Origin of the sequence: Pseudomonas sp. NFIX28, from assembly GCF_900107395.1 — a bacterium.
GTDB lineage: Bacteria > Pseudomonadota > Gammaproteobacteria > Pseudomonadales > Pseudomonadaceae > Aquipseudomonas.
This window is the reverse complement of sequence record NZ_FNPW01000003.1, coordinates 106,111-160,898: the sequence shown is the minus strand read 5'-3', so window position 1 is coordinate 160,898 and position 54,788 is coordinate 106,111. Positions and strand designations below refer to the sequence as shown.

At 63.4% G+C, this 54,788-nt stretch carries 53 protein-coding genes, 1 tRNA gene and 1 pseudogene (2 of these 55 only partly in view); 26 read left to right on the top strand and 29 right to left on the bottom strand.

The annotated features are described in order from the left end of the window. Positions 1 to 237 carry the 3' portion of a phospholipase D-like domain-containing protein gene (locus BLV20_RS07075; protein ID WP_092298946.1) on the top strand. 921 nt of this gene lie to the left of the window's left edge, so 237 of the gene's 1,158 nt are visible here — the last part of the coding sequence; the start codon falls outside the window, past its left edge; its stop codon occupies positions 235 to 237. 239 nt (positions 238 to 476) lie between these two features. Here the strand turns inward: BLV20_RS07075 and bglX are convergent, their stop codons facing one another. Next, on the bottom strand, positions 477 to 2,798 hold the full coding sequence (bglX, locus tag BLV20_RS07070) for a beta-glucosidase BglX (RefSeq protein WP_092298943.1): 2,322 nt from the start codon (positions 2,796 to 2,798) through the stop codon (positions 477 to 479). Between the two features lie 255 nt (positions 2,799 to 3,053). Here bglX and BLV20_RS07065 point away from each other — a divergent pair, with 255 nt between their 5' ends. The 6 genes from BLV20_RS07065 to BLV20_RS07040 all read left to right on the top strand — a co-directional run bounded on the left by BLV20_RS07065 (position 3,054) and on the right by BLV20_RS07040 (position 7,928). Then, entirely contained in the window at positions 3,054 to 3,662 is a 609-nt protein-coding gene (locus BLV20_RS07065) for a LemA family protein (RefSeq protein WP_092298940.1), read from the top strand. 73 nt (positions 3,663 to 3,735) lie between these two features. Next, positions 3,736 to 4,482, top strand: coding sequence for a TPM domain-containing protein (locus tag BLV20_RS07060; protein ID WP_092298937.1), 747 nt, complete (start codon positions 3,736 to 3,738; stop codon positions 4,480 to 4,482). A gap of 29 nt (positions 4,483 to 4,511) precedes the next feature. Continuing rightward, on the top strand, positions 4,512 to 5,129 hold the full coding sequence (locus BLV20_RS07055) for a TPM domain-containing protein (RefSeq protein ID WP_092298934.1): 618 nt from the start codon (positions 4,512 to 4,514) through the stop codon (positions 5,127 to 5,129). Positions 5,130 to 5,361: 232 nt separating this feature from the next. Next, a complete protein-coding gene (locus BLV20_RS07050) occupies positions 5,362 to 6,579 on the top strand; it encodes a class I SAM-dependent methyltransferase (protein WP_092298931.1) in 1,218 nt (405 codons plus the stop codon). Between the two features lie 385 nt (positions 6,580 to 6,964). Continuing rightward, complete coding sequence (locus BLV20_RS07045) at positions 6,965 to 7,546, top strand: DJ-1/PfpI family protein (protein ID WP_092298928.1); 582 nt, start codon at positions 6,965 to 6,967, stop codon at positions 7,544 to 7,546. Positions 7,547 to 7,622: 76 nt separating this feature from the next. Then, entirely contained in the window at positions 7,623 to 7,928 is a 306-nt protein-coding gene (locus BLV20_RS07040; RefSeq protein ID WP_092298925.1) for a ribbon-helix-helix domain-containing protein, read from the top strand. Between the two features lie 432 nt (positions 7,929 to 8,360). Here the strand turns inward: BLV20_RS07040 and BLV20_RS07035 are convergent, their stop codons facing one another. The 4 genes from BLV20_RS07035 to BLV20_RS07020 all read right to left on the bottom strand — a co-directional run bounded on the left by BLV20_RS07035 (position 8,361) and on the right by BLV20_RS07020 (position 13,461). Then, the gene (locus BLV20_RS07035) at positions 8,361 to 8,714 is read right to left on the bottom strand and encodes a DUF6124 family protein (RefSeq protein ID WP_092298923.1); all 354 of its coding nucleotides are present in this window, start codon (positions 8,712 to 8,714) and stop codon (positions 8,361 to 8,363) included. 557 nt (positions 8,715 to 9,271) lie between these two features. Next, positions 9,272 to 11,845 (bottom strand): TonB-dependent receptor, encoded by a 2,574-nt coding sequence (locus tag BLV20_RS07030; RefSeq protein WP_092298920.1) that lies wholly within the window; start codon positions 11,843 to 11,845, stop codon positions 9,272 to 9,274. Positions 11,846 to 11,965: 120 nt separating this feature from the next. Further along, positions 11,966 to 12,925, bottom strand: a complete 960-nt coding sequence (locus tag BLV20_RS07025; protein WP_092298917.1) for a FecR family protein — start codon at positions 12,923 to 12,925, stop codon at positions 11,966 to 11,968. Beyond that, positions 12,922 to 13,461 (bottom strand): RNA polymerase sigma factor, encoded by a 540-nt coding sequence (locus BLV20_RS07020; protein ID WP_092298914.1) that lies wholly within the window; start codon positions 13,459 to 13,461, stop codon positions 12,922 to 12,924. The genes BLV20_RS07025 and BLV20_RS07020 overlap by 4 nt, the downstream gene beginning before the upstream one ends. Positions 13,462 to 13,678: 217 nt before the next feature. Between BLV20_RS07020 and BLV20_RS07015 the strand changes: the two genes are divergently transcribed. Then, entirely contained in the window at positions 13,679 to 14,014 is a 336-nt protein-coding gene (locus BLV20_RS07015) for a YegP family protein (protein ID WP_092298911.1), read from the top strand. A 214-nt stretch (positions 14,015 to 14,228) separates the two neighbouring features. On the opposite strand, the gene BLV20_RS07010 is transcribed toward BLV20_RS07015, so the two are convergent. Both BLV20_RS07010 and BLV20_RS07005 read right to left on the bottom strand, forming a co-directional pair. Next, positions 14,229 to 15,116, bottom strand: coding sequence for a dihydrodipicolinate synthase family protein (locus BLV20_RS07010; RefSeq protein WP_092298908.1), 888 nt, complete (start codon positions 15,114 to 15,116; stop codon positions 14,229 to 14,231). Between the two features lie 29 nt (positions 15,117 to 15,145). Then, positions 15,146 to 15,928: an aldolase gene (locus BLV20_RS07005; protein ID WP_053259901.1), complete on the bottom strand. Its 783-nt coding sequence runs from the start codon at positions 15,926 to 15,928 to the stop codon at positions 15,146 to 15,148. 160 nt (positions 15,929 to 16,088) lie between these two features. Here BLV20_RS07005 and BLV20_RS07000 point away from each other — a divergent pair, with 160 nt between their 5' ends. Further along, the gene (locus tag BLV20_RS07000) at positions 16,089 to 16,631 is read left to right on the top strand and encodes a helix-turn-helix domain-containing protein (RefSeq protein WP_092298906.1); all 543 of its coding nucleotides are present in this window, start codon (positions 16,089 to 16,091) and stop codon (positions 16,629 to 16,631) included. 115 nt (positions 16,632 to 16,746) lie between these two features. On the opposite strand, the gene BLV20_RS06995 is transcribed toward BLV20_RS07000, so the two are convergent. Continuing rightward, entirely contained in the window at positions 16,747 to 17,766 is a 1,020-nt protein-coding gene (locus tag BLV20_RS06995; protein ID WP_092298903.1) for a DUF4917 family protein, read from the bottom strand. Between the two features lie 157 nt (positions 17,767 to 17,923). Between BLV20_RS06995 and yiaY the strand changes: the two genes are divergently transcribed. Beyond that, on the top strand, positions 17,924 to 19,072 hold the full coding sequence (gene yiaY, locus BLV20_RS06990) for an L-threonine dehydrogenase (RefSeq protein ID WP_092298900.1): 1,149 nt from the start codon (positions 17,924 to 17,926) through the stop codon (positions 19,070 to 19,072). Between the two features lie 223 nt (positions 19,073 to 19,295). On the opposite strand, the pseudogene BLV20_RS06985 reads toward yiaY, so the two are convergent. After that, positions 19,296 to 19,567, bottom strand: a pseudogene (locus BLV20_RS06985) (type II toxin-antitoxin system RelE/ParE family toxin). Then, entirely contained in the window at positions 19,557 to 19,787 is a 231-nt protein-coding gene (locus tag BLV20_RS06980) for a CopG family ribbon-helix-helix protein (protein ID WP_092299800.1), read from the bottom strand. Before BLV20_RS06980 ends, BLV20_RS06985 begins: the two are co-directional and overlap by 11 nt. A gap of 296 nt (positions 19,788 to 20,083) precedes the next feature. Between BLV20_RS06980 and BLV20_RS06975 the strand changes: the two genes are divergently transcribed. From BLV20_RS06975 to BLV20_RS06955, 5 genes are all read left to right on the top strand, one after another. Further along, positions 20,084 to 20,827, top strand: coding sequence for a PA3715 family protein (locus BLV20_RS06975; protein ID WP_175540151.1), 744 nt, complete (start codon positions 20,084 to 20,086; stop codon positions 20,825 to 20,827). Between the two features lie 74 nt (positions 20,828 to 20,901). Further along, a complete protein-coding gene (gene fos, locus BLV20_RS06970) occupies positions 20,902 to 21,318 on the top strand; it encodes a fosfomycin resistance glutathione transferase (RefSeq protein ID WP_092298897.1) in 417 nt (138 codons plus the stop codon). 127 nt (positions 21,319 to 21,445) lie between these two features. After that, positions 21,446 to 22,084 carry a LysE family translocator gene (locus BLV20_RS06965; RefSeq protein ID WP_092298894.1) on the top strand — a complete coding sequence of 213 codons (639 nt, stop codon included), beginning with the start codon at positions 21,446 to 21,448 and terminating at the stop codon, positions 22,082 to 22,084. Positions 22,085 to 22,195: 111 nt separating this feature from the next. Beyond that, on the top strand, positions 22,196 to 23,545 hold the full coding sequence (locus tag BLV20_RS06960; protein ID WP_092298891.1) for a sensor domain-containing protein: 1,350 nt from the start codon (positions 22,196 to 22,198) through the stop codon (positions 23,543 to 23,545). Positions 23,546 to 23,695: 150 nt separating this feature from the next. After that, the gene (locus BLV20_RS06955) at positions 23,696 to 24,220 is read left to right on the top strand and encodes a DUF4142 domain-containing protein (RefSeq protein WP_092298888.1); all 525 of its coding nucleotides are present in this window, start codon (positions 23,696 to 23,698) and stop codon (positions 24,218 to 24,220) included. A 96-nt stretch (positions 24,221 to 24,316) separates the two neighbouring features. On the opposite strand, the gene BLV20_RS06950 is transcribed toward BLV20_RS06955, so the two are convergent. Continuing rightward, positions 24,317 to 24,715: a low affinity iron permease family protein gene (locus tag BLV20_RS06950; RefSeq protein ID WP_092298885.1), complete on the bottom strand. Its 399-nt coding sequence runs from the start codon at positions 24,713 to 24,715 to the stop codon at positions 24,317 to 24,319. A gap of 241 nt (positions 24,716 to 24,956) precedes the next feature. Between BLV20_RS06950 and BLV20_RS06945 the strand changes: the two genes are divergently transcribed. Beyond that, positions 24,957 to 26,042 (top strand): type I restriction endonuclease, encoded by a 1,086-nt coding sequence (locus tag BLV20_RS06945; protein ID WP_092298882.1) that lies wholly within the window; start codon positions 24,957 to 24,959, stop codon positions 26,040 to 26,042. A 161-nt stretch (positions 26,043 to 26,203) separates the two neighbouring features. Here the strand turns inward: BLV20_RS06945 and BLV20_RS06940 are convergent, their stop codons facing one another. The 6 genes from BLV20_RS06940 to BLV20_RS06915 form a co-directional block, all read right to left on the bottom strand. Next, positions 26,204 to 27,067, bottom strand: coding sequence for a lipopolysaccharide kinase InaA family protein (locus BLV20_RS06940; RefSeq protein ID WP_092298879.1), 864 nt, complete (start codon positions 27,065 to 27,067; stop codon positions 26,204 to 26,206). Between the two features lie 103 nt (positions 27,068 to 27,170). Further along, the gene (locus BLV20_RS06935; RefSeq protein ID WP_092298877.1) at positions 27,171 to 27,968 is read right to left on the bottom strand and encodes an AraC family transcriptional regulator; all 798 of its coding nucleotides are present in this window, start codon (positions 27,966 to 27,968) and stop codon (positions 27,171 to 27,173) included. A gap of 131 nt (positions 27,969 to 28,099) precedes the next feature. Then, on the bottom strand, positions 28,100 to 29,365 hold the full coding sequence (locus BLV20_RS06930) for an NAD(P)/FAD-dependent oxidoreductase (RefSeq protein ID WP_092298874.1): 1,266 nt from the start codon (positions 29,363 to 29,365) through the stop codon (positions 28,100 to 28,102). Next, positions 29,362 to 29,595, bottom strand: a complete 234-nt coding sequence (locus tag BLV20_RS06925; protein ID WP_092298871.1) for a 2Fe-2S iron-sulfur cluster-binding protein — start codon at positions 29,593 to 29,595, stop codon at positions 29,362 to 29,364. Before BLV20_RS06925 ends, BLV20_RS06930 begins: the two co-directional genes overlap by 4 nt. After that, positions 29,592 to 30,725 (bottom strand): NAD(P)/FAD-dependent oxidoreductase, encoded by a 1,134-nt coding sequence (locus BLV20_RS06920; RefSeq protein ID WP_092298868.1) that lies wholly within the window; start codon positions 30,723 to 30,725, stop codon positions 29,592 to 29,594. The genes BLV20_RS06925 and BLV20_RS06920 overlap by 4 nt, the downstream gene beginning before the upstream one ends. Next, positions 30,722 to 31,654 carry a 4-hydroxyproline epimerase gene (locus BLV20_RS06915; protein ID WP_092298865.1) on the bottom strand — a complete coding sequence of 311 codons (933 nt, stop codon included), beginning with the start codon at positions 31,652 to 31,654 and terminating at the stop codon, positions 30,722 to 30,724. The genes BLV20_RS06920 and BLV20_RS06915 overlap by 4 nt, the downstream gene beginning before the upstream one ends. A gap of 493 nt (positions 31,655 to 32,147) precedes the next feature. On the opposite strand from BLV20_RS06915, the gene BLV20_RS06910 reads away from it, so the two are divergent. From BLV20_RS06910 to BLV20_RS06890, 5 genes are all read left to right on the top strand, one after another. Further along, positions 32,148 to 33,068, top strand: a complete 921-nt coding sequence (locus BLV20_RS06910) for a dihydrodipicolinate synthase family protein (protein ID WP_092298862.1) — start codon at positions 32,148 to 32,150, stop codon at positions 33,066 to 33,068. Between the two features lie 163 nt (positions 33,069 to 33,231). Next, the gene (locus tag BLV20_RS06905) at positions 33,232 to 34,800 is read left to right on the top strand and encodes an APC family permease (RefSeq protein WP_092298859.1); all 1,569 of its coding nucleotides are present in this window, start codon (positions 33,232 to 33,234) and stop codon (positions 34,798 to 34,800) included. A gap of 70 nt (positions 34,801 to 34,870) precedes the next feature. Next, positions 34,871 to 36,445, top strand: a complete 1,575-nt coding sequence (locus tag BLV20_RS06900; RefSeq protein ID WP_092298856.1) for an aldehyde dehydrogenase (NADP(+)) — start codon at positions 34,871 to 34,873, stop codon at positions 36,443 to 36,445. Positions 36,446 to 36,550: 105 nt separating this feature from the next. Then, positions 36,551 to 37,567: an Ldh family oxidoreductase gene (locus BLV20_RS06895; protein ID WP_092298853.1), complete on the top strand. Its 1,017-nt coding sequence runs from the start codon at positions 36,551 to 36,553 to the stop codon at positions 37,565 to 37,567. A gap of 189 nt (positions 37,568 to 37,756) precedes the next feature. After that, positions 37,757 to 38,287: a GNAT family N-acetyltransferase gene (locus BLV20_RS06890; RefSeq protein WP_092299794.1), complete on the top strand. Its 531-nt coding sequence runs from the start codon at positions 37,757 to 37,759 to the stop codon at positions 38,285 to 38,287. Between the two features lie 192 nt (positions 38,288 to 38,479). Here BLV20_RS06890 and BLV20_RS06885 read toward each other — a convergent pair whose 3' ends face one another. Next, positions 38,480 to 39,142, bottom strand: coding sequence for an NADPH-dependent F420 reductase (locus tag BLV20_RS06885; RefSeq protein WP_092298850.1), 663 nt, complete (start codon positions 39,140 to 39,142; stop codon positions 38,480 to 38,482). 99 nt (positions 39,143 to 39,241) lie between these two features. Between BLV20_RS06885 and BLV20_RS06880 the strand changes: the two genes are divergently transcribed. Both BLV20_RS06880 and BLV20_RS06875 read left to right on the top strand, forming a co-directional pair. Further along, a complete protein-coding gene (locus BLV20_RS06880; protein ID WP_175540150.1) occupies positions 39,242 to 40,135 on the top strand; it encodes a LysR family transcriptional regulator in 894 nt (297 codons plus the stop codon). 232 nt (positions 40,136 to 40,367) lie between these two features. Further along, positions 40,368 to 42,146 (top strand): putative bifunctional diguanylate cyclase/phosphodiesterase, encoded by a 1,779-nt coding sequence (locus BLV20_RS06875; RefSeq protein WP_092298847.1) that lies wholly within the window; start codon positions 40,368 to 40,370, stop codon positions 42,144 to 42,146. Positions 42,147 to 42,283: 137 nt separating this feature from the next. Here the strand turns inward: BLV20_RS06875 and BLV20_RS06870 are convergent. From BLV20_RS06870 to BLV20_RS06850, 5 genes are all read right to left on the bottom strand, one after another. Beyond that, a tRNA-Gly gene (locus BLV20_RS06870) sits at positions 42,284 to 42,357 on the bottom strand. A 200-nt stretch (positions 42,358 to 42,557) separates the two neighbouring features. Then, positions 42,558 to 43,442 (bottom strand): alpha/beta fold hydrolase, encoded by an 885-nt coding sequence (locus BLV20_RS06865; RefSeq protein ID WP_092298844.1) that lies wholly within the window; start codon positions 43,440 to 43,442, stop codon positions 42,558 to 42,560. 351 nt (positions 43,443 to 43,793) lie between these two features. Next, entirely contained in the window at positions 43,794 to 44,486 is a 693-nt protein-coding gene (locus BLV20_RS06860) for a pseudouridine synthase (RefSeq protein ID WP_092298841.1), read from the bottom strand. 33 nt (positions 44,487 to 44,519) lie between these two features. After that, positions 44,520 to 44,753, bottom strand: coding sequence for a cysteine-rich CWC family protein (locus BLV20_RS06855; RefSeq protein ID WP_092298838.1), 234 nt, complete (start codon positions 44,751 to 44,753; stop codon positions 44,520 to 44,522). After that, on the bottom strand, positions 44,746 to 46,233 hold the full coding sequence (locus BLV20_RS06850) for a sensor domain-containing diguanylate cyclase (RefSeq protein WP_092298835.1): 1,488 nt from the start codon (positions 46,231 to 46,233) through the stop codon (positions 44,746 to 44,748). Before BLV20_RS06850 ends, BLV20_RS06855 begins: the two co-directional genes overlap by 8 nt. Before the next feature lie 270 nt (positions 46,234 to 46,503). Between BLV20_RS06850 and BLV20_RS06845 the strand changes: the two genes are divergently transcribed. Further along, positions 46,504 to 46,956, top strand: coding sequence for a hypothetical protein (locus BLV20_RS06845; RefSeq protein WP_092298831.1), 453 nt, complete (start codon positions 46,504 to 46,506; stop codon positions 46,954 to 46,956). Positions 46,957 to 47,010: 54 nt separating this feature from the next. Here BLV20_RS06845 and BLV20_RS06840 read toward each other — a convergent pair whose 3' ends face one another. After that, positions 47,011 to 48,123, bottom strand: a complete 1,113-nt coding sequence (locus BLV20_RS06840) for an enoyl-CoA hydratase/isomerase family protein (protein ID WP_092298828.1) — start codon at positions 48,121 to 48,123, stop codon at positions 47,011 to 47,013. Between the two features lie 130 nt (positions 48,124 to 48,253). On the opposite strand from BLV20_RS06840, the gene ung reads away from it, so the two are divergent. Continuing rightward, positions 48,254 to 48,946: a uracil-DNA glycosylase gene (gene ung / locus BLV20_RS06835; protein ID WP_092298825.1), complete on the top strand. Its 693-nt coding sequence runs from the start codon at positions 48,254 to 48,256 to the stop codon at positions 48,944 to 48,946. A 161-nt stretch (positions 48,947 to 49,107) separates the two neighbouring features. Here ung and BLV20_RS06830 read toward each other — a convergent pair whose 3' ends face one another. The 5 genes from BLV20_RS06830 to BLV20_RS06810 all read right to left on the bottom strand — a co-directional run bounded on the left by BLV20_RS06830 (position 49,108) and on the right by BLV20_RS06810 (position 54,525). Further along, positions 49,108 to 50,139: an AbrB family transcriptional regulator gene (locus tag BLV20_RS06830; RefSeq protein WP_092298822.1), complete on the bottom strand. Its 1,032-nt coding sequence runs from the start codon at positions 50,137 to 50,139 to the stop codon at positions 49,108 to 49,110. Next, entirely contained in the window at positions 50,132 to 51,646 is a 1,515-nt protein-coding gene (locus tag BLV20_RS06825) for a tripartite tricarboxylate transporter permease (RefSeq protein WP_092298819.1), read from the bottom strand. Before BLV20_RS06825 ends, BLV20_RS06830 begins: the two co-directional genes overlap by 8 nt. Position 51,647: 1 nt before the next feature. Continuing rightward, positions 51,648 to 52,106, bottom strand: coding sequence for a tripartite tricarboxylate transporter TctB family protein (locus BLV20_RS06820; protein ID WP_092298816.1), 459 nt, complete (start codon positions 52,104 to 52,106; stop codon positions 51,648 to 51,650). A 56-nt stretch (positions 52,107 to 52,162) separates the two neighbouring features. Then, entirely contained in the window at positions 52,163 to 53,152 is a 990-nt protein-coding gene (locus BLV20_RS06815; RefSeq protein ID WP_092298813.1) for a Bug family tripartite tricarboxylate transporter substrate binding protein, read from the bottom strand. An 80-nt stretch (positions 53,153 to 53,232) separates the two neighbouring features. Continuing rightward, positions 53,233 to 54,525: an OprD family porin gene (locus tag BLV20_RS06810; protein WP_092298809.1), complete on the bottom strand. Its 1,293-nt coding sequence runs from the start codon at positions 54,523 to 54,525 to the stop codon at positions 53,233 to 53,235. Between the two features lie 234 nt (positions 54,526 to 54,759). Here BLV20_RS06810 and BLV20_RS06805 point away from each other — a divergent pair, with 234 nt between their 5' ends. Then, positions 54,760 to 54,788, top strand: the start of a protein-coding gene (locus tag BLV20_RS06805) for a response regulator (RefSeq protein WP_092298806.1). It continues 643 nt past the right edge of the window; 29 of the gene's 672 nt are visible here — the first part of the coding sequence; its start codon is at positions 54,760 to 54,762; its stop codon lies beyond the right edge, outside the window.

Sequence of the window (54,788 nt, the reverse complement as noted above, 5' to 3'; positions counted from 1 at the left end):
ATTGGCTCATGCAATTTCGATCACTGGAACCTGCGCTTCAACCTTGAGGCCAACCTCGAGGCCCTCGACCTGCCGCTGACCGATGCGGTGGTCGCGAGCTTTCTCGCCGACTTCGACCAGAGCCAGGAAGTCAGCCTCGAAGCCTGGAAAAACCGCCCGCTGTGGCGGCGGATCAAGCAACGGATCTGGGGCTGGGTGGACCGCCTGGTGGTCAACCTGCTGATTCGCCGCGACTGATCCGGCCCCGCGCGGCTTTGGCTTCTGTAGGAGCCAAGCTTGCTGGCGATCCAGGCAACGCGGTGTATCAGGAGAATCGCTTTCGCGGGCAAGCCTCGCTCCTACGCCGCCTGCGTTTTGCTTTGGCTTTGGTTTTTGTAGGAGCCAAGCTTGCTGGCGAAATGGGCGATGAGGTGGGTCAGGTGGATCGCTTCGCGGGCAAGCCTCGCTCCTACGGGAGGAGCGAGGTTGAGGGAGGGTTACAGCAGTTCGAAGCTCTGTTGCTTGACGTCTCGCGAGTCCAGGCCGATCTCGACTTTGAACTCGCCCGGTTCCGCGGCGTATTTGAGCTGGGCGTTGTAGAACTTCAGGTCGTCTTCGCTGATGCTGAAGTGGATCACCTTCTGTTCGCCGGCCTTGAGCGACACTTTCTGGAAGTTTTTCAGTTCCTTGATCGGACGGATCATGGAGCCGGCAACGTCCTGGATATACAGCTGCACCACGGTTTCACCGTCGCGCTTGCCGGTGTTTTTCAGGGTCACGCTGGCATCGAGCTTGCCGCTCTTGTTCAGGGTGGTCGACGACAGGGCCATGTCCGACAGGCTGAACGTGGTGTAGCTCAAGCCATAACCGAACGGAAACAGCGGGCCGGTGATGTCGTCGAAATACTGCGAGGTGTAGTTGCCCGGCTTGCCCGGCGTGAACGGCCGGCCAATGGTCAGGTGGTTGTAGTAGGTCGGGATCTGCCCCACCGAACGCGGGAAGGTGATCGGCAGCTTGCCCGACGGGTTGTAGTCGCCGAACAGCACGTCGGCGATGGCGTTGCCGCCCTCGGTGCCGCTGAACCAGGTTTCCAGGATCGCGTCGGCCTGTTCGTTCTCTTCGAGCAGCGCCAGTGGCCGGCCGTTCATCAGCACCAGCACCAGCGGCTTGCCAGTGGCCTTGAGGGCCTTGATCAGCTCGCGCTGGCTGGCCGGGATGTGCAGGTCGGTGCGGCTCGAGGATTCGTGGGACATGCCCCGCGATTCGCCCACGGCCGCCACCACCACGTCAGCCTGCTGCGCGGCCTTCACCGCTTCGTCGATCAACACCTGGGCCGGGCGCGGGTCGTCCACCACTTCCGGGGCATCGAAATTGAGGAAGTTCAGGTAGTCGACCACCGCCTTGTCGGCGGTGATGTTCGAGCCCCGGGCATAGATCAGCTGTGCCTTGTCGCCCAGGGCGTTGTGCATGCCGTCGAACAGGGTCACCGATTGCGCCGGCACGCCGGCGGCGGCCCAACTGCCCATCATGTCGATCGGTGCCTTGGCCAGCGGGCCGACCAGGGCGATCTTGCCGGCCTTTTTCAGCGGCAGGGTTTCATTGGCGTTCTTCAGCAGCACCAGGCTGCGGCGCGCCACGTCGCGGGCGTCGCTGCGGTGCAGGCGGCTCTCGGCGTTGGTGTCGGCCGGGTCCTGCTCGGCCTTGCCGATGCGCAGGTACGGGTCGGCGAACAGGCCCATGTCGTACTTGGCGGCCAGTACTTCACGCACGGCGTTGTCCAGGTCGCGCTGGCTGACGTCGCCGGACTTGAGTAGCCCCGGCAGCTCCTTGGCGTACAGCGAGTCGTTCATGCTCATGTCGATGCCGGCCTTGATCGCCAGCTTGGCGGCTTCGCGGCCGTCCTTGGCGACGCCGTGGCGCATCAACTCGACGATGGCGCCGTGGTCGCTCACCGCCAGGCCCTTGAAGCCCCACTCCTTGCGCAGCAGGTCGTTCATCAGCCAGGTGTTGGAGGTGGCCGGCACGCCGTTGATCGAGTTCAACGCCACCATTACCCCGCCGGCACCGGCGTCGATCGCCGCGCGGTAGGGCGGCAGGTAGTCCTGGTACATCTTCACCGGGCTCATGTCGACGATGTTGTAGTCGCGACCGCCTTCCACCGCGCCATACAGGGCGAAGTGCTTGACGCTGGCCATGATGCTGTCGGCGTTCTTGGGGCTGTCGCCCTGATAGGCCTTGACCATGACTTTGGCGATGCGCGAGACCAGGTAGGTGTCTTCGCCGAAGCCTTCGGAGGTGCGGCCCCAGCGTGGGTCGCGGGAGATATCGACCATGGGCGCGAAGGTGATGTCCAGGCTGTCGGCGCTGGCCTCCCGTGCGGCGATGCGCCCGGAGCGGCCGATGGCGTCCATGTCCCAGCTCGACGCCAGGGCCAGGGGAATCGGGAAGATCGTGCGGTGGCCGTGGATCACGTCATAGGCGAAGAACATCGGGATCTTCAGCCGGCTGCGCATGGCCGCGTCCTGCATCGGCCGGTTTTCCGGGCGGGTGATGGAGTTGAAGGTGCCGCCGATACGCCCGGCGGCGATTTCCTTGCGGATCATCTCGCGGGGCATTTCCGGGCCGATGCTGATCAGGCGCAACTGGCCGATCTTTTCATCGAGGGTCATCTGCTTGAGCAGGTTGTCGATGAATGCGTCCTTGTTCTGCAGGACCGCATCGGAAAAGGGTTTTTCCGGGGTCGATACCGGCGTGGTAGTGGCCAGGGCAGGGTGACTGGCCAGGCTGATCAACAAGCCCAGCAAACACAGCTTCTTCATGAATATTGTTCTCTAGGGCCTAAAACAGGCGCGAGCGTTACGCGCCCGGGCGGCCGAAAATGGGAGAGCGGCTAATTACGGAACGACTATTGTTGTTCGGACAAATGCAGCACACTTTCTGAACTCGTTTTCGCGCTGGGCATCTTTTAGCCGATTGGCCCGATGCATTCCAGTGGTTGCGGCAGATTATGCCCGATGCACTTGATTCGAAGGGTTGCAGGTTTCTTCCCATAGGTTGCAAGGAGCGTCACTACCATGAACGTACGACAGAGCCTTCATTCAAGCTGGCCGGTTGTCGCATTGCTGCTGCTTGGCAGCCTGCTCAGCGGCTGCGGGATCAACACCATCCCGACCCTCGACGAACAGGCCAAGGCGGCCTGGGGCCAGGTCCAGAACCAGTACCAGCGTCGCGCCGACCTGATCCCCAACCTGGTGGAAACGGTCAAGGGCTACGCCAGGCACGAGCAGGAGACGCTGACCGCGGTGATCGAGGCGCGGGCCAAGGCCACGTCGATCCAGGTCGACGCCAACACCCTGGACGATCCGGAAAAGCTCAAGCAGTTCCAGCAGGCCCAGGACCAGCTGACCGGCGCCTTGAGCCGTTTGATGGTGGTGTCCGAGCGCTATCCGGACCTCAAGGCCAACCAGAATTTCCTGGCCCTGCAATCACAGCTTGAAGGCACCGAGAACCGCATCGCCGTGGCCCGTCGCGATTTCATCCTCGCGGTGCAGAAGTACAACACCGAGTTGCGGACCTTTCCCGGCCGCCTCTGGCACAGCCTGATGTACAGCGACCTGCCGGTGCGCGAGACCTTCGAGGCCACCAGCCCCGACGCCGAAAAAGCGCCGCAAGTGAAGTTCTGATCAACAGCGGCTGCCCGCGGAGCGCGCGAGCGGCCGCGGGGGCTGGCCCGGCATTCCCACGGATGAGGTTCCAATGCACGTGTTGAGAGTTGGCCTGGTGCTGTGGCTCTGGGTGTTTGCGATGGCGGTCCAGGCCGAGCTGAAGTTCCCGGCCCTGAGCGGGCGGGTGGTGGACAACGCCCAGATGATCGAGCCGGCGGTGCGCCAGCAACTGACCCAGGAGCTGGCCTCCCACGAGCAGTCCACCGGCGAGCAGGTGGTGGTCGTGACCCTGCCGGACCTGCAAGGCACCAGCATCGAGGATTTCGGCTACCAGCTGGGGCGCTATTGGGGCATCGGCCAGAAGGACAAGAACAACGGCGCCTTGTTGATCGTCGCCCGCGACGATCGCAAGCTGCGCATCGAAGTCGGTTACGGCCTGGAAGACCGCCTGACCGACGCGCAAAGTTCGGTGATCATCCATCAGGTCATCACCCCGGCCTTCAAGGCCGGCCATTTCAGCAAGGGCATCAGCGATGGCGTGTCGGCCATGTTGCTGGTGCTGGGCGGCAATCCACTGGACGAGCCGAGCGCTGCCTATGCGGGCGGCGAGGGCGGCAATGAGTTCTTCGACCGGCACCCCGGCGCCCTGGTGTTCCTGGTGCTGCTGTTTATCGTGACGATCTTCGTCTGCCAGTTGCTTGGCATCCTGCCCAGTGGTGGCGGCGGGCGTGGCGGTTCCGGAGGTTTTGGCGGGGGCGGTTTTGGCGGCGGAGGCGGCGGGGGCTTCAGTGGCGGCGGTGGTAGTTTTGGCGGCGGCGGATCGTCAGGCGGCTGGTGATTAAAAAATATCGATGAGTATGCGAAGACATGGCACTACTGAGTGAGTACGAACAACGGCAGGTCGCCGAGGCAATCACCCGGGTCGAGCAGCAGACCGATGCCGAGCTGGTCACCGTGCTGGCCGCCCGCGCCGACGATTACGCCTACATTCCGTTGCTCTGGGCCAGCCTGCTGGCGCTGATCGTGCCGGGCGTGGTGCATTACGCCACCGGCTGGATGGGCATGCACCTGTTGCTGCTGGTGCAATGGCTGACCTTTATCGTGCTGTGCCTGGTGTTTCGCATCCCGCGGATCACCACTTGCCTGATTCCGCGCTCGGTACGCCACTGGCGTGCCTCGAACCTGGCTCGCCGCCAGTTCCTCGAACAGAACCTGCACCACACCGTCGGCAGCACCGGGATGCTGATCTTCGTCTGCGAGGCCGAGCGGTATGTGGAGATCCTGGTGGACGAGGGCATATCCAAGCGCCTCGATGACAAGACCTGGGACGCCATCGTCCAGGCCTTCACCCAGCAGGTGAAGCAGGGCCAGACCCTGCAAGGCTTCATCAATTGCATCGAGGCCTGCGGCGAACTGCTCAAGGTGCATGTGCCGGTGACCCATGTGCGCAACGAACTGCCCAACCGCCTGGTGGTCCTGGCCTGACTCTCCCACACCCCTGTAGCCGCTGCCGCAGGCTGCGATCGGCCGAAGGCCGTGGCGTTCTGAAGATCGCTGGAGGTCCTGCGGACCTTGCGCAGCCTTCGGCAGCGGCTACAGGGCAAATCCTGCAGAATCTGCGCCGCCGGTAAATAACTCCGTGCCCCGGCGGGCCATCCCCCCTAAAATACCCGCCATTCCCCGATCCACACCCCGCACCGCCCGAGGCACCTTTTACATGTCCGCAACCGCAACCCCCGCCAGCCTCGCGCCGGATCATCACGCCCAGTTTCTTCAATTGCTGGAAACCAGCCTGGCGCAGAACGCCTTTATCAAGCTGGTGCTGGCCAAGCACGTGGGGGCCGAGGCGGACTTGCAGCGGCTGATCATCAAGCAGCTGACGGTCAAGGAGCAGCCGTGCCTGTCCTTCGTCTACCGCTACAAGACCCGCGACATCACCAAGAATTTCCCCCTGGACGAAGGCGTGGCGCTGATCGCCGGGCTGCTGCCGGCGTCGTTCAAGAACGCGCACCTGCTGTCGCTCACCGACGAAGTGCAGCTTGAATACAGCAAGAAGGGCAAAAGCTCGCTGTTCAAGGGCAAGGCCCAGCAGCAGCGCGAAGTGCCGTCGGCCGAGCATAACCGCGAGAAGAACCGCTACCTGGAGCTGAGCCGGCCCTTCCTCACCGACCTGGGGGTGACCAACAAGCAGCATGAGCTGATCCCGGCGATGTCGCGCAAGTGGAAGCAGATCAACAAGTTCATCGAGGTCTTCAGCCACGCGCTGAGCTCCTCGCCGATCGACCTGCAGCAGCCGGTGCGGGTGGCGGATTTCGGCTCCGGCAAGGGCTACCTGACCTTCGCCATCCACGATTACCTGTGCAACACCTTGCAGGCGCAAGGGCAGGTGACCGGCGTGGAGCTGCGCGAAGACATGGTGACCCTGTGCAACGCCGCGGCGGCGCGCCTGGACTACCCGGGCCTGGAATTCAAATGTGGCGACGTGCGCAGCGTGGCGCCGAGCGAGCTGGACGTGATGATCGCCCTGCATGCCTGCGATATCGCCACCGACTACGCGATCCACACCGGTATTCGCTCCGGCGCGGCGATCATCATGTGCTCGCCGTGCTGCCACAAACAGATCCGCCCGCAGATGCAGAGCCCGGCGCTGCTCAAGCCGATGCTGCAATACGGCCTGCACCTGGGCCAGCAGGCGGAGATGGTCACCGACAGCTTGCGCGCGCTGTTCCTCGAAGCCTGCGGCTACGAGACCAAGGTCTTCGAATTCATCTCCCTGGAACACACCAACAAGAACAAGATGATCCTCGCGGTCAAACGCGCCGAACCCCAGGACCCGACCCAGCTGCTGGCGAAGATCGGCGAACTCAAGGCGTTCTACCACATCAGCGAGCACTGCCTGGAAACCCTGCTGCGCGCCGACGGCTACCTGGGCTGAGGATTGCCGTAGGAGCGAGGCTTGCCCGCGAAAAACGAAAACGCGGTGTATCAGGCAATCCGTGGCGCCTTGATCGCGGGCAAGCCTCGCTCCTACGGTGGCCATTTACCCCCGCACCCGCTGCCGTAGGAGCGAAGCTTGCTCGCGAAGAACGAAAACGCGGTGTATCAGGCAATCCGTGGCGCCTGGATCGCGGGCAAGCCTCGCTCCTACGGACACCCCACGGCCATTCGGGTCCCCGCTGCCGTAGGAGCGAGGCTTGCTCGCGAAGAACGATGACGCAATACCCGGCAGCATTGCTGGCGTAGTACCGGGTTATTACCCGGCCCCGCGGATAAGGACTACCTTGAATACTCCTGTTTTCCCTTGAAGAGGAGTCATCTCCATGGCCGCGAAAAAAATCCTCATGCTGGTCGGCGATTACGTCGAAGACTACGAAGTGATGGTGCCGTTCCAGGCGCTGCTGATGGTCGGCCACACCGTGCATGCGGTGTGCCCGGACAAAAAGGCCGGGCAGACCGTGCGCACCGCGATCCATGACTTCGAAGGCGACCAGACTTACAGCGAAAAACCGGGCCATCAGTTCGCCCTGAATTTCGACTTCGCCAAGGTCGAGGCCGCCGATTACGACGCGCTGCTGATCCCCGGCGGTCGCGCTCCGGAATATCTGCGGTTGAATGAAAAAGTCCTGCAACTGGTGCAGGCGTTCGACCAGGCCGGCAAACCGATCGCCGCCGTCTGCCACGGCGCCCAGCTGCTGGCGGCGGCAGGCATCCTCGAAGGCCGCGAGTGCAGCGCCTACCCGGCCTGTGCCCCGGAAGTGCGCCTGGCCGGCGGTACCTACATCGATATCCCCGTGACGGACAGCCACGTCCAGGGCAATCTGACGACGGCCCCGGCCTGGCCGGCGCACCCCAGCTGGCTGGCTGGTTTCCTCGGCCTGCTGGGCACCACAATCACGCTGTAAACGGATGACTTGCCGGCGCTGCTTTTCTGTCAGGAAGCAGCGCCATCGTCCTACCTCCAACCGAGGAGCGCCCAGCATGTGCGAGCTCTACGTCAAAGCCGACCCGATCCTCTACGAGTCCCGCTCGCGCTCGCTGCGCATCTGCGGGGTGGTCACCACCCTGCGCCTGGAAAACCAGTTCTGGGACATCCTCAGCGAAATCGCCGAGGTCGATGGCATGACCACCAACCAGCTGATCGCCAAGCTCTACGAAGAAGTGATGGACTACCGCGGCGAAGTGGTGAATTTCGCCTCGTTCCTGCGGGTCAGTTGCACCCGCTACCTGAGCCAGCGCCGCAACGCCACGCCGGAGCTCAGCGTGGTGCGCAACGCCACCAAATAACCCCGCAACCCTGTAGCCGCTGCCGAGCCTGCGAGGCTGCGATCGCCCGCGCAGCGGGCGTCAAACCAGACAACACCCTACCCGTAGGAGCGAAGCTTGCTCGCGATGGACCCGAGAGCGCCATGTGAGCCACTGAACTGGCGGCATCTTTCCTGGCATACCGCGTCGCCAGGTTTTGCGGGGCTGTGCCCCGATCGCAGCCTCGCAGGCTCGGCAGCGGCTACAGGGGCAGGTGTGCCGGACATATATTGCCCATCAGGCTACCTACCCGTAGGAGCGAAGCTTGCTCGCGATGGACCCGAGAGCGCCGCGTGAGCCACTGAACAGGCGGCATCTTTCCTGGCATACCGCGTCGCCAGGTTTTGCGGGGCTGTGCCCCGATCGCAGCCTCGCCGGGGCTCGGCAGCGGCTACAGGTGGGGCAGTTGGTGGCTCAGGTGGTGGGGTGGGTGCTGTCGAGCAGGGCGTCCACCACTGCGCGGGCCATTTCCACCGAATGCACCATGGACCAGATCAGCCCGCGCTCGATGCCGCTGGCGCGTTCGGTGATTTCATCGGACACCTCCTCGGCGCATTTGAGCAGCAGGGACACGTGCATCAGCGCGTCTTCGGCATTGACCCCGGGCTGCACGGCGAACAGCGGATGGCCCTGGCCGTCGCGCAGGCCAAAGGGGCGGCGGCGCGTGCCTTGCAGGGCGGCGATCAGGCTGGCGTTGGCGCGATCCAGTTCCGGGTCGCGCAGTTTGCGAGGGGATTGCAGGGGCGGATCGGGGACGAGCTTTTTCATGAGGTAATTTCTCCAGTCGTTCAAGGAACCGCCGGATCTCACTTCCACATGAGAGGTGGCAGCCGTACGTAGGTGTGGAAGACCGGTCTGGAGCCACCGGCGCACCCGAGGGTGCCCCACGTACAGCCGCCATAAAACGAACTCACCAGGACTGAAGGTCACTGATGTTTTCGTATGAGACGAATTGCACGTTCTCCAGAACCGAACTTCCACATCCGGGCCGCTGTTTTTGCAGCGACCCAGGCAGACTGCCTGATCGGTTTGAGGGGTACAAGGCGCTCAAAGGCGTTGGGGATTTTCTAGGAAATACCTTACAAAACAAAGCGAAACCTCTTCGCTTCTCACCAGCATCCCCTGACAAAACACGACCTGTAGCCGCTGCCGAGCCTGCGAGGCTGCGATAGGTCCGCAGGACCTCAGACGGTCGCAAGATCGCCGCGCCCCTTCGGGTCGATCGCAGCCTCGCCAGGGCTCGGCAGCGGCTACAGGGGTTAGAGCGGTTGCAGCGGTTGCAGCGGTTGCAGGGGTTACAGGGGTTACAGGGGCAGCGCCCCGGTTCAGAAGAACCGGGTCACGCTGATCTTGGCGTTGCGCCCCAGGCTGGAGGCGTTTTCGCCGCTCAGGGGTGGGCGGTAATCGCGGTTGAACATGTTGTCCAGGGTGAAGTTGACTTCGGTGCCCTTGAGGTACGGCTGCTGCGGTTTCCAGTTGGCGAACAGGCCTTGCACGTTGTAACGGTCGTTCTCGTACTGGTCCCAGTAGGAGTCGCCCGCGGCGCTGGCCGGGCCGCTCGGGTAGATATCGCTCGGCACCCGGTCGGTCTGGCGCACCCATTGGCCCTGCCAGCCCACTTGCGCATCCCACTGCGGGATTTTCACCCCCAGGGTGGCGACCCATTTGCGCGGCGGAATGTCACGCGCCCAGACGTTCGGCCCCCAAGGGTTGGTGTAGGCCCCTTCGTGCTTGCCGGTAATCCAGGAGTAGGACAGCGAGCCGAACAGGTAGGTCGAATCGTAGAAACTCTCAACCTCGAAGCCCTTGATCGTCAGGTCGCCGATATTGCGATAAACCCCGATCGTCGGCTGGTTGCACACCTGGCCGATGCTCTTGCCGCCGCTCAACTGCTCGGGGCAGCCGATGCCGAGGTTCTTCATGATTTCGTCTTTGATCTGGTTGCGGAACACCGTGGTGCGCACCTGCACGCTATCGGCGTCGGTGAACACATTGGCGAAGCTGGTGATGTTACCGGCGCGCAACGCGGTGATGCGCTCCGGGTCGAGGTCGCGGCTGGTGGCCGAGCGGGTGGTGCCGGCGGCCTGGACTTCGTATTGCTCGTCGATCACCGGCGCGCGCCAGGTCTTGCTGTAGTCGGCGAACAGGGCGAATTGCGGGGTGACTGTCCAGAACGCCGACAGCCGTGGCGACCAGCCGGTGTAGGTCTTGTCGCCATAGTCGTGGCCGACCACCGGGTCGGGGCTGTTGTAGATCGGCGCGTCGTTCTTCTGCCCACGGTTGCGCACATGGTCGTAGCGCAGGGACGGGGTCAGGGTGAAGTTGCCCAGGGTGATCGCGTCCTGGATATAGAAGGCATTGTTGTCGACCTTGCCATGGGGCATGAAGCCCGGCTGGTAATGCCCGTTGTTGTACTTGGGCACCTCGTAGGTCTTGCCCGGCATCCACATGTCCACCTCACGGGTGTGCTTGCGGATCTGGATGCCCTGGGTCAAGGCATGCTCCAGCGGGCCGGTGTTGAAGCGGCTGGTGTTTTTCAGCGAGAGGATCTTGTCCTCGTAACCCACGGTGATCTTGCGTCCGCCGGAGGCGGGCTGGAAGTAGGCGTCCGGGCCGCGCTCGTCGGTCTGGTCGGTCTTGGAATCGGAATAGCGGGCCTCGAAATCGATCCACGGGTTGTCCAGCGGCGTGTACTGGTACTTGGCCTGCCAGGTGGTGTCGATGGTGTTGCGCTGCGCCAGGAAGCGCCGGGTGGCGCCCTCGTAGCCGTACTTGTCGATATCGCGCTGGCTCGGTGGCGCCGGGTAGCTCTTGGCCGAGAAGGGCGCCCAGATATCGCTGTTGGAACGCATGTAGCTAAAGCCCAGGCGGTGTTCGTCGGTCAGTTGCATGTTCAGCTTGAACAGCTCGCCGTCCAGGTCCTGGGCGGTATTGGGCAGGCGCTTGGGGTTGATCGGGTAGGCGTTGCGCGGGTCCGGCTGGGCGCTGGCCAGTTTCATGTCGTCGCCGTCGCGCTTGGTCCAGTAGGCCAGGGCATCGAAGCGCCGGTCCTCGGTGCGCCCGTAGACCGCGCCGGTGTAGGCCTGTTCATGGCTGTTGCTGCTGTAGCCGTACTTGAGCATGGCGCCGGTGTCGCGGCCTTCCTGCAGCAGGTCCGGGGCGTCCTTGGTCTCCATGTGCACGGTGCCGCCGAAACCGCCGTTGCCGGTCTCGGGCGAGTGCGGGCCCTTTTCCACTTCGATGCGTTTGATCAATTCCGGCTCGATGAAGATCGAGCCCTGCTGGTAGCGTTCGAAGCCGCTCTTGGTCGCGCCATCGACGCTCATCGGCACGTCTTCGGCGTCGCCCAGGCCCCAGATGTTGATGGTCTGGCCGCCGGGCTTGAGCGAGCCGCCGAGGCTGACGCCGGGCAGGGTGGCGATCAGGCTGGGGATGTTGGTGGCCTGGTGGCGGTCGATCTCGGCCTGGTTCAGGGTCGAGCGGCCGACTGTCGCGGAGTCCACTTCCAGGCCGCTGCCGATCACGCTCATGGCCCCCAGTTGCAGCGCCGAACTGCGGGTGCTGCTGTTTTCCGCGGGGCGCACCACGTAGGTCTTGTCGACCTTGACCAGGCTGAACTCGCTGCCGCCCAGCAATTGCTGGATCGCCGCCTCGGGGCTGAAATCGCCCTTGAGCGCCGGGGCCTTTACGTTGCGCAGCACCTCTTCGTCGAACAGCAACTGGATCTTCGCCTGCTGCGCCACCTGGCTCAGCGAGGCCGCCAGCGGCTGGGCGGGCAGGGCGAAGGTGAACGATTCGACCTCAAGCTGTGCCTGGGCCTGCAGGCTGAACGCCAGGCAGGCGGCGAGCAAGGTCGGACGCGAACAGATGAGCTGCAAGTGATAAGACGCGCGAAACATGAAATCCCCCGGAGCGGCGACAAAGGCCAAAAAAGGTGTGCGTAAACAACGCAGACCGGAGGAAGACGCGTCAGCAAAATAAAACCTCATATGCGAATGCAAAATATTCGCATATGAGTTTCAGCGTCGGGCTTCGATACGCACGCGGCCGTCGGCCAGGGCCACGGTCTTTACCGGGATCAGCGCCGGCAGGGCCTTGATCAGCGCGTCCGGGTCTCGCACATCGAGGTTGCCCGAAACCTTGAAGTTGCCCAGCGCGCCATCGGCCAGCAACACCGGCTGGCGGCGATAGAGGTTCAACTCGTCCACCAGGCTGGCCAGGTCGCGATTGCGAAAGGCCAGGTGGCCGCCGCGCCAGTCGGCGACCTCGTCGACGCTCACCGCCTGTTCCCGCAGGGTGCCGCTGGCGTAGTCATAGATGCCGCGCTGGCGGGCGCCGAGCAGCAGCGAATCGGGCTTCTGCGCGTCGGGAGCGAACGCCACCTGGCCATGGGCGACGCTGACCACCAGTTGTTTCTCACCGCGCCGCACATCGAAGCCGGTGCCGACCACCCGCACCCGGGCGTTGCCTGCATGCACCCACAGCGGCCGTTCCTTGTCGGCGGCGACTTCCAGGTACAGCTGGCCCTGGTCCAGATAGAGGTTGCGTTGCTGTGCGCTGAAGTCGATGCGCAGGCGGGTGTTGGCGTTGACGTACAGGGTGCTGCCGTCGGGCAGGTTGAAGCTGCGCATGCCGGTGCTCTGGGCGGTGATTTGCTGCGAATGGATCGCCGGCGGAGCGCCCAGCTCGATGGCCAGCAGCGCGCAGACCAATGCGGCGGCGGCCGCCAGGGCCGGGCGCCAGCGAGGCTTTTTACGCAGCGGCAGCGGCGTCGGCCGGTTCAACTGGTCGAGTTCGGCCAGGTCGGCCCACAAGCGCTCGAACTCGGCATAGGCCCGGGCGTGGGCCGGCTCGCGGGCCCAGGCCGCAAAGGCTTCGCGCGTGGCCTGGCTGCGATCGTCGCGATTGCGGGTGAACCAGACGGCCGCCTGGGCGTCGATGCTGTCGATCTCGTGCTCGGTGTCGCTGTGGCGGGTCATTGGGCGTGCTCCTTGCCGTGTTCCCGTTCCAGGCGCTGCTTGCAGTGCAGCAGGGCAAAGGCGATGTGTTTTTCCACCATGCTCAGGGAGATGCCCATGCGTTCGGCGATCTGCGCCTGGCTCAGGCCTTCGAAGCGGTGCAGCATAAGGGCTTCACGGCGGCGCGGCGAGAGTTCGGCGAGCACGCTTTTCAGATGTTCCAGGCGTTGCAGGCGCTGGGCCGCGGACAGCGGTTCGTGATGTTCGTCGGCCAGCGGCTCGGGTTCTGCTGCATGCGGTTCGTGGTGCACCTTGTGCCTGACCTTCTGCCGGCGCCAGTGGTCGCGCAGCAGGTTGCGCGCCATCTGGAACAGAAAGGCGCGGGGTTGTTCGACCTTGGCCCGGTCGCGGTAATCGAGCCATTGGGTGAAGACGTCCTGGGTCATGTCCGCCGCATCGCTGGCGTTGTCCGTGCGTTTACGCAGGTAATGCAGGATGTCCGCATAGAACCCGCGGACGGGGTCCGCCGAGGTGGGGTCGGGCTTGAAGCGAGACATGAAGATCCTTCGCGAAGGCTGCCGGGCAGAAAAAGGCGCGAATGATATCGAGAATTATTACTATTTGTCTGCATGAGTTTGCGTCCATGAACCGGATGCGGTTTTTCCTGTCTGATGGTGCGTGCCTCAGCAACACACCCCAAAACGCTGGTAAACCGGCAAAGACAGGCTTTAATCCGAAGTGCATTCGCATCTTTGGACACTCAGGAGCAGGACCATGGCTGGATGGTATGAATTAAGCAAAAGCAGTGACGGGCAGTTCCGCTTCGTTCTCAAGGCTGGCAATGCTGAAACCATTTTGACGAGTGAGTTGTACGCCTCCCGCAGCGCCGCCGAAAACGGCATCGCTTCGGTGCAGACCAACAGTCCCAACGAGGCCCGCTACGCCAAGGAAGTTTCCAAGGACGGCAAGCCTTACTTCAACCTCAAGGCCGCGAACCACCAGATCATCGGCAATAGCCAGCGCTATTCGTCCGAGGCGGCGCGCGACGCGGGCATTGCCAGCGTGCAGAGCAACGGCCCGAGCACGACCATCAAAGACAAGACCGCCTGACGTTCTGCACTGAAACAAAAAAGCCCGACAGGACAACCTGTCGGGCTTTTTGTTGGGCGGTGATTTTGTGGGAGCCAGGCAATGTGTGTTGTGCCTGATGCAGCGCTATCGCGGGCAAGCCTCGCTCCTACGCAAGCCTGGGCGCGCGAATCTGTAGGAGCCAGGCTTTGCCGGCGATGAGGCCCGCAAGCTCGCCCCTACAGCCAGGGCCCGATCAGCGCACTGCGTTCAACATGGCCTGCAACTGGTCGCGTCCGGCTTCACCCAACGGGAACACCGGGCGGCGTGGCTCGCCGACCTGCAGGCCGGTCATGTTCAACCCGGCCTTGATGGTGGTCGGCAGGCCGCCCTTGAGGATGAAGTCGAGCACCGGCAACTGGCGGTAGAACAACTCGCGCGCACGGCCCAGGTCGTTGCCCAGCACCGCCTGGTACAGGTCCAGGTTGAGCTGCGGGATCAGGTTCGCCGCGGCGGTGCACCAGCCCTTGGCGCCGGCGGCGAAGGCTTCCAGGGCCAGCGGGTTGCAACCGTTGTAGAACGGCACCTGGTCTTCGCCCAGCAATTGCAGCTTGTGCATGCGCTGGATGTCGCCGGTGCTCTCTTTGACCATGGTCACGTTTTCCACGGCGTGGAAGATCCGCAGGATCAGCTCCACCGACATGTCGGTGCCGCTGGTGGCCGGGTTGTTGTAGAGCATGATCGGCACGCCGATGCTGGCGCCGATGGCCTGGTAGTGGGCGAGGATCTCGGCTTCGCTGAGCTTCCAGTAGGACGTCGGCAGGACCATCACCGCATCGGCGCCCTTGGCCTCGGCAAAACGCGCGCGGCGCACGGCCTTGGCGGTGGTCAGGTCGGAAACGCTGACGATGGTCGGCACGCGCTTGGCCACGCGGCGGATGCTGAATTCGGCGACCTGGTCCCACTCGGCGTCGCTCAGGTAGGCGCCTTCGCCGGTGCTGCCCAGGGGCGCGATGGCATGCACGCCGCTGTCGATCAGGCGATCGATGGAACGGCCGAGGGTGTCCAGGTCCAGTTGCTCGCCGTTGGCGGTGAACGGGGTGATGGTGTAGCCGATGATGCCGTGAATATTGGCGTTCGACATGGCGACGCTCCTTTAAATAATGAGGGGGTTCAGTTCAGGCAATCGGCGTGTTGCTTGAGGTTCTGCCGAGCGTAGTAGTTGAAGGCCGCGGCGTGGCGCTTGGGCTTGGAGATCCAGTCATGGGCCTCGCGGCCGAGCTCCGGCAGGATCGGCTTGATGGTGCCGGCGGCCATGGCCAGCAGCTGCAGCTTGGCGGCGCGCTCGATCAATTGGGCGATCACGCAGGCTTCCTCGATGCTGGCGCCGGTGGACAGCTGGCCGTGGTGCGAAAGCAGGATGGCGCGCTTGTCGCCCAGGGCCGCGGAGATGATCTCGCCTTCTTCGTTACCCACCGGCACGCCTGGCCAGGCCTTGAGAAAGGCGCAGTCGTCATACAGCGGGCACAGGTCCATGTGGGAGATTTCCAGCGGCACTTCGATCATCGACAACGCGGCGACGTGGGTCGGGTGCGTGTGGATGATGCAGTTCACGTCGGGGCGGGCGCGGTACACCCAGCTGTGGAAACGGTTGGCCGGGTTGGGCATGCCGTGGCCTTCGAGCACCTCCAGGTCTTCGTTGACCAGCAGCAGGTTGCCCGCGGTGATTTCATCAAAACCCAGGCCCAGTTGCTGGGTGTAGTAAGTGCCCGGTTGCGGGCCACGGGCGGTGATCTGCCCGGCCAGGCCGGAGTCGTGCCCGTTCTCGAACAGGATGCGGCAGGTCAGGGCCAGCTTTTGCCGGTCGGTCCACGTATTATCCGCCAGGGTGTTTTGCATCTGGGTCAGGGCCTGCCTGACCAGCTGCTCTTTGGGTAGTGCTAATGTCTTGGCCATATCGGGTGTCCTTTGGTGGTTGCAATGGACGTCGGATTTGCCAGCTCCCGCTGCTCGCAAGGTCGTTGGGTGAAAGCAAATGACACTAAAGAGGCTATATGACACGCTGTGTCATTGGCAAGGACAAATCGTCGCCTCCTTGATGGGTTAACCGTTCTACATGTCTATCCGTTTGAAATTATTGAGAAAAAAACTTGGCGTGACGCTGGAGGCCCTGGCCGAGAAATCCGGCATGACCAAGAGCTACCTGTCGAAAGTCGAGCGCGGCCTGAACACGCCCTCGATTGCCGCCGCGTTGAAACTGGCCAAGGCATTGAACGTGAAAGTCGAGGAGCTGTTCGCCGAAGACAACGTCAGCCTCGACAGCTACAGCCTGGTGCGCAGCGACGAACGCCAGTCGCTGGCGGCCAACGACCAGGCGCCGGGTTATGCGGTGCTGGCGCATCAGGTCAGCGAGCGCAGCCTGTTGCCCTTCATCATCTACCCGCCCAGCGAGTTCACCGACAAGAGCTTCAAGGAGCACCTGGGGGAGGAGTTTCTGTTTGTCCACGAAGGGCAGGTGGAAGTGGACTTCATGAACGAACGGGTGATCCTCAACCGCGGCGACGCGCTGCACTTCAATGCGCAAAAGCCCCACCGCCTGCGCTCGGTGGGCGAGGTGCAGGCGCAGTTGCTGGTGGTGGTGCACAGCGGCGAAGAGTGAGCCGCTGCGCTATTGGTAGGAGCGAAGCTTGCTCGCGATGGCGTCATTGCAGGTAGACCGCGGTGTCTGGATCGCGGGCAAGCCTCGCTCCTACGGAGGATCGCCCGCTTCGCTGTCAGCGTTCGACCGGCACTGACAGCGCAGGATCGCCCAGCGCATGGCTCTTCGCATCGAAGAACCGCAACGTCACGTCCATCCCCGCGAACAGCTGGGCGTAGCGCCGCTTCTGGTTCTGGATGAAGGCTTTGCTGCGCGGGTAGATCGAGATCGCCAGGATCTGCATTTTGGCTTGGCGGATTGCGCTCACCAGGTGGCTGTCCTGCGAGCCCAGGTCATGGCCGAAGATGCACAGCGCATCGCTGTGGTTGAGCAACTGCTGGTAGCAGAACGACAGGTAGTCGCTGCTGCGGATGGTCTTGAGCTTGTCCGCCACCGGGCCTTCGCTGACGAACAGCGGCACATCGTCGAGGGTCTTGAGGGTGTTGTTGATGGCGAAATTGCCCAGCAGCGTGCCTTCGGTGGAGCCCAGCTTGCGCGCGGTGCCGTCCTGGTTGCGCACCAGGTGCAGGCCGCCGTGCAGGTACAGCACGCGGGTCTGCTTGCTGGCGGTGTGGCTGATGTCGAAGCTCGGCTCGGCGCCCTGGAACAGGTCGTCGAGGCCCTGGGCATCGTGCTGGATCGCCCAGTAGTTGAGCAGGTCGTAGTTGCTGGTGAACACCGTGCGATAGCGGCGCAGCTCCTGGTTGATCTGCGCCAGCGTCGCCGGCTGCACCAGGCGCCATGGAATGTGCACCGCGTGCACGGTGTTGATCAGCGCTTCCTTGATTGCGTAATACCGATTGCGCGGCGCCGCGGAGCTGACGGCCAGGGCCTTGTTGACCCGGCTGGTGGTTTTCAGGGCGGCCAGCACCTGCTCGAAACTGCGGGTCTGCAGGGCTTCGAACACGCTCAGCTCGGAGGGGCTCAGGGGCTTTTCTTCGACGGTGCGGGCGTTCTCGAACAGCGAGTCGTAGGCGAAGTCTTCCCACACCGCGCGGCTGGCGCCGTTGCCGATCAGCAGGCCGGCGATCGGCGTGCTGGCGCGCAAGGCGTTCCAGTCTTCAAGGTCGGTATCAAATTCGTGGAAGTCCATCATCGCGGTTCGTCGTCTCAAGGCAGAAGGTATACAGGGCGCCGACTTTATCACGACCGACCCTTGAGCCAGATCAACAACGCGCGTGACCTATCGGTCAATCCTGTGGGCATTTGCCGGATCGGCACGGCTGATCCGGCGCCAGCCTGGAGGACGCGCCATGAGCAGCACTTTTTTCATTCCCGCCGTGAACATCATGGGTATCGACTGCCTCGACGAGGCCATGGTCGCGATTCGCAACTACGGCTTTCGCAAGGCGCTGATCGTCACCGACGCTGGCCTGGCCAAGGCCGGAGTGGCCGGCATGATCAGCGAGAAACTGGCGATGCAGGATATCGACTCGGTGATTTTCGACGGCGCCAAGCCGAACCCGAGCATCGACAACGTGGAAAAAGGCCTGGCGCAATTGCAGCGCAGCGCTTGCGATTTCGTGGTTTCCCTCGGCGGCGGTTCGCCCCATGACTGCGCCAAGGGCATTGCCCTGTGCGCCACCAATGGCGGGCACATCAGCGACTACGAGGGCGTCGACCGTTCGACCAAGCCGCAACTGCCGCTGATCGCGATCAACACCACCGCCGGCACCGCCAGCGAAATGACCCGTTTCTGCATCATCACCGACGAGCAGCGCCACGTGAAAATGGCCATCGTCGACCGCAACGTCACGCCGCTGCTGTCGGTCAACGACCCGGCGCTGATGGTCGCCATGCCCAAGGGCCTGACCGCCGCCACCGGCATGGACGCGCTGACCCATGCGATCGAAGCCTATGTGTCCACCGCGGCCAACCCGATCACCGATGCCTGCGCCCTGAAAGCCATAACCATGATCAGCCAGAACCTGCGCCAGGCGGTGCACGACGGCAGCGACCTGGTTGCCCGGGAAAACATGGCCTACGCGCAATTCCTCGCCGGCATGGCTTTCAACAACGCGTCGCTGGGTTTCGTGCATGCGATGGCGCACCAGCTGGGCGGTTTTTACGATTTGCCCCACGGCGTATGCAACGCCGTGCTGCTGCCCCATGTGCAGAGCTTCAACGCCATGGTCTGCGCCGGGCGCCTGACCGACGTGGCACACGCCTTGGGCGCGGATATCCGTGGCTTCAGCCCGGAAGAGGGCGCGCAGGCCGCCATCAGCGCCATTCGCGGCCTGGCCCGGGACGTCGAGATTCCCAACGGCCTGCGTGAGCTGGGCGCCAAGCTGACAGACATCCCGGTCCTGGCCGCCAACGCCCTGAAAGACGCCTGCGGCCTGACCAACCCCCGCACCGCCGACCAGCGCCAGATCGAAGAGATTTTCCGTAGCGCGTTCTGATACCGGCCCATGTCCAATAGCGCGCTCAGGCCCTTGCTGGCCTGGGTGTGCCAATAGGCTGACCAGCATCGAGCAAGGCCATGCTGGCAATGGCCGGCATGGTGGGGCCAAGGCGAATATCAAAGAAGCGGCAATCAGCGCAGCTTGCGTCCGAGCGTTGGGGGCGCCTGACGGCATGCCGTGCGGAACCCAGGGTAAACGGCAGGCTGACGCCGAGCACAAGCTACGGGTGTTTGTCTTGCCAGCAGGCAGGCGGTAAACGCCGGGTATGGAAAATCCGCAGGATCTGCAGGCGTCCCTGGCGGACGCGGTAGGGGATCAGGTAAGGGCGATTGGGTACCGCCCATTCACGGGTACCGGGCAAGCGGCCTTCGCGGCCACTGGCGGGAAAACGGCTTTTGACAAATTCCGTGGCGGCCTGAGGATTGTCCTGGGCAATGTAGATGGCTTCGTCATCAAGGTTCTGAGGGCGGTACGCAACCACTCAACGCGCATTGCCAATCCATTTATCGAGCACGCCGTGCAGCTCTTCGGCGCTGGCGAAGTCGCCTGCTTCTGCTTCTGTCAGGGCTTTTTGGATCTCATTGATTTGCCAGGCTTCGCGGGCCAGATATTCTCTCAGCGCATCCACAGCGAGGAATGACTTGCTGCGGCCTGTCGTCTTTGCCAGGTGAGCCAGGGTATCGGCAACATCGTCGGGCAGGCGCAAGGGCATGACGGCGGACATGGCGATCTCGATGTAGTGGTTTGTAATACAACATGCTACATCGCTACCCAGGACTTGGTGCCAGAGCCATTCGTGCAGTGTGAGCACTGCTTTGGTTCAAGACGATTCATAACAGGGGCTCTACATGCTCACCGGTCGCAGCCAGGGGTGCTGCAACTACGGCTGGACGCCCGCTGGGACAGCGGTGCCTGGTGGCGGTCGCCAAGAGTTGAAAGGGCGGATCGAGCGGGTGATAGTGCGTAGCTGAAATGCTATGGATGTTGATTGATGCAAGGAGCAGAAAAATGACATCGAAGTTTGCTGGATTATGTGGCTTGGCGATGATTGGGCTGTCGCTGAACATCACCCATGTTTATGCCCAATGTACTGCGCCCGAATTCAAGGATGGCGTGGTGGGATACTCGGAATGCAAGGAGTGGCCAGCCTATCCCGGAGTGAACATTACCGTGAGCTCGCAGCGAGAGGGGCCGCCGCGCGCTGAAGACCCTTATGAGGGAACCTATGATCTACGGTTGGCGCTGGTTGCCAGCAATGGTGGTGCTCCCCTGGCCACTTATTTTCACGCCTCGTCATTCAGTTCCGATGCGATCGGCTTCGACTGGCTGAGCATCGATACCGCTCGCTATATTCTCACGCCGCAGTTGCGCGCATTCGGGGTTCGTGCTGCCTTCAGGGGTTCTTCACGGGCCAACCCTTTCGGTGAAACCTGGCTGTCGCTCTACGTCAAAGAGGGCAAGACCCTGCGTCCGGTGCTGGAGTCATTGATCGTCGAGTCCAATGGCGGTGAGTGGGATACCAACTGCGAAGGCGAGTTCCATGAGACCAAACGTACTCTCCAGATGGCCAGCACCAGCAGTCATGGTTATGCTGATCTGATCGTCAAAACCCAGTCGAGCGGGTCGACCAATATTCGCAAGGGCGAAGAGTGCGTATCCGTATCCAGTGCCAAGAAGACAGCAGTGACCACCTTGCGTTACGACGGAAAGCAATATGCGGTGCCGGAAAGTCTGCAAGGCCGCCAGTTCTAATGTATTACCCAAGCCCCGAGTTGGCCTCTGGCCAGGGACACAGGGTGGTCGAAGGACTCAAAGGAATCCGAACCATGCTCACCGGCCTCAACCACCTGACCCTCGCCGTCACCGACCTGAACCGCAGCCTGGCGTTCTACCGCGAACTGCTCGGCCTGCGCCTGGATGCCAGTTGGGACGGCGGCGCCTACCTGTCGCTGCCCGGCCTGTGGTTGTGCCTGTCGCTGGACCCGTCGCGGCGCTTGGCCGAAGTGCCGGACTACACCCATTACGCTTTCAGTATCGAGGCCGGGCATTTCCTGACGTTCGTCCAGCGCTTGCGGGCGGCTGGCGTGCGGGAGTGGCGCGACAACCGCAGCGAAGGCGCATCGTTCTATTTCCTCGACCCCGACGGCCATCAGCTGGAAGCCCATGTCGGCGATCTGGCCTCGCGTTTGCGCGCCTGTCGGCGGCAGCCCTATGCCGGGATGACGATCTTTACCGACGAATGACCGATCACCGCCGCTTCAAGACGGCTGGCTGTCGCTATGGCGACCATGGTGGGGTGGTGCGGGGGCGCACAAGTCGGCAGAATCCTGCGATCAAAACCGCGCCACCTTCGGCGCTTCGGAGTGTGGCATGACTTCTTCGCTGTTACTGGCCGTTCTCGCCTCGGGTTTTATTTACGGCATTACCCCTGGCCCCGGCGTGCTGGCGGTCTTCGGCATTGGCGCGGCGCGCGGGCGGCGGGCCGGGGCCGGCTTTCTCTGCGGGCACCTGCTGGGCGATGTGGTCTGGTGCAGTACCGCGCTGATCGCCATCGTCGGCGCGCGGGAGATCGGCAGCACGGCCTTCGATGTGCTGGGTGTGCTCAGCGGCCTGTACCTGTTCTGGCTCGGCCTGCGGGCGATCCGCAGCCAGCGCAGCAACGGGCAGGAACCCCAGGGCCCGGCGCGTCAGCCGTTCTGGCACGGCATCCTGTTCGGCCTGACCAACCCCAAGGCGTACCCGGTGGCCGTGGCGACTTTTACCGCGCTGTTGTCCAGCCGCGCCGAATTGCTCAATTGGTCGATGCTGCCCTGGTTGATCTTCCTCAGTTTCCTCGGCGGTATCGGCGCATACGCTATTCTGATTGGCATCGTCGGTGCGCGGCAGGTTCGGACCCTCTATCAGCGTCATGAACTGGCGATCACCCGGCTTTGCGGCGTGATGTTCATCGGGTTCGCCATCAACGCCTTGCTGCATGCCGTTCCGGGGTTGCTGGCGAACAAGGCATAAAAACTGTCTGCAAGGTTGCGACAGTCACGGACAGGCAGCGGCCCCGCGCCGCTGCCAGAACCCAGGGATTGATACTCGGCGCTTTATCTTCACAGGCAGTGTCGTTCCCTGATGGCAACCAACAACTCCGCGCCCCTGGCCAGTTTCATCGACCTTCTGCTGGACGCTGTCTGCGCGGTGGATATCGAAGGCCGTTTCGTCTTCGTCAGCGCCGCCTGCGAGCGCATTTTCGGTTACACGCCGGACGAGTTGGTCGGCCGGCGCATGATCGAGCTGGTGCACCCCGCGGATCGCGCGCGGACCCTGCAGGCCGCCGATCGGATCATGAGCGGCGAACCCATGCCCAATTTCGAGAACCGCTACCTGCGCAAGGACGGGCAGGTCGCGCATATCCTCTGGTCGGCGCGCTGGTCCGAAGTCGATCAACTGCGCATCGCCGTGGCCCGCGACATCACCGAACGCAAGCAGGCCGAATCGCGGCAGGCGGCGCTGTATGCGATTTCCGAAGCGGCCCATGCCGCCGAGGACCTGCTGGCGCTGTTCGGGCGCGTGCACCGGATCATTGGGGAATGGCTGCCGGCGCTGAATTTCTCGGTGGCGCTGTATGACGAGCAATGCCAGGCGCTGAGCTTTCCCTATCACGTCGACGACCGCGAGCGTTGCCCGGAGCAACCGGGCACGCTGACCGGCAGCCTGTGCGCCGAGGTGATCCGCAGTGGCCAGCCGTTGTTGCTGACCCCCGACAATTACGGGCCGTTACCGCAGCTGCCGGATGCCGTTTCCGAGCAGCATTCGCCGTGCTGGCTTGGCGCGCCGCTGAACTCGCAGAAAGGCACCATCGGCGCGCTGATCGTCAAGAGCGCGCCGGGTGACGAGCGCTACACCGAGCAGGACAAGGAGCTGTTGCAATACGTCTGTGCCCAGCTCGCCACCGCCATCGAGCGCAAGCAGTTGCATACGCGCCTGCAGTACATGGCCCAGTACGACCAGTTGACCCAACTGCCCAACCGCGAATTGCTCCGCGAGCGCCTGCGCAGCGCGTTGGCCCTGGCCCGTCGCGAGGCCGGGCGCATGGCTTTGCTCTACGTCGACCTGGACCGCTTCAAGCAGGTCAACGACACCTTTGGCCACGCCGTCGGCGATATGTTGCTGCAGGCCGTGGCCAACCGGCTCAAGGCCTGCGTGCGCGAGAGCGACACCGTGGCGCGGATCGGTGGCGACGAATTCGTGGTGCTGCTCGGCTGTATCCAGCAGGCGGAAGACGCGGGCATCGTCGCCGGGAAGATTCGCCAGGCGCTCAATGAGCCGCTGCGCCTGGACGGCCATCAGCTGAGCATTCTGCCGAGCATCGGCATTGGCCTGTTTCCCGACCACGGCCATGACGAAAAGCAGTTGTTCAAGCACGCCGACGAAGCGATGTACACCGCCAAACGCGCCCAGCGCAGCCCGTCCCGCGCCTGAAGCAAGCGCTGGCGCGAGGCGGGTTACTGATGATTTCCCCGGCAACCGTTCGTCGTGGCCGATGCAACTTTTTCAAACCTTTGATGGCCTGAAAGCTCTCATTCTGTGCAGGCGCCGTGCGCCGTTACCTGATCAAAGGAGGCCGATACCATGAGTTTCAGGGCCACCCATCTGTCCCGCACCTGCCTCGCGCTGCTGCTCGGCCTGAGCGCCACCGCGGCGTTCGCCCAATCCCCCGCGGAATTTATCGATGACGCCTCGGTCAAGGGCATGGCAGACATCGAAGCCAGTCGTCTGGCTCACCAGAAGACATCCTCCAAGGCAGTCAAGGACTACACCATCGTGGTCATCAACGACCGCACCACCGCCAACCAGCACCTGGCGAAAATCGCCAAGAAACTCGACCTGCCCGTAGCGCCCCGGGAAGAAGTGATCAACCGGGCCAAGGCGTTGATCCCTGAGGTTCCGGAAGGCGAGGCTTTCGACGCCGCCTATGCCGAGAGCCAGGTCAAGGCCACCGAAGAGGCCATCGAGCAGATCCAGCAACAGGCCGAAACCACCTCGGTACCCGAGCTCAAGGCCTTCGCCGAAGAAACCCTGCCGAAACTGCAGAACCACCTGCAAATGGCCAGGGCCCTCAAGGCTGGCAGGCCCCTGGACCAACTGGATGGCTGAATGCCGTCCTGGTGCCGATGCGCCTTCGGGCTCGGCCTGAAGGCACATCGGCGCCAGCGCTTGGCTCTTGCCTGCCAGGCATTTGCCGGCGGCGATTCAACTCGGTTTCTGCTCTTGCGTGGGCAGTATTTCATCCAGCTTCAAGGATTCGCCTTCCCCGATCTTCTTGTATTCCTGGCGCAGCTTTTCCAACTGGGGAAGATCCAACCCATCCAGGCTCAGCAAGGCGTTGTGGGCATCCTTGGTGGCGCGCACCAATTCGTCGATCTTCAAATGCAGGATGTCGTTGTCGCGGTTCTGGGTGTTCTGGATCACGAACACCATCAGGAAGGTGATGATGGTGGTGGAGGTATTGATGATCAGCTGCCAGGTGTCGTCAAAGTCGAAGATCGGCCCACTTATGCCCCAGAGCGCAATCAGCGCCAGCGCGATCATAAAGGTCCCCGGACTGCCGGCCCACAGCGACAGCTTCTGTGAGAATTTGGCGAATTTCATCGTGGTCACCCCTGTGCGGCTGTATCTGAAATTCAGACAGTGACGGCGCTGGGAAAATTCTTTTTTAGATTGTCCCTTCGGCTGCGGTTAAGGGCTGAATTTGCTCGGCTGGAAGAAATTTCGTCCCGGTGTTCTATCCAAAATGGAGGGAATCTTTCTTTGTGGCGGTTTGTGTCTAGTATCAATGGCAGTCAATTTGCCACCACGCTCATACACGGATCGGACAGGTAAGAGGCCACTCATGGAATTTTTCGAGAAGTTAACCAGTCTTGCTGCCAAGGTACGTTTGCAGGGAGCCGCCATTCAGACGGAAGAAGCGACAAAAAATGCCTTCGTCATGCCTTTCATTAGTACGGTGTTGGGTTACGACGTATTCGATCCGACGGAGGTGACGCCAGAATTCGTTTGCGATATAGGGACCAAGAAGGGCGAAAAGATCGATTACGCGATCATGAAGGAAGGTGAGGTTCAGATACTTATCGAATGCAAGAAGATCGGCGAGTCGTTGCAGATCAATCATGCGTCGCAATTGTTTCGTTACTTCCATGTCACCAGCGCGCGGATTTCCATTCTCACTAATGGCCAGGTTTATAAGTTTTTCACTGACTTGGATGCTCCCAACAAGATGGATGAAAAACCCTTCCTTGAACTGGACTTGCTCGATATCGATGAGTATTCGGTGCCAGAACTGACCAAGCTGACTAAGTCGTCTTTTGATGTCGAGTCGATTATCAGTGCGGCAGGTGAGCTGAAGTACGTAAGCCAGATCAAGAAAGTCATCGCTTCTCAGGTCAGTAAGCCAGACGATGACTTCGTCAAAGTTTTCGCCTCGCGGGTGTACGACGGAGTGATTACTCAAAAAGTCCGTGAGCAATTTTATGAGCTGACGCGAAAAGCGGTGGGGCAGTTCCTCAATGATCAAATCAACGATCGTCTCAAGTCTGCAATGAGTGGTGCTATCCAGCCATCTCTTGCGGTTACCTCAGCTTCCGGAGCGGGGAGTGCCGATAACGATGATGCAGATACGGCAGACGATAAAGTGCTGACGACGCTGGAGGAGCTCGAGGGGTATCACATCGTACGGGCTGTGGTTCGCTCCGTGGTTGATGCCAAGCGAATCGTTCAACGGGACACTCAGAGTTACTTCGGTATCTTGCTTGACGACAACAACCGAAAACCGATTTGCCGCCTGCACTTCAATCGCTCACAAAAGTACATCGGGATTTTTGACGAGGAAAAAAATGAAACCCGTCATCCGATTAGTTCTGTCGACGAAATCTACGAGTACTCTGATCACCTGAAAAAAACCGTCGGATATTACGATTAGGAAACTTGTACGAGATCGAGTTCAAAACCGGCGCGGCACGCCGGTTTTTTATATCCGGCTTACTCTGTCGGTATTACCTCAATCCCCGCTTGAAATACCCGCGATTGGCAATAAAAAAACCGCTCATCAAGAGCGGTTTATGAAGAAGGATCGGATGGGCGTCAGGCGCTTATCGCTCGCATGAAGGCTGCTTGTGCCCTGGCGCAGGTGAGGATGCTGTAGCGCGTGGTGCGGGAGACTTTTTCGTCGCGAAAGCGCTGGTACACCGGCTGGAAAATCCGTCGGTCCAGGTTTGGCTGTTGCGCGTTCAGGTAGGCCTCGCAGAGTCGGTCGTAATCTTCTTGCGAGATGAATCGGCGGAACCAGAAACGGTAGAAATAACCCAGCAGGAAACCCAGGCTGAAGTCGCGGTCGAGCACTGTGTGGGCGCAGCATTCGAAGTCGATCAGGCGCAGGCGGCCGTCGGCGCCGATAAGGATGTTTTTCGGGTGTGGGTCCATGTGCACGAAGTCGTCGTCGAGCATCTGGCCGAACAGGCGAAAAATATCCGGTAGCAGGGTTTGCACCTGTTCCGGATGGGCGATCAGGCGGGTGTCGACGTCGCAATGATTGGCCCAGAAACCCACCACCAAATATTCTTCGCGCAGGAACGGGAAGCGCCCCTTGTAGCCGAACGCCGAGACTTGGGGCGTGAGGCCAGACTTGGCCGAAACCCGCGACAAATTGATGAATTCATTGGTCAGGTCGTGCAAGCCGAAGCTGCGCTTGAGCCCGAGGAAGTTCTGCAATTGCTTTTTCCAATGGGTCAGGCGGTTGCGCTTGAGCACCCATTGGCGTTCGCCTTCGAGCAGGAATACACCACGACTGTCTTCAGGAATATCCAGCGTGGGGTGTTGCTCAGGCGTCGCCAGGAAACCGCGGATCAGCCTGTCCAGTTCTGGCTGGTGGGACGGCTCGATATGGAAGGTCACGCCATCGATCCGCTGCCGATGCAGCGTCCGGGTGAGGTTCCTGAGGTGACGCATGCGTGGCTCCTGGCAATCGATGGCAAACGCTGGGCAGGTTTGCGATGGCCTGCCGAAAAGGTCGCGCATCATAAGGCATGGCGAGGCCGGGAACCGACGAAATTTAGGTCGGCACGGCCGCGCCTGCGCCCAGCGCATTCTGCCGAAACTGCCGTGGGCTGACGCCGGTCAGGGCCTTGAACTGGCGGCTGAAGGCGCTGTGGTCGGTGTAGCCGCATTGCAGGGCGACGTCGGTGATCGGCAGCTCGCCGAGCAGCAGGCGCGAGGCATGTTCCAGGCGCACTTTGTGGATCATCTGCCGCGGGGTGAGGTGGAAGATGCGTTTGCAGTAGCGCTCCAGCTGGGCGATGGACAGGTCGGCGATATGCGTCAGGTCGTCGAGGCGAATGGCCTCGTTGTAGTGCTCGCGGATATGCCGGTCCACCGCGGCCAGGCGTTCGTAGGCCGGGTGCGTGTCGCGCGCGGCCTGCAGGTCGAGGGAGATGCCGGCCATGCCGATGATCTGCCCGTCGCGCCCTTGCAGCGGCAGCTTGTGGGTCAGGCACCAGCCGGGCTCGCGGCTGCCGTACAGGTGCAGTTCCAACTGGCCCTTGATGGTGATGCCCTGGCGTAGCACGCGTTGGTCCTGCTCGGTATAGACCGGGCCGAGCACGGCGGGAAACACCTCGGCCGAAGTCTTGCCCAGCAGCGGCGTGACGTTCTTGAAGCCGCAACGCTGGGCCAGGGTCAGGTTGGCGGCCAGGTAGCGGGCCTGCAGGTCCTTGATGAAAAACACCGCGTTGGACAGGGTGTCGAGCAGCGGGATGACCAGGGCCATGCTGCCCAGGAGGCTGTGAATATCCTCGGGCGCCTGGTTGGCGATGGCTTCGGGCAGACGGTGCAGCTGAACGGTATCGATCATCAGGGGCTGCTCTTTTCATGGGGCCGGGCGCGCCCCGTGGCGGCTCCAGGGAGGCATCCTTGAACCCCTGGGCTACCCGGCCGCCGGGCCGTGGCGTTCCTGTGGATGCGCCGGCGGCAACGGACGGCTTGTCACTGTACGCCGGGCGTCGACGAATCCACCAACAGTGTCTCGATCCTGGCGGGCACCAGGGGCGCTCGTGGCGTCGGCGCGGCCCAGCCGAACAAGGCTTGCGCGGCCGTGGCACAGACCCGTCCCTGGCAGGCGCCCATGCCGCAGCGGCTGTGCAGTTTGGCCTCAGTCCAGCTCGCTTTGCCAGCTACGTCGGCGTACGGCACATCCTCGCAGCGGCACAGCAGCGTATCAGGTCGCGCCAGGCGCAGAAGCCCGGGTTGGAGCGTGAACGCTTCGTGCACCCGCTCGGCGAACGCCTGCCAATGGGCCCGGCGCTGGGCCTGCTTGAGGGCCTCCAGGACCTGCCCGCTGGCGGCCAGCCCGGCGATCTCGCCTTCGACCCTCGCCAGTTCGCTGCCGCCGACCCCGGTGCATTCGCCGGCCGCATAGACCTGCGCGAGGCTGGTGGCCTGGTAGCGATCCACGGCAATGGCATTGGCCTGCAACTGGCAGCCCAGGTGGCTGGCGAGGGTGGTGTTGGGCACCAGCCCGAAGCCGCAGGCGAGGCGTTCGCACGGCACTTCCCGCACCTGCGTGCCCTGCCGGATGCGTACCGCCTCCAGGCGATCTTCGCCCAGGGCTTCAAGCACATGGGCATTCCAGCGATAGGCCGTGGTGGCCAGCCCGGCAGCCTGGCCGAGCTTGGCCGGCCAGCGCCAGAGGCCAGCGGCGAATTTTCCCAGCGCGGCCAGCGGGGCTTGTTCCAGGACCGCTTCGACCCGGGCGCCGGCCTGGCGCGCGGTGGCGGCGCTGGCCAGCAGCAGCGGCCCGCTACCGGCAATGACCACGCGTTCGCCGGCCATCGCCAGGCCGTTTTTCAACAGGGCCTGCAAGGCCCCGGCGCCCGTCACCCCCGGCAAGGTCCAGCCAGGGAAGGGCAGCAGCAGTTCCCGGGCGCCGCAGCACAGGATCAGGCGCTGGTACTGCACCAGCAACGCCTGCCCAGCGTCCTCCAGCAGCAGGGTATTGGCGCCGGCACCGGCCACCACGCGGGTGCCCGGCAGGTAACGCAACCGCGGATGCTCCAGCACCTGCAAGGCTGTGCGGGCGATACCGGCGAGCGCCACGCCCGGCCCGTTGCGCCAGATCTGCCCGCCGGGGCGCGGGTTGTCGTCGAGCAGGATGATGGAAAGGTCGCTGCGGCTCGCCGCCCGGGCTGCCGCGAGGCCGGCCGGGCCACTGCCGACGATGAGGATGTCGCAATTCAGGCGCCGTTCGCTCATGGCGTGCGCTCCACGTGCATGCCTTCGCGGCACAGGGTCTGGCAGGCCAACTGGCGCCGGCCGTCGATGGTCATGCGGCACTCCTGGCAGATGCCCATGCCGCAAAATGGCGCCCGCGGCTGGCCGGTGCAGGAGGTTCGGGTGCGTGGGTCGCCGCTGTCGGCGATCGCGGCGGCCACGCTCAGGCCCTCGCGCACGGCCAGCGCCTGACGGTCCAGGTAGATGATCATGAGGGGGCTCCAGGCAGGGCGGCGGTGAGGGCGGCGAAGCGCTCGGGTCGATAGGGATGGGGGTTGATATCCGGCCGTTCGCCGAGCATCAGGCTGGTCAGCAGGCGGCCGCTGCCGGGGGCGGTGGTGACGCCCAGGCCTTCATGCCCGACCGCCAGCCACAGGCCTGGGTGACGGGGATGTTCGCCCAGTATCGGCAGGCCATCCGGGCTGGCGGCGCGAAACCCGGTCCAGGCGCGGATCCCGTTCCATCGCGCGAGGCCCGGCAGATAATCCACGGCGCGGCGCAACATGGGCGCCAGCACCGCGGGTTCGATGGCCGGGTCGAGGGTGTCGAATTGCCGGGACGAACCGATCAGCAATTGCCCGGTCGGCCGTGGCTGCACATTGAACGCCACCGAGGTGCCGTTGCTGGCGTGGGCGCTGGCGGCGTAGCCCAGCTCCACCAGTTGGTGCGACACCTGTTGCGGGTAACGATCGGTGATCAGCAGATGGCCCTTTTTCGGCCGCAGCGGCAATTCCGGCAGCAGCGTTGCAGCCGCCAGCCCATTGGCCAGCACCACATACTCGGCGCGCAGCACGCGGCCGTCATCCAGCTCGACGCGATGGGCGGCGATGGCGCTGACCGTAGCGCGCTCGAAGCTGACCCCGGGGGTGTCATGCAACAGCCAGTGGGCGGTGGCCGGGGCGTAGAGAATGCCGTCGCCGGGAATCTTCAAGGCGCCGCCAAGCCCTTTGCGCAACAAGGGTTCGAGCTCGGCCAGGGCGGTGCTGTCGAGCAACTCGCCAGCTACCCCATGTTCGGCCAGGGTGGCCTGCTTGGCCCGGGCCAGGTCCATTTCCGCATGGTCGGCGGCCAGCCACAGGGTGCCGCAATTGCGGTAGGCGCAGGCGCCTGGCAGCTGGCTTCGCAGCTGGTTCCACAGGCCGATGGAGTAGTGACTCAGCGCCAGTTCGGCGGGGTTGTCGTCCATTGCCACCAAGTGGCCCATGCCCGCGCCGGTGGCGCCGCCGCTGGCGTTGTCGAGCACCCGGACCCGCAGGCCGCGGCGCGCCATTTCATGGGCGCAGGCGGCCCCGACTATGCCGCCGCCGATCACCAGGACGTCGGCTTCGGCCGGCTCGCTCACGAGACGATGCCCCAGCCGAAGGGGTCGTTGTCTTCGATCAGCAGGCAGGCCTCGGCGCTGATATGGGCGGTGCCGCGAATGGTCGGGATGATTTGTTCGCCGGCCTGCTCGTAGCGGGCGCTGAACTGGCTGCCGATCACGCTGGCCTGGCGCCAGGTCGCACCGGGCGCCAGCTTGCCGTCGGCGGCCAGGCAAGCCAGCTTGGCGCTGGTGCCGGTGCCGCAGGGGGAGCGGTCGTAGGCTTTGCCGGGGCACAGCACGAAGTTGCGGCTGTCGGCCTGCTCGTCGTCGGCGAACAGCTCGATATGGTCGATCACGCCACCGTCGGCGCCGCTGATGCCGGCGGCCTCCAGGGCTTCGCGCACGGCCCAGGTGTAGTGGGTCAGGGCTTCGACGTTGTCCAGGGCGATGCGCTGGCCATGCTCGCTGATCAGGAAGAACCAGTTGCCGCCCCAGGCAATGTCGCCGCGGACTGTGCCGTGGCCGGGCAGTTGCAGTTCGACGCCGCTGCGATGACGGTAGGCCGGCACGTTGCGCACACTGACCGACAGGTCGTCGTGCAGGGTCGCGCTGACGGTGCCGACCGGGGTTTCGATGCGGTGCACGCCTGGTTCGATGCGCCCCAGGTGATGCAGCGAGCGCACCAGGCCGATGGTGCCGTGGCCGCACATACCCAGGTAGCCGCTGTTATTGAAGAAGATCACCCCGGCACAGGCATCCGCCGCCTGCGGCTCGCACAGCAATGCCCCCACCAGCACATCGCTGCCCCGCGGTTCCAGCACGCAGGCCGTGCGCCAATGGTCGTGGCGCTCTTGCAGGACGGCCAGCCGCTGGGCCATCGAACCGCCGCCCAGGTCGGGAAAGCCGTCGATAACCAGGCGAGTCGGTTCGCCCCCCGTATGTGAATCGATGACGGATATTTTTTTCATGGCAGCACCTGTCGGAAAAGGCCTACAGAGTGGCGCGAGGAAGGGCGGTATCGCTTGTGGGTTTTCTCTGTCGCGGATGACGAAATTGGCACAGTGCCGGGGCTCGCCCATCCTGTAGCCGCAGCCGAGGTACGAGGCTGCGATCGGGTTGGGCGGCATTCCGACGAAGCGGCCGCCAGCCTTGTGTCCTCGGTCTCTCTGACAAACCGAATTGCCGGGTTTACGACTGCTGCGCAGCCGATCGCAGCTTCGTACCTCGGCAGCGGCTACAGGTGTGCAATGCGGCTGCTGGTGCAGGGGGTTTCAGGCGGGTCGAAGGAGGGTAGTGCGCAGGCGCAATGGACGGAAAAGGGCAGTGGGCGATTGGGTGAGTGTGCCGATTTCGTCTTGCTTAGGCGGGAAAAACCTCAAGCTGCGAAGCGGTGAAAGGCGGAATCTGTTTTTCGTTTCCAACGCCTGTCGGTCCGACCGACTCAACCACAAGGACAAGACCATGAGCCGTAAAGCCATCCACTGGAGCGGTGTGTTTCCTGCCGTCAGCACCCAGTTCAAACCTGACTTTTCCCTGGACCTGGAGGCCACCCACAGGGTCATGCGCAACCTGGTGGCCGACGGGGTGTCGGGCCTGGTGGTGTGTGGCACCGTGGGCGAAAACACCTCGCTGAGCACCGCGGAAAAACTCTCGGTGATCGAAGTCGCCAAGGATGCCGCCGCCGGCCGTGTGCCGGTGATCGCCGGGATCGCCGAGTTCACCACCGACTTCGCCCGCAACACCGTGCGTGAAGCGGCCAAGGTCGGCGTCGACGGGGTGATGGTCATGCCGGCCCTGGTGTACTCGGCCAAGTCCCATGAGACCGCCGCGCACTTTCGCGCGATCGCCACCGGTACCGACTTGCCGGTGATGGTCTACAACAACCCGCCGATCTACAAAAACGACGTTACCCCGGACGTGCTGATCGCCCTGCAGGACTGCGAAAACATCGTCTGCTTCAAGGACTCCTCCGGCGACACTCGGCGCTTCATCGACCTGCGCAATGCCGTGGGCGACCGTTTCGTGCTGTTCGCCGGCCTGGATGACGTGGTGGTGGAAAGCATCGCCGTCGGCGCCGAAGGCTGGATCTCCGGGATGTCCACCGCCTTCCCGAAAGAGGGCGAGACCCTGTTCCGCCTGGCCAAGGAAAAACGCTTCGAAGAGGCCCTGGCGCTGTACCGCTGGTTCATGCCGCTGCTGCACCTGGATGCGCGCCCGGACCTGGTGCAGTGCATCAAGCTCTGTGAGGAGCTGGTCGGTCGCGGCTCCTCGATCACCCGCCCACCGCGCCTGCCCCTGCAAGGCGAAACCCTGGCCGAGGTCAAGGCGATAGTCGCCAAGGCCCTGGCCGAGCGTCCGCAGCTGCCGGACGTGGGCCTGTAAACCCGCCGACGGGACGCCCCCGCGCCATGCGTCGTGGGGTGTCCTGGTCCATGAGAAGAACAATCGGGCACTGGTGCGGTGCCATGTTTCACCACGTCGATCTTCAGGGGGCGACGTGACATTCGATCTGCCTACTCCAATAACTCAATAAGAAGGCGCGCCTATGTCAGGCCAAGGCAAATTCAAGAAACAGCTCTCTCTGGTTGACCTCACTTTCATCGGCCTGGGGGCGATCTTCGGCTCCGGCTGGTTGTTCGCCGCCAGCCATGTCTCGGCGATTGCCGGGCCGGCGGGGATCTTCTCCTGGCTGCTCGGCGGCTTCGCCGTCCTGCTGCTGGGCATTGTCTACTGCGAACTGGGCGCGGCGCTGCCACGAGCGGGCGGGGTGGTGCGCTATCCGGTGTTCTCCCACGGCCCGTTGCTGGGCTACCTGATGGGCTTTATCACGCTGATCGCGTTTTCCAGCCTGGTGGCGATCGAAGTGGTCGCGGCGCGGCAATACGCGGCGGCCTGGTTTCCGGGGCTGACCCATGCCGGCACCAGCAACCCGACCATCATCGGCTGGCTGGTGCAGCTCGCCCTGTTGTGCCTGTTCTTCTGGCTCAACTACTCCAGCGTCAAGACCTTCGCCAAATCCAACAATTTCATCAGCCTGTTCAAATTCGTCGTGCCGCTGCTGGTCATCGGCGTGCTGTTTACCTTCTTCAAGCCGGAGAATTTCTATATCCAGGGCTTTGCCCCTTTCGGCCTGTCCGGTATCGAAATGGCGGTGTCCGCCGGCGGCATCATCTTCGCCTACCTGGGCCTGACGCCGATCATTTCGGTGGCCAGCGAAGTGCGCAATCCGCAGCGCACCATTCCCATCGCGCTGATCCTTTCGGTGCTGCTCTCGACCCTGATTTACGGCCTGCTGCAATTGGCGTTCCTCGGCAGTATTCCCACCGACATGCTGGCCAACGGCTGGAGCAGCATCAGCAAGGAGTTCTCCCTGCCGTATCGCGATATCGCCCTGACCCTGGGCGTCGGCTGGCTGGCCTATCTGGTGGTGGCGGACGCGGTCATCTCCCCCAGCGGCTGCGGCAACATCTACATGAACGCCACGCCGCGGGTGGTGTATGGCTGGGCGAAGACCGGGACCTTCTTCAAGATCTTCACCCGCATCGACGAGGAATCCGGCATTCCGCGCCCGGCGCTGTGGCTGACCTTCGGCTTGTCGGTGTTCTGGACCTTGCCGTTCCCGTCCTGGGAGGCGTTGATCAACGTAGTGTCGGCGGCCCTGGTGCTGAGTTATGCGATTGCCCCGATCAGCGTGGCGGCGCTGCGCAAGAGCGCGCCGGACCTGCGGCGGCCATTCCGGGTCAGCGGTTTCGGCGTGTTGGGGCCGGTGTCCTTTGTCATCGCCGCGCTGATCGTCTACTGGTCGGGTTGGAGCACGGTGTCCTGGCTGCTGGGCCTGCAGATCCTGATGTTCGTCATCTATCTGTGCTGCAAGCGCCTGGTGCCCACCGACCACCTGAGCCTGACCGAACAGGTGCGCTCGTCCCTGTGGCTGATCGCTTTTTACGCCCTGACCATCGTCATTTCCTACCTGGGCAGCTTCGGCGGTATCGGCACCCTGACCCACCCTTACGACACCCTGGTCGTCACCGCCATGGCCCTGTGCATCTACTACTGGGGAGCCAATACCGGCGTGCCGGCCAGCAAGCTGGTGCTCGAAGGGGAAGACGAATGATTGCTGTCCGGCCTTCCATTCGGCCCAGGTCCTTCATTTCGCTCACGCCATTTATCCAGAGAGGTAACCCATGCCTGTAACAGGACAACTGCTGATCGGCCAAACCCGCGTGCGCGGTAGCCATGGCGAAGTGCGTGCGCTGGCCGCCGCCAGCGGCGAGGCCCTGGCGCCGGGGTTCGGCGGCGCCGGCCCGAACGAGCTGGAGCGGGCCTGCGCCCTGGCCGAGGCGGCATTGGACCGCTATCGGGAAACCAGCCTGGAGCAGCGCGCGGCTTTTCTCGAGAACATCGCCAGCAACATCCTCGCCCTGGGCGATGAGCTGATCGAGCGCTGCATGAGCGAGACCGGCCTGCCGCGTGCCCGCCTGGAAGGCGAGCGGGGGCGCACGGTCGGCCAGTTGCGCTTGTTCGCGGCGGTGGTGCGCGACGGCGGTTTCCTGGAGGCGCGCATCGATCCGGCGCAGCCCGAGCGCCAGCCCTTGCCCAAGGTCGATCTGCGCCTGCGCCACATCGCTATCGGGCCGGTGGCGGTGTTCGGCGCCTCGAATTTTCCCCTGGCGTTCTCCGTGGCCGGCGGCGACACCGCTTCGGCGCTGGCCGCCGGTTGCCCGGTGGTGGTCAAGGCGCATTCGGCGCACCCCGGCACTTCGGAACTGGTAGGCCAGGCGATCCAGCAGGCGGTGCACAGCCAGGGATTGCCGGAAGGCGTGTTCTCGCTGCTGTTCGATTCCGGCCGCCGCATCGGCCAGGGGCTGGTGGCGGATGCTCGGATCAAGGCCGTGGGCTTTACCGGCTCGCGCAGTGGCGGCGTGGCGTTGATGAAGATCGCCCAGGCCCGTGAAGAGCCGATTCCGGTGTATGCCGAAATGAGCTCGATCAACCCGGTGCTGCTGTTGGCCCATGCGCTGGCCGAGCGCGGCGAAGACATCGCCAAGGCCTTTGTCGGCTCCCTGGTCCTGGGCGCCGGGCAGTTCTGCACCAACCCGGGGTTGATCCTGGCCATCGACAGCCCGGCGTTGCGCGGATTCGAAACCGCAGCGGCAGCCGCGCTCAAGCTGGCACCCGCGCAGACCATGCTGACGCCGGGCATCCATGCCAGCTATTGCCAGGGCGTCGAGCGGCTTGGGCAGCATGCCGAGGTGGACACTGTGGGGCAGGGTGCCGATGGCGAACGTTACCAGGCCCGTGCCGCGCTGTTCGCGACGTCGGCCGAGGCCTTCATGGCCCGCGCTGAGCTGCGTGAAGAAATCTTCGGCCCGGCCTCGTTGATCGTGCGTTGCACGGATGCCGCGCAGATGAAAGCGCTGCTGGCGAGCCTGGAAGGCCAACTGACCATCGCCCTGCACCTGAGCGACGCCGACCATCCGCAAGCCCGGGAATGGCTGCCGTTGCTGGAGCGAAAGGCCGGCCGTCTGCTGGTCAATGGTTTCGGCACCGGGGTCGAAGTCGGCCATGCCATGGTCCATGGCGGGCCGTTCCCGGCCACTTCCGATACGCGCACCACGTCGGTGGGCAGCCTGGCGATCCAGCGTTTCCTGCGCCCGGTGTCTTATCAGGATTTGCCGCAAGCGCTGTTGCCGCAGGCCTTGCGCAGCGACAACCCCTGGCACGTTCCGCAGCGCCTCAATGGCGAGCGCCCGTTGTAGCCGCTGCCGCAGGCTGCGATCAGGCCGCAGGCCTGCGGCGTTCTCACCTTCAACCCATAGGGCCGGGCTTTCCGGCCCCAAGGTTTTTATCGGAGCAAAAGCCTCATGTCCGAACTCGTCACCCTTTCCCTCGCCGAAGTCCAGGACCTGTCCTTCACGGTGCTGACCCGCCACGGCCTGTCCGACGCCCATGCCCGGGCCATTGCCGAGGTGATCACCCAGGGGCAGCGCGACGAATGCCATTCCCATGGCCTGTATCGCCTGCTGGGCTGCGTGCGTTCCGTGCGCGAAGGCAAGGTCGACCCGCTGGCCGAGCCGAGCCTGCGGCATATCTCTGCCGGCGTGCTGGAAGTCGATGCGCACTACGGCTATTCCCTGCTGGCGTTCCAGACCGGCCTGCCGCTGCTGGCGGAAAAGGCCCGCAGCCAGGGGCTGGCGGCCATGGCGATCAAGCGGTGTTTTCACTTCTCCGCTTTGTGGCCGGAGGTCGAGGCCATCGCCGCCGCCGGGCTGGTGGGCATCGCCATGAACCCCAGCCATAGCTGGGTAGCGCCGGCCGGCGGGAGCAAGCCGGTGTTCGGCACCAACCCCCTGGCCTTCGCCTGGCCACGACCGGGCGGCCAGCCGTTCGTGTTCGACTTCGCCACAAGCGCCATTGCCCGCGGCGATATCGAGCTGCACGCGCGCCAAGGCAAAGCCATTCCCGAGCACTGGGCCATCGACGCCCAGGGCCAGCCGACCACAGATGCCAAGGCGGCCCTGCAAGGCGCCATGCAAACCTTCGGCGGGCACAAGGGCTCAGCCCTGGCGGCGATGATCGAACTGCTGGCCGGCGCCCTGATCGGCGACCTCACCAGCGCCGAGTCCATGGCCTTCGACGCTGGCGTCGGCGCAGCGCCCTGCCATGGCGAGCTGATCCTGGCGTTCGATCCCCAAGTGTTTTTGGGCGAGGGCTACCAGCAAGGCCTGGAGCGCGCCGAAGGGCTATTCGCCGCCATCACTGGGCAAGGCGCGCGGCTGCCGTCGCAGCGGCGCTTCGAGGCCAGGGCCCGCAGCGCGCAGCACGGCGTTCAAATCCCTCGCGCGTTGTTCAACGATATCCGGGCGCTGTTGGAGCAGTAGCCGCGGTTTCTGTAGGAGCGAGGCTTGCCCGCGATGGCGTCAAGGATCTCATCCAGGAGTTGTCGCCTGGAACAGGGTGGCTGCCTGTGATGGCCTTGTCGCGAGCAAGCTTCGTTCCCTACAGGTGTCGGTGTGTCAGGAGAAAGTTCTGCTAGGGTATCCGGCAATGCCGATATGGATATCCAGCTGATGAACCTCCACTTTGAAACTCCCAACCTGCTGCTGCGCCCGCGTACCTTCGAGCACTTCGAGGCGTGCATCGCCATGGACCTCGATCCGCAAGTCACCCGTTACCTTCCCGGCCCCTGGGACGGTGGCGAGGAGCACCGCGATTTTGTGCGTTCGCGTATGGAGCGTGATTTTGGCGAGCACTGCGGCTATTGGGCGATCTTTGCCAAGTCCGCGCCGGATGAATTTCTCGGCTGGGTGTCGTTCATTCCCTACGAGGCCGTCGGCCCGGAACTGGAAATGGGCTGGCGCCTGGTGCGGCGGGCGTGGGGCAAGGGGATCGCATCCGAGGCGGCGGGGCGCATCGTCGAGCATGCTTTTCTCGGGGCTGGAGTCGAGCGCATCGTCGCCGATGCCCATGCCTTGAACGAGGCCTCGCTGGGGGTGGCGCGCAAGCTGGGTTTTCGATTTGTGCGCGACGGCGAGTTCGAAGGCTTGCCGAGCAAGTTTTTCGAAATGACCCGCGCGGATTTCGACGCCCGCGGGCATTGATCCGCCGCCGCTGCCTGGCCGCTTGTCGTCACCTTGCTGCCACCCTGTGCCTGCGGTGCTGGCGTAAGCCAGTTGCTCGCAAGGGGCTGGGCCCCGTTGAGCGATAGCGCACCGACACCCAGGCCAGGCTATGCAAACGACCCCAACGGGTCGTTTTTTTTAGCTCGGCAGAGCGGTTGCTTTGCCCTGGCCTCAGGAGCGCCAGGAGCCTTCGGGCAGTTCGACTTGCCGCTGCGCTGCCGCCAGGGCGGCACGCAGCCCCGGTTTATCCAGCGGGATGCAGTAGGCCGGTTTGGCCCGTTCGAAGCGCCAGCTGTCCGCTAGGCCGCCGCCATCGACAGTGTCGAAACCCAGCTCGTCGAGTAACTGCACGACTTGCGCCTTGGCCTGCGGATCGTCGCCGGCAATGGGCAGGGCGCGGCGATCAGGGGCAGCGCTGGGGCGGCCGTCGGTCAGCAGGTCCTGGGCGAGGATGGCGTTGAACACCTTCACCACCCGGGCGCCTTCGAGATGCTCGGCGAGCAATTGGCTGGTGGTGGTTTCAAAGCGGTCCAGGGCCTCGATATGGCCGTCGCGATCCGGGTAATAGTTGTTGGCGTCCATTACCGTCTTGCCGGCCAGCAAGGCCGCGAGGAGGCTGCGGTAATGAGCCAGTGGAATGGCCACCAGCACGTGCTCGCCAAACCGCACGGCGTCTTCGACGCTGCCGATGCGGCTGCCGCGAATGCCACTGGCCACGCTGCTCATGGTCTGCGGTCCACGGGAATTGCTGAGCATCACCTCATGCCCCGCTGCCAAGGCCAGTTGCGCCACGGCGCGCCCGATAAAACCTGCTCCGATAATGCCAATACGCATGCCCATGCTCCGTTGAAAGGGTCGAGCGGCTATGATGATTCGCCACTCAATGGCGATAAATAAGCCTCTGGTGCTGGGTCTTTTTACTGGGAGTGTTGAATGGTGGATCGTCTGACCAGCATGGAAGCCTTTGTCGTGGCCGCCGAAAGCGGTTCCTACGCTCGCGCGGCGACTCGCCTGGGGCTCTCGCCGCAGATGGTCGCCAAGCATGTCGCGGCGCTGGAGCAGCGCTTGGGCGCGCGCCTGCTCAACCGCACCACGCGTCGGCAAAGCCTGACCGAGCTGGGCGGTGCCTACCTCGAGCGTTGCAAGCACATCCTCGACGAAGCCCGGGCCGCCGATTCCCTGGCGCAGATCATGAACGCCACGCCCCGTGGCAAGCTGCGCATCAGCGCGCCGGTGACGTTCGGTTCCTACAGCCTCATGCCATTCGTGACGGCATTTTTGCGTGAGCATCCGGAGGTGGAAATCGACCTGCACCTCACCGATCGCTACATCGACCTGGTGGAGGAGGGCTACGAGGCGGCCTTTCGTATCGGGCCGCTGGCCGATTCCAGTCTCACCGCCAGGCCGCTGGCGCCCTATCGGCTGATCGCCTGCGCGGCGCCTGCCTACCTCGCCGTCCGGGGCACGCCGCGGGTGCCGGCCGACCTGGCGCAGCATGAGTGCCTGGGGTACGCCTACTGGTCGCGGCCGGCGGACCACCAATGGCAGTTCCGCCGCGAGGGCCAGGTGCATGAGGTCCAGGTGCGCAGCCGCTTGCAGGTCAACGAGAGCAAGGCCCTGCTGTCGGCGGCCGTGGACGGCTTCGGCATCGTCCTGGGGCCGGCGGATTTTCTCGAGCCGGCGCGGGCGGCGGGGGAGTTGGTGCAGCTGTTGCCCGAATACCAGGCACCGAGCCGTGCCATGCACCTGCTGTACCGGCCGGACCGGCGGATGACTGCCAAGCTGCGGCACTTCATCGATGCGGCGATTGCTCGTTTCGGCGCCTGAATCAGCGCCCGAAACCGGCAAAGCGCTCTAGACCAAAGGTCTTGAAGGGCGCACTTTTTTGTAACCGATACCGTTCGTCCGACGGATGGGTTTGGCAAGCGCCTGCCGGTCAGTCATCCTGCTGGGCTAGATGTCTTAGTGCCACTATCGCATTCATGCTCGTCGAGTCTTTCCAGCCCTGCGAACAGGTTGTTTATTGTGATGATCGCGTTATCCCGGCCCGAGGTTGTGTATGCCCGATAAGGCGATTGCCGAGGAGCGGCGCCTGGCCGCCCTGCATGCCCTGGAGTTGCTGGACACCGCCAGTTGCGAGAATTTCGACCGGATCTGCCGCATGGCGGCCGAGTATTTCAAGGTGCCTACCGCCTTGATCAGCCTGGTGGACCGCGATCGCCAATGGTTCAAGGCGCGGGTCGGTTTCGATGAGCCGCAGATACCGATCAGCCAGTCGTTCTGCGCTTTTACCGTGCAAGGCCGCGAGGTGCTGGAGGTGCACAACGCGGCGCTGGACCCGCGCTTCCAGGATAATCCGTTGGTGAGCCGCGACCAGGGCATTCGTTTTTATGCCGGGGCGCCGTTGTTGACCGCCTCCGGTTACGCCATTGGCAGCCTGTGCATCATCGACAAGGTCGAGCAGCAGTTGAGCATCGTCGAGCGGCAGCACCTGCGGGACATGGCGGCGATGGTCATGGAGCAGATCGAGCAGCGCCAGCGCCTGCGTCGTCGCGATCCGGTCAGCGGCCTGGCCAATCGCGAGCAGTTCCAGAGCGACCTGCGTGACCTGGCCGAGCACCATCTTGGCGAAAGGCGCGTGCTGGTCCTGATCGATGCCCTGGACATGAAAGTGGCGCACGAGCTGACCCTGGCCCTGGGGCTGGCGCCCTTCGAGACGATCATTCGTTTTCTTGCCCTGCGCCTGCAGGAGTACCTGGGGCGGCATGTGCGGGTCTACCACGTCTCGGTCAAGCGCTTCGGTTTCCTGCTGCCGGCGCCGGCCCAGGGCCTCGATAAATTGCTCGATGCCTTGGTCAGTCGCCTGCGCCGCCAGCCGCCCGGGCTGGGGTTTCCCATGACCCCCACGGTCTGCGCCGGAACCGTGGAATTCGAGATCGATTGCCAGTCGGTGGACGATGCCTTGCGCAAGGCCATGTTCGCCCTGGAACTGGCTATGGCCCGGCGCAGTTTCTGGGCGCATTACGATGCCGGGCGCGATCACGCCCAGCGCCGCGCATTCAACCTGGCCTCGGACCTCAACGATGCCTTGCACAGCGGCCAGATCTACCTGATGTTCCAGCCACGCTTTGCCTTTCTCGATGGGGCGCAGGTCAGCGCCGAAGCCTTGCTGCGCTGGGAACATCCCTGGCTGGGGCCGATCTCGCCGGTCGAGTTCATCCCGGTGATGGAGCGCAACGGGCTGATTCATCAGGTGACCCGCTGGGTTATCGATACGGTGCTGAGCAAGATGCGCACCTGGCGCCTGCCTGAGGACTGCAAGCTGTCGATCAATCTGTCGCCCAAGGATTTCGAGGACCAGGACATCGCCGAGCTGATCCGCTGCGCTTGCCTGCGGCACGGCATTGACCCGTGGCGGCTCGAGGTGGAAATCACCGAGGGTGAGTGGTTGCGCTCCAATCCGAATGTGCTGGCGCAGCTGACGCGCATCCGCGAGCTGGGCATGGACGTGGCCATCGATGACTTTGGCACCGGCTACAGCAATTTCGCCTACCTGCATCAGATCCCGGCCAACGTGGTGAAACTCGACAAGTCGATGATCACCGACCTGGAGCACAACACCCAGCACCAGAAGATCACCCGCTCGATCATCGGCCTAGCCCGCGAACTGGGCTATCGCACCGTGGCCGAGGGCATCGAGAGTTTCAAATGCCTGCAGATGCTATGTGCATTCGGCTGCGATGAAGCCCAAGGATATTTCCTCGCCAGGCCAATGCCGCAGGAGCGGTTCGTGGCCTGGAGCGGCGCGCAGCGCTTTCCGTTGCAACCTGGCGTCTAGTTAGTGCAGAAGAGTGCCGGCTGTGTTGCAGGATCCTCCCGAGCTGAAAAGCGCCCATAAAAAAACCGGCCTCAAGGACCGGTTTTCTGGTTTCTGCATCCCTCGTCGGCTGGGCCTGACGCTGGACATGAATGAAGTGGAGCGGGTGAAGGGAATCGAACCCTCGTTATCAGCTTGGGAAGCTGGAGTAATGCCATTATACGACACCCGCTCGGAGCGGCTGACTTTGTACCAGAACTGTGCACGGATTTGAAGTTTTTCTTTGCCGGGCCTGTGTTTGCGAGGCGACAGGAGAGGCGGACAGGCAGTTGTCCCGCCATCACCTGCTGATGGAGCGAAGGCCGTCTTGCGGTCTGTCGCGAGCGCGCTCGTTCCTGCGTAAGAGGGCGAGTTGCTCGCGATGACGCCACTTCAGATAGCCAGTGCATGATTGCCCTGCAGATAGTGATAACGCGGTCGGCTGGTGTGCTGGGTCGGCTTGAGGAACCCCATCAACGCATTGCGGCTGTCCCGGCAGGCCGCCTTGTGTTCCATGTCGAGGAAGTGCCCGGCGGCCTGGATGGTGCTGAACGTGCAGTGCCGGACATGGTTGCCGAACAGCTTGGCATCGTTGGCTGCGGTGTATTCGTCCCATTCGCCGTTCATGAACAGCACCGGTACGTCGATGTTCTTCGCCGCTTTCAGGTAGCACTGGCGGTCGCTGTTGAGGACATGGCTGATGTGAAAGTGCATCTGCCCGTATTCATGCTCGGCCAGGGTGCTGACGTGGCGATAGTTGAAACGCTTGAACAGCGACGGCAGGTGCTTGCCGATGGTCTCGTTGACCAGGTGCCCGACTCGGTCGCCGTCCAGGCTGCCGAGGTAATCGACACCGCGTTCGAGGTAGTCGCGCATCGGCTCGTTGATCACTGGCGAGAACGAGCTGATCACCGCCTTTTCGATACGTCGTGGGCGTTGTGCCAAGGCGATCAGCGTCGGCGCGCCGCCCCAGGAAAACGACATCACATGCTCGGCGGCGAAATGATCGATGAGCTCCAGCAGGATCTGCCCTTCGATCTCCTTGGTGAGCATTTTTTCGTGTCGGTTGTGGGCTTTCGAACGGCCGGCGTAGGGCTGGTCGTAGAGCACCACGTTGAACTGCGGATGCAGATTCTTCACGGTCTGCGCAAAAGACGCAGTAGTGGCCAATGAGCCGTTGACCAAAATAATGGTCTTCTCTGCGGCATCTGCGCGATAGAACTCCGTGTAAACCCGATACTGACCTTGTATATCCAGCACAGCGATTTCTGGCCTCATGTCATAAGACTCCTGGCAAGCGGGTATGCGCGCAACCGAGGGTGCACGAGATTTGTGACAGGTAGGCATACGCCTGGAATTTTTTAGCCCATGTCGATCCGTAACAGATGGTCGACGGCTTGTTGTTATAGGCGGGCAATTGCCGGAATGCGGGGTGAGCACAGGAGGCTCGGACGGCAAGGGATTTCTTAGAAGTATCTTGGTGACTCATCGGTCACATTTCGGCCGACGGACTGATTCAAGCAGGGAGAACGCCGTCTCGCAAGTGCCGTTGGTAAATTGTTCGACAACTTCGGCTGAATGGTCATGGCATCGTCGATGGCTTACAGCGGCTACGGAAATTGTAGGCGCTCAGATCAGGCGGATTTCGTCATCGGTCAGCGGCCGGTACTCGCCAGGCGCCAGGTTTTCGTCGAGGAGCAACGCTCCCATGCACTCGCGGTGCAGGCGCAGGACCTTGTTGTCGAAATGGCCGAACATGCGTTTGACCTGGTGGTAGCGGCCTTCGACGATGCTCAGCCGCGCGCACCGGGGGCCGAGGATCTGCAATTCGGCGGGCAGGGTGGTGAGGTCTTCGAAGGCGAAATACAGGCCCCGGGCGAACATCTCGGCGTATTCCGCGCCTATGTCTTGTTCGGTCTCGACGTAATAACGCTTCGGCAATTTGGTCTGCGGCTGGGTCAGGCGCCGCGACCAGCTGCCGTCGTTGGTGAGGATCAGCAAGCCCGTGGTGTTGTAGTCCAGGCGCCCGGCGATGTGCAGCTCGTGCTTGTCCGGCTCGTCCAGCAGGTCGAGCACGGTGCGGTGTTCGGGGTCGCGGGTGGCGCTGACGCAGCCCATGGGCTTGTGCAGCATGAAATAGCGCGGCGGCTTGCCCGCCTGCAGCACTTCGTCATCCAGCTCGACCCGGCTGAACTCGCGCACCTCGGCATGGGGATCGCTGACCACCTGGCCGTCGATGCGGATGCGCTTTGCCACCAGCAACAGGCGCACCTGCTGGCGGTTGAAGCGGGGCAGGTTACTGAGGAAACGATCAACGCGCATGGCTATCGGCAGGCTGGCAAAAGGCTGCGCATCTTACGGGATCGGCCGGGCAGCCGCTTGCAGCTGCGCCTCGACCTGGGCGCAGCGCGGGCACAGGCAGGCGCGATCGCGCAGCTCCGGCGGCAAGGCTTGGAGCACTGCCGGGTCGATGCTCACGCCGTAGCACCAGCAGGCCTGGGCGGCGGTCCGTGGATCGGCCAGGCTGCAATCGTTGCGGGCGCCGCAGGCCGGGCAGAGGCTGGGGCTGTTCGGGGTCGGTTCATTCATAACTGGAGTGAGGCATTTCCACGCAGGTTCGGTTACGGCCGGTCTGCTTGGCACGGTACATCGCATGATCGGCGCGCGACAGCAGGCTGTGCAGAGTATCGTCCGCCTGCAATGTGGTCACGCCGATGCTGACGGTCAGTTGCAGGCTCTTGCCTTCATAGGCGTAGCGCTGTTGCTCGATCAGCAGGCGGATCTTCTCTGCAATCTTCAGCGCCGTGGCGCTGTCGGTGTCCTTGAGCAGCACGATGAATTCCTCGCCGCCCCAGCGGCAAACGATATCGGACTGGCGCAGGCAGCTCTCCAGATGCCGTGCGAAGCCGCTCAGCACCTGGTCGCCGGCGAGATGGCCGTAGGTGTCGTTAAGGCGTTTGAAATGGTCCAGGTCCAGCAGCAGGGCGGTCAGCGGCTTGGGTTCGCGCTGGGCCTCGTGCATGGCCTGGGCGGCCAGCAGGTCGAAGCCACGACGGTTGGGCAGGCCGGTGAGGCTGTCGAGGGTGGCCTGGGTCTCGATCTTGCGCTGGAAGCGCCTGACGACACCGTTGAGCAGGGCCAGCACGATCAGGGTCACGACCAGGCAGATCAGCAGGTTGAGATACAGCGAGCGGCGAATATCGCCCAGGGCGCTGTCCTCGCGTTTGTCGACGAACAGGTACCAGTTCAGCTCGGGAATGAAACGCACGTTGAGAAAGTGCTGCTGGCCCTGGGCGCTGTATTCGTAGCTGCCGCCGTGGGGCTTGGGCAGCCTGGCCTGCAGGTCGCGCAGGTTTTCCAGTTCGACCAGCGACTGGCCGGCCCGCGCGCCCTGGGGGCCGCCTTCGGTCCCGGTAAGGACGATGCGGCCCTGGGTATCGACGAAATACACATTGCGCTGATAACGCTGCTGGTAGCGGTCGATCAGCTTGATCACCGCGTCTACCGTCAGGCCGACACCGGCGGTGCCGATGAAATTGTCCTGATAGTCGTAGACCTTGTAGTTGATGAAAAACGTCAGGTTGTTCTGGTTGGCCTGGTCCGGATCGACGTTGATCTCATACGGCGCGGCCATGTCGCGCACGCGGAAATACCAGGCGTCGAGCGGGTTGTCGGGGGCGATTTTTTTCAGCACGCCCTTGGCGTGGTAGTAGGTCAGGGTGTTGTTGGAGACGAAGAAGGCGGTGTAGGCGCCGTAATGGGTCATCACTTCGTTGAGGTAGCGGGTTATCTGCTCGGGGTCGCGTTCGCCGTCCAGTACCCAGTCGCGCATGAAGGTATCGCGGGACATCATCGAAGAAATCAGGATCGGTCGAACCAGGTCTTTCTGGATCTCCGAGTACACGGTGTCGGAGGTCAGCGGCAGCTCGGTGTTGACGATGTTGTCGCGGATCGAACTTCGCGAGGCGTAATAGCTGAGCAAGGAGGTGGCGAGAAAGCCGCAGCCCAGCAATGCGATGAGCGTCATGACCAGCGAGCGTTGCGAATACAGGGGAGAACGACGCGGCATGGAGGGCTCCGTGGCAGTGACCCGATGCGAGCATTCTAGTGGCAGTGCCGGCCAATAGCTGCGTCATTTGCCAGCTGGCCAGCCACGCTGCAGCCAGCGAAAACCGGCGCTTATCGGATCCAAAATACTTGCCTGGCGACTTGTATCAAGGTGTAACGGAAATCGCACCAGGCCCGGTTTCCGCGGTCAGATATTCCGGCAGCCAGAACAACCTTGGCTGCCGCCGGCCAGCGTCGCTGGCATGGCCTATCAGCGGTCCAGGAGGCCGCCATGTATCGTCGAATTCTTCTCATTGCATTCCTGGGTTTGACTCTTTCTGCCTGCGTCCCCTATTACGACGGCTACTACCGCTCCGAGGTCTATACGGCACCGGCGCCGGTCTACTACAGCGGCTCCTATTATTCCTCCGGCCGTGGCTATTACGCGCCGCGTTATTACCAGCCTGCGCCGCGGTATTACCATTCAGCTCCGCGGTATTACCAACCAACTCCGCGGTATTACCAGCCGCGGCATTACCAACCGGCGCCGCGTTACTACCAGTCGGCACCGCGGGCCGTTTACCGCGCCTATCCGAACCGTGGCTGGGATGGCCAGCGCCATGGTTGGAGCAATGACTATCGGCGCCACGAAGGTCGCCGCGATCATGATGGCCGGCGCGGCGATCGAGATTGGAGCGATCGCGGTCGCGACGATCACCGTCGTGACCGTCATCACAACCGCTGATCTGCTCGCAACCAATAAGCGGCGCCTGGAGCGCCGCTTTTTCATTGCCGATTCTCACAGGTCCGACAAGTCCGCCAAGGGGTGACGACCCTCCCAGACTTTGTGGAAATGCGCCTGCACCACGGCCTCGGGAATGCTCGTGATGTCCGGCCAGTGCCAATGGGGCTTGTGGTCCTTGTCGATCAGCCGCGCCCGTACCCCTTCGCTGAATTCAGGGTGTCGGCAGCAGTTCAGGCTCAGGGTGTATTCCATCTGGAACACCTGGGCCAGGGACAGATGCCGGGCGCGCTGGATCTGTTCCCAGACCAGGCAGGCGGTCAGCGGGCAGCCGTCGCGGAGGGTTTTCGCCGCCCGTGCCAGCAGGGCATCCGGGTGATTGTGTAACTGGCCAATAGTGCGCCAGGCGCAGCGTATGTCGCTGACGTCCAGCCATTCGTCGATCTGCTGGCGCCGCGGTAACCACTGGGCCTCGGGCATTTGCTCCACGGCTTCCTGCTGCAGGGCCTTGAGCAGGCTGTTGAGTTGCATCGGCGTCTGTTCCTGCCAGTTGAGCTGCAACAGCCCGTCGATCAGCGCTGGCTGCTGGTCGTCCCGCAGGAAACGGTCGGCCAGGTCCAGGTCGAGGGCATCGCGGGCGTTCATGTGCGCGCCGGTCAGGCCGAGGAACAGGCCGAGCTTGCCCGGCAGGCGCGAGAGGAACCAGCTGGCGCCGACGTCCGGGTACAGGCCGATGCTGATTTCCGGCATTGCCAGGCGGCTGCCCGGCGTGACGATGCGGATGCTGGCGCCCTGCAGCAGGCCCATGCCGCCACCGAGCACATAGCCGTGGCCCCAGCAGATCAGTGGTTTGGGGTAAGTGTGCAACTGGTAGTCGAGACGGTATTCCGCGGCGAAGAACTGCGCGGCCAAGGGTGGGACTTCGCCGGGGTGCGCCCGGCATTCCTGGACCAGGCTGCGTACTTCGCCGCCGGCGCAAAAGGCCTTGGCGCCGTTGCCGCGCAGTAGCACGCAGACCACCTGCGGGTCCTTGGCCCAGGCGTGCATCTGGTCGCTCAGCAGGCGGATCATCGGCAGGGTCAAGGCGTTGAGGGACTGTTCGGCATCCAGGGTGGCGATACCGAGGCGCGCGCCATCGGTGCCGGTAAGTTCTTCGAAGTGCAGATTCATCGTGACCTCGATCGGGAATTTGAGCGTTCAGTATGATCGCTATAGGCCAAAGTGCCGGTTTGTGTCAGATCAATTGACAAGCGTGATGGGCTTTCCTAGGGTGCGCCCATTGATTTTGCCGGGTGCAACCATGACCGATGACGACCGTATCAAACTCGAACCGAGCTGGAAGCAGGCGCTGCGTGCCGAGTTCGAACAGCCCTACATGGCGGAGCTGCGCGAGTTCCTGCGGCAGGAACATGCCGCGGGCAAGGAGATCTACCCGCCGGGGCCGCTGATCTTCAATGCGCTGAATTCGACACCGCTGGACAAGGTCAAGGTGGTGATCCTCGGCCAAGACCCTTACCACGGGCCGGGCCAGGCCCACGGCCTGTGCTTCTCGGTGCAACCGGGCGTACCGGCGCCGCCGTCCCTGGTGAACATCTACAAAGAGCTCAAGCGCGACCTGAACATCGACATGCCCAGCCACGGTTACCTGCAGAGCTGGGCCGACCAGGGCGTGCTGATGCTCAACACCACCATGACCGTGCAGCGCGCCAATGCCGCTTCGCACGCGGGCAAGGGCTGGCAGTATTTCACCGACCGGATCATCGAGGTGGTGAGCCAGCACCAGCCACACCTGGTGTTCCTGCTGTGGGGCGCCCACGCCCAGAGCAAGCAGAAACTGATCGATGCCACCAAGCACCTGGTGCTGACTTCGGTGCACCCATCGCCTCTGTCGGCGTATCGCGGTTTTATCGGTTGTGGCCATTTCAGCCGGACCAACAAATACCTCGAGCAGAATGGCGAGACGCCGATCGAATGGCGGTTGCCGCCGGTTTGACGAGCGTCATCGCGGGCAAGCCTCGCTCCTACACAAGCAACGCAAAACCCTGTAGCCGCTGCCGCAGGCTGCGATAGGTCCGAAGGACCTCGGCAACTCTGAACATCGCGCCCCCTTCGGGGACGATCGCAGCCTGCGGCAGCGGCTACAGGGGACCGGCTTTAGTCCGGTTTCTTGTCCCAATGCCGGAACAGCGGCTCGGCCAGAAACAGCACGAACAACAAGCGCATCACCTGCATCGCCGTCACCAGCGGTACCGACAGTTGCAGGGTCTCGGCCGTCAGGCTCATTTCCGCGATACCGCCGGGCATCATGCCCAACGTCAGCGAGCGCAGGTCCAGATGGGTCAGGGCGCTCAAGGCCACGGCCGCGAGGCTGGCGATCAGCATGGTCAGCGCCGTGCCGACCAGGGTGCGGCCCATGAACGAGGGCGCGCGGCGGAAGAACTGGCGATTGAAGTGACAACCCAGGCCGCTGCCGATCAGCCACTGGCCGATCTGGCTGCCGCCGTCCGGCAGGCCGATATGCAGGTCCCAGCCGATACTGACCGCGGCGCTGAGCAGCAGCGGCCCGAACAGCCAGGGGTTGGGCTGGCGCAGACGCTGCCAGAGCCAGGCGAGCAGGGCGCCCGCCGGGAACAATACGGCCAGCCAGCGCCAATCGACGCTGGCCGGATGCAATTGCGGCACGCCTTCGCCCAGCAAATACTTGAAGGCCGCCGGTACACACAAGACCACCACCAGCACCCGCAGGCTTTGCCCGGCCGCGACGCGGCTGAGCACCGCACCGTTGCGCGCGCCGAGGTTGACCATCTCGCCGGAGCCGCCCGGCATGCTGGAGAAGAACGCGGTGGCCCGGTCTTCACCGGTGCGCCGCAGCAACCAGACCCCGACCACGCTGGACAGGCTGGTGACCAGGGCACCGAAGAAGATCAGGCCGAAATGGCTCATGACCTGTTCCATCACCGCCGGGGTGAAGTGCAGGCCAATGCCGATGCCCACCACCCATTGCCCGCATTTGCGACCGCCGGGGATTTCCCCCAGCTGCCAGGGCGTCAGGCAGCGCACCAGGATGATCGCCAGCAACGAGCCGACCATCCACGGCAGCGGCCAGCCGATCTGGCTGGCCAGGTAACCGCCGGCCAGACCGACCAGCGGCGTCCCCCACCATTGTTTGAAGCGGGTCTCAGACATCGGCCACGGCGCGTTGCAGTGCCGAACGCTTGCGCCAGATGCGGATCATCGGCATCAGCAGCATGATCACGGTCAGTACCCAGACGCCGACGGTGATCGGGCTGGACCAGAGGATTTCCATCGCGCCGTTGGAGATCGACAGCGCACGACGCAGGTTCTGCTCCATCAGCCCGCCGAGGATAAAGCCCAGCAGCACCGGCGACAGCGGGAAATCCAGCTTGCGCAGGATGTAGCCGAAGATGCCGATGCCGACCATCAGGAACAGGTCGAAGGTGGTGGCATGCACCGCGTAGACGCCGATCCCGGTGATGATCGCGATGACCGGCACCAGGGCCCAGTTCGGCACGGCGAGGATGCGGGTGAAGACGCGGATCATCGGGATGTTGAGCACCACCAGCATGATGTTGGCGATGAACAACGAGGCGATCAGGCCCCAGACGATGTCCGGTTGCTGTTGGAACAGCAGCGGGCCCGGGGTGATGTTGTACAGCGACAGGGCGCCGATCATCACCGCGGTGGTGCCCGAGCCCGGGACGCCGAGGGTCAGCATTGGAACCAGGGCACCGCAGGCCGAAGCGCCGATCGCGGTTTCCGGTGCCGCCAGGCCGCGCTTGTCGCCCTGGCCGAATGTGCCGCTGGCACCGGCGATGCGCTTCTCGGTCATGTAGGCCACGGCGCTGGCCAGGGTCGCACCGGCACCGGGCAGCACGCCCATGATGAAGCCCAGCAGGCCGCAACGGATGTTCACCACGAACACCGACGCCGCTTCCTTGAAGTTGAACATCATCCGCCCGGTGGCTTTCACCGCTTCCTGGCCGCGATGGGTTTTTTCCAGCAGCAACAGGATCTCGCTGATGGAGAACAGGCCCAGCACCAGCACCACGAACTGGATGCCGTCGGTGAGATGGATGTTGTCGCCGGTGAAGCGGTACACACCGCTGTTGGCATCGATGCCGACCGACGACAGGAACAGCCCGATCAGCGCGGCGATAAAGGTCTTGATCGGACGATCTCCGGCCATGCCGCCGAGGCAGACAATGGCGAACACCATCAGCACGAAGTATTCCGCCGGGCCGAAGGCAATCGCCCATTTCGCCAGCAGCGGGGCGAACATCACCATGCCGCAGGTGGCGATCAAGGCGCCGATGAACGAGCTCCAGGCCGACAGCGACAGGGCCACGCCGGCCAGGCCTTTGCGGGCCATCGGGTAGCCGTCGAGGGTGGTCATCACGGTGGAGGCTTCGCCCGGGATGTTCAGCAGGATCGAACTGATCCGGCCGCCGTATTCGCAACCCAGGTACACCGCCGCCAGCAGGATCAGTGCCGACTCCGGTGGCAGGCCGAGGGCGAAGGCGATCGGGATCAGCAGTGCCACGCCGTTGATCGGGCCCAGGCCCGGGAGCAGGCCGACCACGGTGCCGATCAGGGTGCCGGTCAGGGCGGTGACCAGGTTATAGGGGGTCAGCGCGACGCCGAAACCCTGGCCCAAATAGCCAAGCGTATCCATATCAGTTCTCCAGAACGTCGAGCAGGCCCAGGGGCAGTGGCACGTCCATCACCCGGTCGAAGAGCACGTACAGACCGATGGCCATCAGCGTGATGATCACGCTGCTGGCTACCCAGCGGCCGCCGTACAGGCGAGCCATCGGAATGCCGATCAGCATGCTGCTGAGAATGAAACCCAGGGGTTCGAACAGGCCGGCGAAAATCAGTAGTAGGCTGACGCAGATGCTGATTTTGGTCAGGGTTTCACGGTCCAGCGGCGGCTCGTCTTCGCTGTGCTTGATCGGCGCCGGGCGGAACACCATGTACAGCAGCGCCAGGCCCATCAGGCCGAGCATCAGCAGGGGAAAGGCGCGCGGGCCGACCGGCTCGTAGGAAAAAGCGGCCTGGTAGGGCCAGGCCATCAGTGCCAGGCCCAGGCAGACCAGGAGCAGCACCGAGGCGAAAATGCGTTGTAAGAGCATGGGGAACTCCTGGGCCCCGCCCCCGCGAAAGGGGCAGGGCCGCTAGACAGGGGCGATCACTGGATCAGGCCGAACTCTTTGGCCAGGGTCTTGTAGTCGGCCACCTGCTTCTTCACGTAGGTGTCCAGCTCCGGCCCGGTCATGGCGAACGGGAAGAGCTCGCGCTGGTCGCGCAGCTTGGCGAACTCTTCGGAAGCCAGCAGCTTGTCGAAGGCGTCCTTCCACCAGGCGTAGTCTTCGTCGCTGACCTTTGGCCCGAGGTAGAAGCCGCGCACCACTGGCCAGACGATGTCGTAGCCTTGCTCCTTGGCGGTCGGGATGTCCTTCATTTCCGGCTCGTCCAGGCGCTTGTCGGAGAACACCGCGAGCAGGCGCATGTCACCGCTCTGGATGTGCGGCATGGAGTCGGAGATGTCGGTACTGCCGACCTGGATATGCCCGCCCAGCAGCGCGGTGGCGATTTCGCCACCGCCTTCCAGGGCCACGTAGCGCAGGTCGCGCGGGTTGATCCCGGCGGCCTTGGCGATCAGCGCGGTCTGCATCCAGTCCTGGCTGCCGACGGTGCCGCCGGAGCCGATCACCACCGAGCTTGGGTCTTTTTTCAGGGCCTTGACCAGATCGTCGAGGGTCTTGTACGGCGAGTCGCTCTTGACTGCGATGGCGCCATAGCTGGTGCCGACCGCGGCCAGCCAGCGCACCGCGCTTTCATCGAAACGACCGAACTTGCCCTGGGCCAGGTTCAGCAGCGAACCGCTGGACCAGGCCACCAGCGTGCCGGCGTCGGCAGGGCGCTGGGCCACCACCGCGTTGTAGGCCACCGCGCCGACACCGCCAGGCATGTAGGTCACGCGCATTGGTTTGGTCAGCAGCTTTTCGTTGACCAGCGCGCTCTGCGCCAGTTTGCAGGTCAGGTCGAAACCGCCGCCGGGGGAGGCCGGCGCGATGCATTCCGGGCGCTTGGGTTCGGCGCCGGCGGCGGCGAGCAGTTGGCCGGCGAACAGCATACAGCCGGCGGCGAGGGCCAATTTACGCAGTGATGGGTTCATGCTTGTCTCCACAGGAGTTGTTGTTGTGTATTGCATGCCAGGTTCTTTGGCAGGCGCGGCGCCTGCCAGAGGTTGATTCATTACCAGAGCGCCAGGCTGTAGCTCACCAGCAGGCGTACTTCATCCGCATCGCGGGCCGAGTAGTTGGAACGGTAGGTGGCGTTGCGCAGGCGCACCGCGACATCCTTGAAGGTGCCGCTTTGCACCACGTACTTGATCTCGGTGTTGCGTTCCCATTCCTTGCCGGTGTCGCCGTTTTTCAGGGCGATATTGTCACCGCTCAGGTAGCGGGTCATGAAGCTCAGGCCGGGAATGCCGAGCTTGCCGAAGTCGTAATCGTAGCGGGCTTGCCAGGAGCGCTCTTGGGCACCGGCGAAGTCGTTGATCTGCACGAAGTTGACCAGGTACGGGTCGGAGCCATCGACGTAGGGGAAAGCGCTGTCGCCAGACATGTGCTGGTAGCCGGCACTGAATTTATGCCCGCTGAGGGCATAGCTCACCAGGCCGTTGAGGGAGCGGTTGTCGATCTTGCCGCCGCGGGCCTGGCCCTGGTCGTCGCTGACGGCGAAGCGCAGGTCCGTGGCGAAAGTGCCCGGGCCCATCGGCCGCGAGGCGAGCAAGCCGAAGAAATGCTGGTTGTAGACTTCGGCGAGTTGGGCGAAGTGGTAGCTGCCGGTGATCTTGTCGGTGAACTTGTAGTCCAGGCCGCCGAAGTCGAAGTGCTTGCCGGCAACGGTGCCGGCGAAGCGGCTGTTCTTGTTGTTGAGCGCGATGTCCTCGAAGTCGGTGCTGTCGCGATCCTTGGCTTTCTCCAGGCGGCCCCCGGTGAATGTCAGGTTCTTGATTTCCTTGGAGGTCAGCAGGCCGCCTTCGAACGTCTGCGGCAGGATGCGCCCGTCGTTGGCCTTGATGGTCGGCAGTTCCGGGATCAGGCTGCCGATCTTCAGTTCGGTGGCGGAGATCTTCATCTTGCCGGTCAGGCCGAGCTTGGAGTACTCGTCGGCGGCGTGCCCGTTATCGTCGGCCGGCAGCAGGCCGGTGCCGGAGCGGTCGGGGCTGGAGTCGAGCTTGATGCCGAGCATGCCCAGCGCGTCGACGCCAAAGCCCACGGTGCCTTCGGTGTAGCCCGATTGCAGGTTGAGCATGAAACCCTGGGCCCATTCGTCGCGTTTGGATTGCTGGGCACTGGTGCCGCTGCGGAAGTCGCGGTTGAAGTACATGTTGCGGGTTTCGAGGGTGGCGCTGCTGTCTTCGAAGAAGGCGGCCTGGCTGATCGGTGAGAAACCGGCAAGGGCGGCGGCGCTGGCGAGGGCGGTGTGGCTGAGACGGGAAAAACGAACAGGCTGGCAGGCCTGAGGCTGCATGGACAGCATCGTGTTGTACTCCGTTATTGTTCTTATTGGCGAAAACGCTTCGAGGCGTTTTTCGGGCGCTACCGGGGGTAGCCACGGAAGTCGAAACAATCCGTAACAGGACTTTAAAGGGCCAACCTTTCGCTAACCTTTCAGTAGACTTTCCCGGTTTTCGGGCTTCACAGCAGCGGTCCCGGCTGTAAACTCCGCGGCAATAAAAAGTGCCGTCGATCCCCTGAACGAGGTAGGAAATCCATGCGCGTGCTTCTCGTCGAAGACCATCT

Coding starts and splice junctions, on each gene's coding strand:
- bglX (WP_092298943.1), bottom strand. CDS start 2,798: ATGAAGAAGCTGTGTTTGCTGGGCTTGTTGATCAGCCTGGCCAGTCAC.
- BLV20_RS07065 (WP_092298940.1), top strand. CDS start 3,054: ATGAACGTACGACAGAGCCTTCATTCAAGCTGGCCGGTTGTCGCATTG.
- BLV20_RS07060 (WP_092298937.1), top strand. CDS start 3,736: ATGCACGTGTTGAGAGTTGGCCTGGTGCTGTGGCTCTGGGTGTTTGCG.
- BLV20_RS07055 (WP_092298934.1), top strand. CDS start 4,512: ATGGCACTACTGAGTGAGTACGAACAACGGCAGGTCGCCGAGGCAATC.
- BLV20_RS07050 (WP_092298931.1), top strand. CDS start 5,362: ATGTCCGCAACCGCAACCCCCGCCAGCCTCGCGCCGGATCATCACGCC.
- BLV20_RS07045 (WP_092298928.1), top strand. CDS start 6,965: ATGGCCGCGAAAAAAATCCTCATGCTGGTCGGCGATTACGTCGAAGAC.
- BLV20_RS07040 (WP_092298925.1), top strand. CDS start 7,623: ATGTGCGAGCTCTACGTCAAAGCCGACCCGATCCTCTACGAGTCCCGC.
- BLV20_RS07035 (WP_092298923.1), bottom strand. CDS start 8,714: ATGAAAAAGCTCGTCCCCGATCCGCCCCTGCAATCCCCTCGCAAACTG.
- BLV20_RS07030 (WP_092298920.1), bottom strand. CDS start 11,845: ATGTTTCGCGCGTCTTATCACTTGCAGCTCATCTGTTCGCGTCCGACC.
- BLV20_RS07025 (WP_092298917.1), bottom strand. CDS start 12,925: ATGACCCGCCACAGCGACACCGAGCACGAGATCGACAGCATCGACGCC.
- BLV20_RS07020 (WP_092298914.1), bottom strand. CDS start 13,461: ATGTCTCGCTTCAAGCCCGACCCCACCTCGGCGGACCCCGTCCGCGGG.
- BLV20_RS07015 (WP_092298911.1), top strand. CDS start 13,679: ATGGCTGGATGGTATGAATTAAGCAAAAGCAGTGACGGGCAGTTCCGC.
- BLV20_RS07010 (WP_092298908.1), bottom strand. CDS start 15,116: ATGTCGAACGCCAATATTCACGGCATCATCGGCTACACCATCACCCCG.
- BLV20_RS07005 (WP_053259901.1), bottom strand. CDS start 15,928: ATGGCCAAGACATTAGCACTACCCAAAGAGCAGCTGGTCAGGCAGGCC.
- BLV20_RS07000 (WP_092298906.1), top strand. CDS start 16,089: ATGTCTATCCGTTTGAAATTATTGAGAAAAAAACTTGGCGTGACGCTG.
- BLV20_RS06995 (WP_092298903.1), bottom strand. CDS start 17,766: ATGATGGACTTCCACGAATTTGATACCGACCTTGAAGACTGGAACGCC.
- yiaY (WP_092298900.1), top strand. CDS start 17,924: ATGAGCAGCACTTTTTTCATTCCCGCCGTGAACATCATGGGTATCGAC.
- BLV20_RS06980 (WP_092299800.1), bottom strand. CDS start 19,787: ATGCCCTTGCGCCTGCCCGACGATGTTGCCGATACCCTGGCTCACCTG.
- BLV20_RS06975 (WP_175540151.1), top strand. CDS start 20,084: ATGACATCGAAGTTTGCTGGATTATGTGGCTTGGCGATGATTGGGCTG.
- fos (WP_092298897.1), top strand. CDS start 20,902: ATGCTCACCGGCCTCAACCACCTGACCCTCGCCGTCACCGACCTGAAC.
- BLV20_RS06965 (WP_092298894.1), top strand. CDS start 21,446: ATGACTTCTTCGCTGTTACTGGCCGTTCTCGCCTCGGGTTTTATTTAC.
- BLV20_RS06960 (WP_092298891.1), top strand. CDS start 22,196: ATGGCAACCAACAACTCCGCGCCCCTGGCCAGTTTCATCGACCTTCTG.
- BLV20_RS06955 (WP_092298888.1), top strand. CDS start 23,696: ATGAGTTTCAGGGCCACCCATCTGTCCCGCACCTGCCTCGCGCTGCTG.
- BLV20_RS06950 (WP_092298885.1), bottom strand. CDS start 24,715: ATGAAATTCGCCAAATTCTCACAGAAGCTGTCGCTGTGGGCCGGCAGT.
- BLV20_RS06945 (WP_092298882.1), top strand. CDS start 24,957: ATGGAATTTTTCGAGAAGTTAACCAGTCTTGCTGCCAAGGTACGTTTG.
- BLV20_RS06940 (WP_092298879.1), bottom strand. CDS start 27,067: ATGCGTCACCTCAGGAACCTCACCCGGACGCTGCATCGGCAGCGGATC.
- BLV20_RS06935 (WP_092298877.1), bottom strand. CDS start 27,968: ATGATCGATACCGTTCAGCTGCACCGTCTGCCCGAAGCCATCGCCAAC.
- BLV20_RS06930 (WP_092298874.1), bottom strand. CDS start 29,365: ATGAGCGAACGGCGCCTGAATTGCGACATCCTCATCGTCGGCAGTGGC.
- BLV20_RS06925 (WP_092298871.1), bottom strand. CDS start 29,595: ATGATCATCTACCTGGACCGTCAGGCGCTGGCCGTGCGCGAGGGCCTG.
- BLV20_RS06915 (WP_092298865.1), bottom strand. CDS start 31,654: ATGAAAAAAATATCCGTCATCGATTCACATACGGGGGGCGAACCGACT.
- BLV20_RS06910 (WP_092298862.1), top strand. CDS start 32,148: ATGAGCCGTAAAGCCATCCACTGGAGCGGTGTGTTTCCTGCCGTCAGC.
- BLV20_RS06905 (WP_092298859.1), top strand. CDS start 33,232: ATGTCAGGCCAAGGCAAATTCAAGAAACAGCTCTCTCTGGTTGACCTC.
- BLV20_RS06900 (WP_092298856.1), top strand. CDS start 34,871: ATGCCTGTAACAGGACAACTGCTGATCGGCCAAACCCGCGTGCGCGGT.
- BLV20_RS06895 (WP_092298853.1), top strand. CDS start 36,551: ATGTCCGAACTCGTCACCCTTTCCCTCGCCGAAGTCCAGGACCTGTCC.
- BLV20_RS06890 (WP_092299794.1), top strand. CDS start 37,757: ATGAACCTCCACTTTGAAACTCCCAACCTGCTGCTGCGCCCGCGTACC.
- BLV20_RS06885 (WP_092298850.1), bottom strand. CDS start 39,142: ATGCGTATTGGCATTATCGGAGCAGGTTTTATCGGGCGCGCCGTGGCG.
- BLV20_RS06880 (WP_175540150.1), top strand. CDS start 39,242: ATGGTGGATCGTCTGACCAGCATGGAAGCCTTTGTCGTGGCCGCCGAA.
- BLV20_RS06875 (WP_092298847.1), top strand. CDS start 40,368: ATGCCCGATAAGGCGATTGCCGAGGAGCGGCGCCTGGCCGCCCTGCAT.
- BLV20_RS06865 (WP_092298844.1), bottom strand. CDS start 43,442: ATGAGGCCAGAAATCGCTGTGCTGGATATACAAGGTCAGTATCGGGTT.
- BLV20_RS06860 (WP_092298841.1), bottom strand. CDS start 44,486: ATGCGCGTTGATCGTTTCCTCAGTAACCTGCCCCGCTTCAACCGCCAG.
- BLV20_RS06855 (WP_092298838.1), bottom strand. CDS start 44,753: ATGAATGAACCGACCCCGAACAGCCCCAGCCTCTGCCCGGCCTGCGGC.
- BLV20_RS06850 (WP_092298835.1), bottom strand. CDS start 46,233: ATGCCGCGTCGTTCTCCCCTGTATTCGCAACGCTCGCTGGTCATGACG.
- BLV20_RS06845 (WP_092298831.1), top strand. CDS start 46,504: ATGTATCGTCGAATTCTTCTCATTGCATTCCTGGGTTTGACTCTTTCT.
- BLV20_RS06840 (WP_092298828.1), bottom strand. CDS start 48,123: ATGAATCTGCACTTCGAAGAACTTACCGGCACCGATGGCGCGCGCCTC.
- ung (WP_092298825.1), top strand. CDS start 48,254: ATGACCGATGACGACCGTATCAAACTCGAACCGAGCTGGAAGCAGGCG.
- BLV20_RS06830 (WP_092298822.1), bottom strand. CDS start 50,139: ATGTCTGAGACCCGCTTCAAACAATGGTGGGGGACGCCGCTGGTCGGT.
- BLV20_RS06825 (WP_092298819.1), bottom strand. CDS start 51,646: ATGGATACGCTTGGCTATTTGGGCCAGGGTTTCGGCGTCGCGCTGACC.
- BLV20_RS06820 (WP_092298816.1), bottom strand. CDS start 52,106: ATGCTCTTACAACGCATTTTCGCCTCGGTGCTGCTCCTGGTCTGCCTG.
- BLV20_RS06815 (WP_092298813.1), bottom strand. CDS start 53,152: ATGAACCCATCACTGCGTAAATTGGCCCTCGCCGCCGGCTGTATGCTG.
- BLV20_RS06810 (WP_092298809.1), bottom strand. CDS start 54,525: ATGCTGTCCATGCAGCCTCAGGCCTGCCAGCCTGTTCGTTTTTCCCGT.